Genomic DNA, 45,631 nt, shown 5'->3' with positions numbered 1-45,631 from the left:
CAACCGGGGCACCGACCGCCCCGACCACGGGCCCGGCCTCGCACACCCCCACGGGCGCACCCCACACACCGTCCGGCACCAGCCCCTCCACCAGCACCCGACCCGGCACCGGCAACGCACCCGCCCCCACCGACGCCACCCCCTGCGACATCAACAACCTCTCCATCCACGTCACCACACGCCCCGGAACACCCAGCCAGCGGGTCATCGAAGTCCACAACACCGGCACCAAGGCCTGCAGCCTCAGCTCCTCCCCCGGCGTCAACCTCGGCAACTCCACCGCCCGCGACCAGAGCAACAACATCCGGCCCGTACTCGCCAGCGGCACCCAGCGCTTCCCCGTCCCCGCCGGCCAGAACGCCTACGCCGTCATCGACCTCAACCCCGGCGGCGCCACCACCGGCACCACCCCCGACATCAACGAACTCAACGTCCTCGCCGACCAGGACGACACCAACATGCCCCTCGCCGCCACCCACAACTTCCCACTCACCAGCGACACCCGCGTCCTCAACCCCCACCTGGGCAACTACCGCGCCACCACCGCCGACGCCGTCACCTCCATGACAGCCGCCGGCAAGTAACCCCGACACCCTCGGCGAGGCCGCGAGGTCAGAAGGCCAGGGCGGGGCGGTGGTGGTCGAGCCACAGCGCGAGGTCGACGACCCGCTCCAGGCGGAGCCGGTGGCCCCACGGCAACTGCTCGGCAGGCGTGTCGATGGCCGCCCCGACGACCGTCTCGTCGGCGATGTCCCGTACGTGCGGTGCGTCCAGCGCCTCGCGGGCCAGCCGCTGTAGACCTGCGTTGTAGTCGGGGTGGTGGGTGGCCGGGTAGTGGTTCTTCGGCCGCCACAGCACCGAGTCGGGGGCGATGCCCCGGCCGAGGTCGCGCAGCAGGCTCTTCTCCCGGCCGTCGTGGTTCTTCATCGCCCAGGGGGTGTTGAAGGCGTACTCGACGAGGCGGTGGTCGCAGTAGGGCACGCGCACCTCCAGGCCCTGGGCCATGGAGAGGCGGTCCTTGCGGTGCAGGAGTTGGCGCAGCCAGCGGGTGAGCGAGAGGTGCTGCATCTCGCGCAGGCGGTGTTCGGCGGCGCTCTCGGAGTCGAGGCGGGGGACGGCGGCCACGGCGGTGCGGTAGGTGTCGGCGCGGAACTCGGGGATGCGCAGCCGGGCGGCGAGGTCGGGGTGGAGCGGCATGGCGGCCTGGTCCCCGGTCACCAGGAGCCAGGGGAAGGCGCGAGCGGCGAGCGCCTTCGGGTGGTGGAACCACGGGTAGCCTCCGAAGACCTCGTCGGCGGCCTCGCCGGAGAGGGCGACGGTGGAGTGCTTGCGGATCTCTCCGAACAGCAGGTAGAGCGAGGTATCCATGTCGCCGACGCCGATCGGCGAGTCCCGGGCGACGACCACGGCGCGCCGGTTGTCCGGGTCGAGCAGGGCACGGGGGTCGAGGACGACGGTGGAGTGCCGGGTGCCGATGAACGCGCCGGCCTCGGCGGCGAAGGGGGTGTCGTGGCCGGTACGCAGCACGTCGCCGGTGAACTGTTCGGCCTGGTCGCTGTAGTCGACGGCGTAGGAGCGCAGCGTGGCCTGCGGCCCTTCGCGGAGCCGGAGTTCGTCGGCGATCAGGGCGGTGACGACGGTGGAGTCGAGGCCGCCCGAGAGCAGGCTGCACAGCGGGACGTCGGCCTCCAGCTGGGTACGGGCGGCGCGGTCGACCAGGCCACCGATCAGCTCGGTGGTGGTCTGCGGGTCGTCGGTGTGCGGGCGGGCGGTCAGCTCCCAGTAGCGCCGTTCGCGGATGCCGTCGCGGTCGAGGACGAGCATGCTGCCGGGGTGCACCTCGCGGACGCCGGCCCAGACGGTGGGGCCGGTGTTGAACAGGAGGCTGTAGGCCTCGCGCAGGCCGTCGGCGTCCACGGTGGGGGTCACCTCGGGGTGGGCGAACAGGGCCTTGGGTTCGGAGCCGAAGGCGAGGCCGCCGTCGGTTTCGGCCCAGAACAGCGGCTTGACCCCGAGCCGGTCGCGGACCAGCAGCAGGCGCTGCTCGCGGTCGTCCCAGACGGCGAAGGCGTACATGCCCTCCAGGTGGTCGACCAGGGCGTCTCCCCACTCCTGGTAGGCGCGCAGGACCACCTCGGTGTCGCTCCGTGTCTCGAACCGGTGGCCCCTGGCGGCGAGTTCGGATCTCAGCCGGTGGTGGTTGTAGACCTCGCCGCTGTAGGTGAGCACCACCTGCGGGTGTTCGGGGCGGTCGGTCATGGGCTGGGTGCCGCCCTCGATGTCGATGACGGCGAGGCGGCGGTGGCCGAGCGCGGCGTGGCGGCCGAGCCAGACCCCGCCGGCGTCGGGTCCGCGCAGGGCCATGGTGTCGGTCATCGCCTGGATGACGGAGGCGGCCCCGTGGCCGATGTCCTGGTGGAAGGACTGGTGGAAGGACACCCAGCCGGTGATCCCGCACATGCTCGCGCTCCTGGGGTGAAGGGGTGTGCTCTGCCGGACGCTGTCGGCGACGGCGCCCGGCCCAGAAGTCGGGCCGGACGTCCGGGAAGTTCCGGGCAACCGCAGGATTCCCGGGGCGGGTCGGGCGGTGCCCGCGCGAAGCCCACCGGGGGTGCACCGCCGGGCGTCGGGCTCGGACGGAGGGGCGTCGGGCTCGGACGGCCGGACCGGTACGTCGGCCGGCGGCGTTCAGTTCCGGGGATCGGGCAGCGCGGGGTACGGGATGAAGGTGCTGGTGTGCTCGTCGAGCGCCAGCGGCCGGCCGATGGCGGGCGCGGCGCGCTGCGGGCACGCCGGGCGTTCGCACACCTTGCAGCCGAGCCCGATCGGGGTGGCAGCCGCCACGTCGCCGAGGTCCAGTCCCGCCGAGTACACGAGCCGTGCGGCGTGGCGGAGTTCGCAGCCGAGGCCGATGGCGAAGGTCTTGCCGGGGCGGCCCCAGCCGCCGGGTGAGCGGGTGACGGCGCGGGCGGTCCAGAGGTAGCGCCGGCCGTCGGGCATGGCGGCGACCTGGACGTGGACCCGGCCGGGGGCGGCGAAGGATTCGTAGACGTTCCACAGCGGGCAGGTGCCGCCGGTGCGGGAGAAGTGGAGGAGCCGGTTCCCCGGCGGGGTTCGCAGGTTTCGCAGGTTCGCAGGAATCCGCCGTACGGATTCCACCGATTGGCATGCTGGATCATCGGCCGTCCGACGAGCAGGCTCGGTCATGCAAGACCGAGAGCCATCGAGCGCCCCCGAGGAGTCCCGTGATCGAGCACCACGTCCGCGTCCACCCCAGTGCCGACCGGCTGCCGCGTGAGGAGCAGCTCGCCTGGAAGCTGGCCGCCGTCGCGACCGGCACCGAGGAGCTGGACCCGGCCAGCGTGAACATGGCCGTCAACCGGGTGATCGACAACGCGGCGGTGGCCGTCGCGTCGCTGCTGCGCCGGCCCGTGACGGTGGCCCGCGCCCAGGCGCTCGCCCACCGCGGCGCGCCGGGCGCCCGGGTGTTCGGCAGCCTGGCCCGGGTCTCACCGGAGTGGGCGGCCTGGGCCAACGGGACGGCGGTGCGCGAGCTGGACTTCCACGACACCTACCTCGCCGCCGACTACTCCCACCCCGGCGACAACATCCCGCCGCTGCTGGCCGTCGCCCAGCACACCGGCCGCAGCGGGGCCGACCTGCTGCGCGGCATCGTCGCCGCCTACGAGGTCCACGTCGCACTGGTGCGGGGCATCTGCCTGCACGCCCACCGGATCGACCACGTCGCGCACCTGAGCGCGGCCACCGCCTGCGGGCTCGGGGCGCTGCTGCGGCTGCCGACCGAGACGGTGTACCAGGCGGTGCAGCAGGCCGTGCACACCACCACGGCCACCCGGCAGTCCCGCAAGGGCGAGATCTCCAGCTGGAAGGCCTTCGCCCCCGCCTTCGCCGGCAAGGCCGCGATCGAGGCGGTGGACCGGGCGATGCGCGGCGAGACCTCCCCGTCCCCCGTCTACGAGGGTGAGGACGGCTTCCTCGCCTGGCTGCTCGACGGCCCGCAGTCCGACTACACCGTGCCGCTGCCCGCGCCCGGCGAGCCGAGGCGGGCGATCCTGGACACCTACACCAAGGAGCACTCCGCCGAGTACCAGGCCCAGGCGATCATCGACCTGGCCCGGCGGCTGCGCGAGAGGACCGGGCCGCTGGACGGCGTCCGCTCGGTCGTCCTGCACACCAGCCACCACACCCACCACGTCATCGGCTCCGGCTCGGGCGACCCGCAGAAGTACGACCCGCGCGCCAGCCGGGAGACCCTCGACCACTCGATCCCGTACATCCTCGCCGTCGCCCTGGAGGACGGCGCCTGGCACCACGAGCGCTCCTACGCCCCCGAACGGGCCCAACGCCCGGAGACCGTGGCGCTCTGGCAGAAGATCACCACGGTCGAGGACCCGGAGTGGACCGCCCGCTACCACGACCCCGACCCGGCCCGGCGGGCCTTCGGCGGGCGTGTGGTGATCACCCGGGACGACGGCACGGTGATCCAGGACGAGCTGGCCGTCGCCGACGCCCACCCGGCCGGCGCGCGCCCCTTCGACCGCCCCGCGTACGAGCGGAAGTTCCGCACCCTGGCCGAGGGCATCGTCTCCCCCGCCGACCAGGACCGCTTCCTGGCAGCCGCCGCCGACCTCGCCGAGCTGAAGGCCCCGGACCTGGACGAGCTGTTCCCGGCCGTCGACACCGAGACCGTGCGCGCGTTCGACGCGCTCCTCCCGAAGGGCCTGTTCTGATGCTGCACACCCGCACCACCCCCGCCCAGCGCCGCCGCGCCCTGCGCGAACGCCTCGCCACCGGGCGGCTGTTGACGATGCCCGGCGCGCTCAACCCGCTCTCCGCCCGGCTCATCCAGGACCTCGGCTTCGAGGCCGCCTACCTCTCCGGCGCCGTCCTCGCCGCCGACCTCGGCCTGCCCGACATCGGCCTCACCACCGCCACCGAGGTCGCCGCCCGCGCCCAGCAGACCACCCGGGTCACCGACCTCCCGGTGCTGATCGACGCCGACACCGGCTTCGGCGAACCCATGAACGCCGCCCGCACCGTCCAGCTGATGGAGGACGCCGGCCTCGCCGGCCTGCACCTGGAGGACCAGGTCAACCCCAAGCGCTGCGGCCACCTCGACGGCAAGGCGGTCGTCCCCCGCGAGGACATGACCCGCCGCCTGCGGGCCGCCGTCGACGCCCGCCGCGACCCCGACTTCCTGCTGATGGCCCGCACCGACGCCCGCTCCGTCGAGGGACTGCGCGCGGCGATCGACCGGGCCAAGGCCTACGTCGACGCCGGAGCCGACGCGATCTTCCCCGAAGCCCTCGCCGACGAGGCCGAGTTCGAGGCCTTCCGCAAGGCCGTCGACGTCCCGCTGCTCGCCAACATGACCGAGTTCGGCAAGTCCCCGCTGCTCGACGCCCGCACCCTCCAGGACCTCGGGTACGAGATCGCGCTCTACCCCGTCACCCTGCTGCGCCTGGCCATGGGCGCGGTCGAGGACGGCCTGCGCACCCTCGCCGCCGAGGGCACCCAGGAGTCGCTGCTGCCGCGCATGCAGACCCGCTCCCGGCTGTACGAACTCCTCGGCTACGAGCAGTACGCGGCCTTCGACACCGCCGTCTTCGACTTCACCCTCCCGCCCGGCGCCTGACCCCGCATCGGAGACCAGCCATGCCCACCACCGCGCCCGGGATCCACCGCGGACTCGCCGGAGTCGTCGTCGACACCACCGGGATCTCCACCGTCATCCAGGAGACCAACTCCCTCACCTACCGCGGCTACCCCGTCCAGGACCTCGCCGCCCAGCGCTCCTTCGAGGAGGTCGCCTACCTGCTGTGGCACGGCGAGCTGCCCGACCCCGGACAGCTGCGGGAGTTCCGGGCCCTCGAGGCCGCCCTGCGCCCGCTCGACCGCACCACCACCGAACTGCTCGCCAAGCTGCCCGAGACCTGCCACCCGATGGACGTGCTGCGCACCGCCGTCAGCTTCTTCGGCGCCGAGGACCCCACCGAGGACGACGGCCGCCCCGCGCCCCACCTCGCCAAGTCCCTCACCCTGCTGGCGAAACTGCCCACCGTCGTCGCCGCCGACCAGCGCCGCCGCCGGGGCCTGGCGCCCATCCCGCCGGACCCCGGGCTCGGCTACGCGGAGAACTTCTTCCACATGTGCTTCGGCGCGGTGCCCGCCCCGGAGGTGGTCCGCTGCTTCGAGATCTCCCTCGTGCTGTACGCCGAGCACAGCTTCAACGCCTCCACCTTCACCGCCCGCGTCGTCACCTCCACCCTCTCCGACCTCTACAGCGCCGTCACCGCCGCGATCGGCGCACTCAAGGGCCCCCTGCACGGCGGCGCCAACGAGGCCGTGATGCACATGCTGGAGGAGATCGACGCCCCCGCCCGGGCCGCGCAGTGGCTCGACGAGGCGCTCGCCGCCAAGCGGAAGATCATGGGCTTCGGCCACCGCGTCTACCAGCACGGCGACTCCCGCGTCCCGATCATGCAGGCCGCCCTGGACGCCCTGGTGGCCCGCAGCGCCGACCCCCGGACGGCCCGGCTGGCCGCCCTGCACGCCGCACTGCGCGAGGCGATGCTGGAACGCAAGGGCATCCACCCCAACCTCGACTACCCCGCCGGCCTCGCCTACCACCTGATGGGCTTCGACACCCCCGTCTTCACACCCGTCTTCGTGATGAGCCGCATCACCGGCTGGACCGCCCACATCACCGAACAGCTCGCCCACAACTCCCTGATCCGCCCGCTCGCCTGCTACGACGGCCCCGGCCAGCGCCCGGTGCCGGGGCTGTCACCGAGCACGGCGTAGGGAACGCGGCTGCGGCGGTCCGGCTCGACCGCCAGGCGCCCGCCCGCCGGCGGGCGGGCGCGCTGGACGCAGTCGCGGCGCTCGCAGATCCGGCAGCCCAGCCCGATCGGGGTCGCCGCTCCCGGAGCGTCGAGCGCGACGCCCTCGGCGTAGACGAGGCGGTGGGCGTGGCGCAGCTCGCAGCCGAGCGCGACGGCGAACTCGCTGCGCGGTGCGCGGTGCCCGAAGCCGCCGTGGGAGACGGTGCGGGCGATCCAGAAGTAGCGCTTCCCGTCCGGCATCTCGGCGACCTGGGTGAGGATCCGGCCGGGCGCGGAGAAGGCCTCGTAGACCGTCCAGAGCGGGCAGGTGCCGCCGAGGCGGGAGAAGTGGAAGTCGGTCGCGGACTGGCGCTTGGAGATGTTGCCCGCCCGGTCGGCGCGCAGGAAGGAGAACGGGACGCCGCGTCGGCCCGGACGCTGGAGGGTGCTCAGCCGGTGGCAGACCGTCTCGAACCCGACCCCGAAGCGGGCCTGGAGCAGCTCGATGTCGTACCGAAGCTCCTCGGCGGCCGTGTGGAAGGCGGTGTACGGCATCAGCAGGGCGCCGGCGAAGTAGTTGGCCAGGCCGATCCTGGCCAGGTCGGCGGCCTGGGGTGAGGTGAGGCCGGGCCCGGCCGCCGCCACGAGCGTGTCGAGCAGCGGCCGGTGCTCCAGCAGGGCCAGTTGGGTGGCGAGTTGGAAGGCACGCCGGCCGCCGGCCAGCCACGGTGAGAGCCGCAGCGTGCCGGCCGCCGGATCGTAGCGCCGCAGGTCGCCGGGCCGCCGGTGGTCGGCGTCCAGCACCCGCACCCCGTGCCGCTCGCCGAGGCGGGCGGCCAGCGCGGCGGCGGTGCGGCCCGCGGTCGTCGTCGCCAGGCACCGCGCGGTCCGCTCCGCCGCCTCGTCCAGGGCGGCGATGTGGTTGTGATGGGTGTAGAAGAAGTCCCTGACCTCGTCATGGGGTTCGGCCGGGCGGATGCCCGCCCCGGTGCCGGGCTCACCGAGGTCGACGACCCGCGCGAGCGCCTCGCGGTAGCCGCGGTGCAGCGCGACCAGGGCCCGTGCCACCTCCGGGTGGTTCCGGCTCACCTCCGCGATCTCCTCCGTCGGCACGGCTCCGCCACAGGCCTCGTCCGCGAGCACGGTGCGCAGGTCGGTGCCGAGGCGTTCCTCCTCGGCCTCGGAGAAGAACTCCGGGTCGACCCCGAGCACCTCGGCGATCCGCAGCAGCACGGCGGCGGTCAGCGGGCGCTGGCTGTGCTCGATCTGGTTGAGGTAGCTGGTCGAGATGCCGAGCTCGCGCGCCAGCTCGACCTGGTTCATGCCGTGCTCGCGGCGCAGTCGGCGCAGCTTGGCGTGGGCGTAGATCTTCCGCCCGGTCGGACGTGGCATGGCGCGTACTTCCTCTCTCAGACCCGGTTGGTTCGGATCGCGGCCTCGACCCGGACGGCGTCGGCGGTGTCACGGACCTCGTGCACCCGCACCGCCCAGGCGCCCTGCGCGGCGGCCAGGACGCTGGCCGCCGCGGTGGCCGCGTCGCGTTCACGGGCCGGACGGGCCTCGCCCGTCCGCGGGTCGGCCAGCAGCTCGCCCAGGAAGCGCTTGCGCGAGGCCGCCACCAGGAGCGGGCGCCCCAGTACGCGCCAGGCGTCCAGTGACGCCAGCAGCGCCCAGTCGTCCTGCCGGCGTTTGGCGAAGCCGAGGCCCGGGTCCACGATGACCTGGGCGGGGTCGACCCCGGCCGACACCACCGCGTCCATCTGCCGTGCGACCTCGCGGATCACCTCGGCCGCGACGTCCTCGTACGCGGCCAGCTCGTCCATGTGGGCGGACTGCCCGCGCCAGTGCATGACGACGAAGGGCACTCCGGCCCTGGCCGCGGCGCGGGCCATGCCCGCGTCGGCCCGGCCCCCGCTGACGTCGTTGATGATCCGGGCGCCGGCCTCCACCGCCGCTTCGGCGACCCGGGCCCGCATCGTGTCGATGCTGACCAGGACGCCCTTGTCGGTGAGCGAGCGCACCACCGGCAGGACCCGGCGCAGTTCCTCCTCCTCGGACACCCTGGTCGCTCCCGGCCGGGTCGACTCCCCGCCGACGTCCACGATGTCCGCGCCCTGCTCGGCCAGCAGCAGTCCACGGTCCACCGCGCGCCCCGGGTCCAGCCAGCGGCCGCCGTCCGAGAACGAGTCGGGGGTCACGTTCACGACTCCCATCACCGCGCACCGATCCCATCCGGGCAGTCCCGACAATACCTGCGAAGGTCTTTTCATGCGCCCATTGTGCCGCCCGCCCCACCCGTCTCCCAACTCGTACCACCGAGAGAATTCGTATCACAGAGTGGACACCTGAGGACTACCGCGAGCCCGGCTGGTTAACCTCCTGCCATGACACTCGGAATTCCCTCCACGCGCACGGATCGGGCGACCTCCGTCCGCGAACTCCTCGCGGCCGGCAGGCTTTCCTATTCCTTCGAATTCATGCCGCCCCGGAGCGCCGAAGCGGAGGTCGGCCTGTGGAATGCGATCCGGCGCCTGGAAGCGCTGTCCCCCACCTTCGTCTCCGTGACCTACGGCGCCGGCGGGTCGACACGGGAGCGGACGGTGAACGTCACCGGCCGCATCGCGCAGGAGACCACCCTCACGCCGACCGCCCACCTGACCGCAGTCGGCCACAGCGTCGCCGAACTGCGGAACATCCTCGGCCACTACGCTGACCAGGGAGTTCGCAACATCCTGGCGCTGCGCGGCGACCCGCCGGGCGATCCGCTGGGCACCTGGCACCGCCACCCCGACGGAGTGGAGTACGCCGCCGACCTGGTGCGGCTGATCAAGGAGTCCGGCGACTTCTGCGTCGGCGTGGCCGCGTTCCCGGACCTGCACCCGAGGTCCCCCGACTGGGATTCCGAGATCAGGCACTTCATCGAGAAGTGCCGGGCGGGAGCCGACTACGCCATCACCCAGATGTTCTTCGACGTGGACAGCTACCTCCGTTTCCGGGATCGACTGGAATCGGCCGGCTGCACCGTTCCGGTCATTCCGGAGATCATGCCGGTGACCAGTATCCGGTCGCTTCGGAGGATTCCGACGCTGACCACTGCCGCCATTCCCGATGATCTCTCCGAAAGCATGCTGAAGCACCAGGACAACCCGAAGGCCGTCCGGTCGATCGGTATCGATCAGGCCACCGGAATGTGCCGGCGCCTGCTCTCCGAGGGAGTTCCCGGGCTGCATTTCATGACCATGAACTTCTCCACGGTGACGACGGAGATCTACCAGAACCTCGGGCTTCCCGGGTCCGGGTGAAACGGGCCGGGCCGCCGTTGCGGCCCGGCCCGGGGACGGTCCCGGGCCGACCCGGCCGGGCGCCGCACGGCGTGCGGGGCCCGGCCGGGTCGCGTCACCGGGGGGTCAGCCGGCGAGCTCCGCGCGCAGGTGGCGGGCGGCGCCGACGAGGCTGTCGAGCGAGGCGCGGGTCTCCGTCCAGCCGCGGGTCTTCAGGCCGCAGTCGGGGTTGACCCAGAGCCGCTCGGCGGGGATGGCCGCGAGGCCCGCGCGCAGCAGGGCGATGGCCTCGTCGGTGCTCGGGACGCGCGGGGAGTGGATGTCCCAGACGCCCGGGCCGACCTCGCGCGGGTAGCCGGCCCCGGCGAGTTCGCCGGCGACCTCCATGTGCGAGCGGGTGGCCTCCAGCGAGATGACGTCCGCGTCGAGTTCGTCGATCGCCGTCATGATCGCGCCGAACTCGGCGTAGCACATGTGGGTGTGGACCTGGGTGTCGGCCCGCACCCCGGAGGTGGCGAGGCGGAAGGACTCGGTCGCCCACGCCAGGTACGCCGGGCGGTCGGCGGCGCGCAGCGGCAGGGTCTCGCGCAGGGCCGGCTCGTCGACCTGGACGACGGCCGCGCCGGCGGCCTCCAGGTCGGTGACCTCGTCGCGCAGGGCGAGGGCGACCTGGCGGGCGGTGTCGCCGAGCGGCTGGTCGTCGCGGACGAAGGACCAGGCGAGCATCGTGACGGGGCCGGTGAGCATGCCCTTGACCGGGCGGTCGGTCAGGCCCTGCGCGTAGCCGAACCAGTCGACGGTCATCGGGTGCGGGCGGGAGATGTCCCCGGCCAGGACCGGCGGGCGCACGTACCGGGTGCCGTAGGACTGCACCCAGCCGTGCCGGGTGGCGAGGTAGCCGGTGAGCTGTTCGGCGAAGTACTGGACCATGTCGTTGCGCTCGGGCTCGCCGTGCACCAGGACGTCCAGTCCGGCCTTCTCCTGGAAGGCGATGACCTCCCGGACCTCCGCCTCGATGCGCTCGCGGTAGGCCGGGGCGTCGATCCGGCCCGCCGTGAGATCGGCCCGCGCGACCCGCAGTTCGGAGGTCTGCGGGAACGAGCCGATGGTGGTGGTCGGCAGCAGTGGCAGGCCGAGCCGGGCGCGCTGGGCCTCGGCCCGCTGCGGGTAGGCCTGGGCGCGGCGGGCGTCGTCGGCGGTGACGGCGGCGGTACGGGCGCGCACCGCCGGGTCGTGGGTGATCGGCGAGTTGGCGCGCGAGGCGAGGTCGGCGCGGTTGGCGGCCAGGTCGGCGGCGATCGCCCCCGTGCCCTCGCGCAGGCCCCGGGCCAGCAGCGCCACCTCCCTGGCCTTCTGCTTGGCGAAGGCGAGCCAGCGCAGGATCTGCGGGTCGACGTCGCGTTCGGCGGCGGCGTCCAACGGCACGTGCAGGAGGGAGCAGGACGGCGCGACGTCGACCCGCTCGGCGAGGCCCAGCAGGGTCGCCAGGGTGGCCAGCGACTTCTCCAGGTCGTTGATCCAGATGTTGCGCCCGTCGACCACCCCGGCGACCAGCCGCTTGCCGGGCAGCCCGCCGACGGCGGCCAGATCGTCCAGGTTCGCCGCGGCGGGCCCCGTGAAGTCCAGCGCCAGGCCCTCGACCGGGGCCTTGGCCAGCACCGGCAGGGCCTCACCCAGGCGGTCGAAGTAGCTCGCGACCAGCAGCTTCGGACGGTCCGCAAGGCCGCCCAGCTCACGGTAGGCGCGGGCGGCGGCGTTCAGCTCGGCCGGGGTGCGGTCCTGCACCAGCGCGGGCTCGTCCAGCTGCACCCACTCGGCGCCGGCCGCCTTCAGGTCCGCCAGCAGCTGCGCGTAGACGGGCAGCAGCCGGTCCAGCAGGGTGATCGGCTGGAAGTCCTCGGCGACACCGGGGGCGGGCTTGGCGAGCAGCAGGTAGGTGAGGGGGCCGACCAGCACGGGGCGTGCGGTGTGGCCGAGCGCCAGCGCCTCCCGAAACTCCCCGACGGCCTTGGCCGGGTTCGCGGTGAAGACGGTGTCCGGGCCGAGTTCGGGCACCAGGTAGTGGTAGTTGGTGTCGAACCACTTGGTCATCTCCAGCGGCGCGACCTCCTGGGTGCCGCGCGCCATGGCGAAGTAGCCGTCCAGCGCGTCCGCCTCGACGGCCGCCCGGTGGCGGGCCGGGATCGCGCCGACGGCGACCGTGGTGTCCAGTACGTGGTCGTAGAGCGAGAAGTCGCCGGTGGGCACTTCCGAGGCCCCGGCCTGGGCGAGCTGCGCCCAGTTCTCCCGGCGCAGGCCGACCGCCGTCTCCCGCAGGGCGTCGGCGGTGACCGTGCCCTTCCAGTAGCCCTCGATGGCCTTCTTCAGCTCCCGGCCCTGGCCCTGCCGGGGGTAGCCGTACACGGTGGCCCTGGTTGCCGCGGCTGCGGACTTCGTGGTCAAGGGACTCTCCTTCGCGAGTCTGGCTCCTCAAGTACCCGGGGACGGGACGAGAGCGCGAAGGGATGACGAACCGGGCGGCGGCTCACGTCGATGCGCGTGCCGGACCCGCCTGGTATGGTCGCCGACCCGCCCACGAGGTCACCGGGATATCCGCACGCGGAACGGTCCGCGGGCGGGCAACGGGCAGGTCTTCGGACTCGTGGGCGCACCGGGCCTGTTGGCGTCCGGTACCTACTGGCCATCGCTTCCCAGACCCGTCCCGGGTCCAGTGCGTATGACGGCGGTCGTTCCCACTCACCGCTGCGGGGCAGTCCCGGATTCCCACCGGGTTCCCTCTTGCGACGTCCTGCCTGGCGGGCAGGACGAACCAGCTGCGTCGCCAGCTTAGGGGCAAACCGCCGGGGCCGACGCGGAATTCACGGAAGCCGTCCGCATGGTGAGACTCCCTCGCCGCTCGCGGAGCCGATGGCGGAGCCGTTCGCGGTGTCGTTCGCGGTGACTCGTCGACCGTCCGGGGCCTCGAAGCGCACCATGGGCTCGAAGTTGGCGCGGCGGGCCGCGCGGCGGAAGACGGTGAGGACGGCCGGGCCGACGACGAGCACGGCGGTGAAGGTGGTGACGGCACGGCCGGTGTCCCAGCCGAGCGAGGTGGCGAGGTCGAAGAGCAGGTAGCGGTGCCACTGCTCGGTGAAGGGCAGCCCCGGCAGGTAGGCGATGGAACTGTTCGGGTCGGTGGAGAACGGCCAGAAGGAGAGGTTGAGGAGGAAGCCGAAGAGGTACCCGGAGAACGCCCCGTACGCGGCCAGCATCGGGACCTCCCAGCGCCGCCGCCGGGTTCTCGGCAGGAGCCCGGCGAGCATGCCGACGAACGCGCAGCCGAACATCTGGTACGGCATCCAGGGGCCGACGCCGCCGGTGAGCAGCGCGGAGGCGAACAGCGAGGTGCAGCCGAGGGTGAAGCCGAAGCCCGGGCCGAAGACCCGGCCGGCCAGGACGAGGACGAAGAAGACCGTCTCCACTCCGGCGGTGCCGGCGCCGAGCGGGCGCAGCCCGGCGTTGACGGCCGACAGGACGCCGAGCATGGCGAGGGCCTTGGCGTCGATGCCGCCGGCCGCGATCTCCGCGATGACGACGGCGAGCACCAGGACCAGCAGGGCGCCGAAGATCAGCGGCGGGGCGTAGGAGGAGCCGAACTTTCCGGGGGCGACGACGAACGGCCAGGTGAAGGCGACCAGGCCGATGAAGGCGGCCAGGGCCGCGACGACGCGGGCCCGGCCGGGGATCCGGACGGCACTCACCGGGCGGCCTGCGCGGGCGCGAGGGCGGCGGCGACCTGTCGGGTGGTCAGGTAGGGCAGCGGGGCGAGGATCTTGGCGGTCTGGGGGGCGAAGGTGGGCGAGGCGACGATGACCTCGGCGGTGGGGCCGTCGGCGACGATCTCGCCCTCGGCCATCACCACCACCCGGTCGGCGGCGGCGGCGACGAACTCGACGTCGTGGGTGGAGACGACGACCGTGCGGCCTTCGGCGGCGAGGGCGTCCACGATGCCGGTGAGCGCTTCCTTCCCGTGGTAGTCGAGCCCTCGGGTGGGTTCGTCCAGCAGCACCACCCGTGGCGCGGCGGCCAGTTGGATCGCCAGGACCAGGGCCAGCTTCTGGCCCTCGGAGAGGTCCCGGGGGTGGGTGCCGTCGGGGATCCCGGGGGCGAGCCGGTCGAGGATCTGCCTCGCGGTCGGGCCGGCTGTGGTCGGGCCGGCGACGGTCGGGCCGGCTGCGCGGTGGGCCTCCAGGTCGCTCTGGGCGAGTTCCTGGGCGACCGTCTCCAGGTACAGCAGGTCGGTCGGGGTCTGCGGGACGAGCCCGACGAGCTGTCGGGCCCTGGCCGCGGAGAGCCGCTTGGGGTCCATGGCCGGCCCGCTGTCGGCTCCGAGGACCTGCACGCTGCCACCCTGTCGCGGGCCTGAGCCCTGGAGGGCCCACAGGAGCGAGGACTTGCCCGAGCCGTTGCGCCCCATCAGCGCCGTGACCTCGCCGGCCCGCAGACCCAGCCCGATCTCCCGGACGGCGGTCACCTGCCCGTACCGGACGACCACCCCTCGGGCGTCCAGCACCCGTTCCCCCGCCACCGCTGCCCGGCGCGGCGGAGGAACGGGCACGTCGTTCAGCCGCTCCCGCAGCGGGGCGGCGGCGCGCCGGGCGTCCCGGACGGAGAGCGGCAGCGGCCGCCACCCGGCCAGCCGCCCGAGGTCGACGACCGGCGGCGCGATCGCGGTGCGCCGGAAGACCTCGGCGGGCGGCCCGTGCACGACCGTGCCGTCGCCGGGCAGGTAGGCGACGCGGTCGGCGTACTGGACGACCCGCTCCAGGCGGTGTTCGGCGAGCAGGACGGTGACGCCGAGGTCGTGGACCAGACGGGTGATGGCCGCGAGCACCTCCTCGGCGGCGGTCGGGTCGAGCGCCGAGGTCGGTTCGTCCAGGACCAGGACGCGCGGGTGCGCGGTGAGCACCGAGCCGATGGCGACACGCTGCTGCTGGCCGCCGGAGAGCTCGTGCAGGGCGCGGTGGCGCAGGTCGGCGAGGCCGAGCAGGTCGAGGGTCTCCTCGACGCGCTTGCGCATCACCGCCGGCGGGACGGCCAACTGCTCCATGACGTAGGCCAGTTCCTCCTCCACCGTGTCGGTGGTGAAGCCGGCCAGCGGGTCCTGCCCCACCACGCCGACCACGTCGGCCAGTTCGCGAGGGGGGTGGTGCGCGGTGTCCCGGCCGTCCACGGTCACCCGGCCGCGCAGGGTGCCGCCGGTGAAGTGCGGCACGAGGCCGTTGACGGCGCCGAGCAGGGTCGACTTGCCAACGCCGGTGCGGCCGACCACCAGGCAGAGCTCGCCCTCCGGGATGTGCAGGTCGACGTCGCGCAGGACGGGGGCGGTCTCGCCGTCGTACACCACGCCGACCTGGTCGAATCGGATCACGTGCTCACCTCGGGGGTCGTGCGGTCGGCGCCGGTGCGGCGGGTCCCGGCGGCGGGCTCCGGGGTACGCCCGGGCTCCGGGGTACGCCCGGGCGGAGGCGCGATGACCCCGGCGGCGCCGGCCAGCAGCAGGGCGAGCACCGGGACGAGCGGCAGGCTCGGCCAACTGAGCGGGTAGAGCGAGGGGTTGAGATCGGTGGCGGCGTAGCCGACGGTGGCGAACAGCAGGACGGCGGCGGTCACCCCGCAGCCCGCGACGCCCCACTCGGCGGCCCGCCAGCGGTCCGGCCGGTAGGTGGTGCGCCGTACGCGCCGGCCGCCGAGGACCAGCCCCGCCACGCAGAGCAGGGCGCCCGCGAGGAAGGCGGGAAGTCCCAGGGCAGCGGGGGCGGTTCCGTCCAGGAGCCCGTACACCCCGGCGCACAGGCCGCACATGCCGAGCAGCATCAGGGCGCCGGTGATGCGGCGGGAGCGGCGGGTCGCGGTGCCGGAGCGGCCGTAGCCGCGCGAGTCCATCGCGGCGGCCAGGTGCAGCGAACGCTCCAGCGCGTCCTCCAGCACCGGGACGACGATGCCGCGCAGCGCGCGGATGCCCTTCCGCTGCCCGGCGCGCAACCGCCGTGCCCGGGCGACGCGTTGGACGCTCTGCACCAGCTGCGGGGCGACGCTGAGCGACACCGTCACGGCGACGCCCAGCTCGTACAGGGCGCCGGGCAGGACGCGCAGGGCGCGCTTGGGGTTGGCGAGGGTGTTGGCGGCGCCGATGCAGCAGATCAGGCAGGCCAGGCGCAGCCCGTCGAAGGCGGCGGAGAGGGTCGCCTCCAGGGAGACCGGCCCGCCGATCTGGATGCCCGCGTACCAGGCGGGGGTGGGCAGGTGCGGGAGCGAGAAGAGCAGGTGGTCGTGCGGGGTGATGCCGGTGGCGAAGACGCACCGGAACACCACCCGGATCGCCACCACGGTCAGAGCCAGCCACAGGTAGTAGGTGAACCCGCGCGCCCACGGGGCCTCGGTCCGGCGGGCGGTGACCACGTAGCCGAGCACGGCGAGGACGAGCAGGAGCAGCAGCGGGTTGGTGGTGCGGCTGGCCGCCGTCGCCAGGGCGAGCGCCCAGGTCCACCAGGCCAGCGGGTGCAGGTTCCGGGGGCTGCGCCGGCTCCCGGCGTCCCGTCCGGGGGTGGGCTTCGGCTTCGGGGTGGGCTTCGGGGGGCCGGCGTCGGGTTTGTCGGGCATGGTCACCGGATCACTCGGCCCGGCGGCGGCGCCGTCGCGCGACGACCACGGTGGCCGCGCCCAGCGCCCCCACGAGGGCGGTCGCGATGACGGCGGGGGCCATCGACCCGGAGTCGTGCGGGGCGTCGGCCACCGGATTGGCGTCCACCACGCCGCCGGGCACGGCGGAGGTCGACGTCGGCGCGGCCGCGGCCTCGACCGTCTGCGGGGTCGGCTGATCGCTCGGGGTGTCCGTCGGCGGCGCGGTGGACGGCTCGACCGGCACCGGTGTGGCGGGCACGGGCGTCGGCTCGGGCGCTCCGGGCGGAGTGATGCCGTCCTCGGGGGTGGCGGCGGCGCCGGGCCCCGGGGTAGTGGCGGGCGCGGGCGGACGGGCTCCGCCCGCCGGGGGCTTGGCGGGGGCCGGGGCCCGGCCCGATCCGGTGCCACCGGCGGTGCCGGTGCTGCCGGTTCCGCTTGCGTTTCCGGTACCGCCGGTGCCGCCGGTTCCGCCGGTTCCGCCGGTTCCGTCGCTCGAACCGGTGCCGCTGCCGCTGCCGCCGGTCGTACCCGTGGCACCCGTCGACCCGCCGCCGGAGACGCTGGAATCGCCGGAGCCGCCCGTGGTGCCCTGACCGGGGTCGGCGGGCTGCCCGCCGGGGCTGGAGTTGTGGGCGCGAACGCTGTCCGGCGAGAAGCCCGGCCGCCCCTCGGTGCCCTCGACGTTGGTGCCACCGAAGATCCAGAGGTCGACGCTGCCGGGCTTCGGCTGGTAGCTCATCGCGCCGAGCTGGCTGTAGGACCACTCGTTCTGGCCCGGATCGGCGTGCCAGTACGACCAGTAGGCCGTGGCCGGGGGCGTCAGGACGCACTTCTCCTGGTCCGGGGCCGGGAACTGCTTACCGCCCTGGAAGCCGCTGTAGCCGATCCGGCAGATGAACGCCGGACCGTCGTGGCCGGTCCCGGTGGTCTTCCAGCCGCCCTGGTTGAGCAGGGTGAAGCCGGTGGTCGGGGTGGTCCCGCAGGAACGCAGCAGCGGGCCGCCCCACTTGCTGAAGTCCACGGCGAGCACCACGCCGGAGGCGGTGGTGCACTGGTCGATCGGCAGCGGCGCCGCGGACGCCGGGGCGGTGCCCACGGCGACGCCACCGAACGCGAGGGCGAAGGTCAGGGCCGCCGCCCCGGACAGCCGGCCGAGCCGACCGCCGAGTCCCCGGCTCACCGGTGACGCCCCGGGGCGGCCGCGGTGCGGCGCCGGGCGACGAGGACGGCCGCCGCGCCGAGCGCGGTCAGCACGCCCGCACCCGCCGTCAGCGTCAGGGCCTGGGTTCCGGTCCCGGCCAGGCTGCCGGAGCCGGTCTGCGCCGCCACGCCACCGGCGGGCGCGCCCCTGCCATCGGCCGGGGCGTCGATGCCGCCGGCCGACCAGGTGGCCGAACCGTCGCCGGTCGAGGGAGCGGCGGTGTCCGAGGGCCCAGCCGTGGCGGGCAAGCCCATCGGGCCCGGCGTGTTCGTGGGAATGTTCGTAGGTGTGCCGGTCGGTGTGCCCGTGGGCGTGCCGGTCGGGGTGCTGGTCGGCGAACCCGTCGGGGTCGCCGTCGGGGTCGCCGTCCCGGTGGAAGTCGGAGTGGGCGTCGGCGTCGACGTTCCCCCGAGCTCCCGGAACAGCGTGCCGAACGAGATCCCGGTGGCACCGCCGAGCACCTGCGTGGACGCGCGGACGTCCGATCCCGGCTGCCCGGCGGAGGCCACGTTGAACCCGCCGTCGCCGTTCTGCTGGCCCGACAGGAAGTCGCGCGCCTTGGCGATCTGGGCGCCGTACGTGGACTGGCGCAGTGTCATGCCCTGGATGGCGAGCGCGGCCGAGTTGGTCGAGTCGCCGGCCGCTCCCGGGAAGCCGCCGTCGGGCAGCTGCCGCGCGGCGAGCCAGCCGAGGCCCTGGTCGACGGCCCGCGCGGCTTCGTCGCCCGGCACGAGGGCGAGGGCCATGACGGCCATCGCCGTGCTGTCCACGTCGGAGTCACCGGTGGCGGGGATCAGGCTCGGCCACGAGCCGTCCTGGTGCTGGAGGCCCTTCAGGTAGGCGATCGCGGGAGCCGCGTTCGTCGAGTCCCCGGCCCGGAGCTGGGCCATGATGCCGAGCGCCTGGGAGAACACCGAGGTCGCGTAGGTGTAGTTGCCGGGCGCCGCGCAGCCGGTGTTCTGGTCGGCCTTGATACACACGAGGGCGGCCAGGGCGGCGATCAGGTCGTGGCCGCCGAAGGCGCGCGGGTTGCGGCCGACCACCTCGGCGAGCAGCGCCTCCTTTCCGATCGAGCCGCCGCCTGCGTACTCGGTGCCGATGCCGGTCCAGTCGTTGACGGTGCGCTCGCCGGCGTCCTTGCCCGGCTGGTCCAGGAAGTCGACGATCCTGCGCAGCGCGGCGTCGTCGGTGCCGGTGGCCGCGAGGGCGTAGGCGCCGTCGATGGTGAGGCCGAAGTCGGCGAAGGCCGGGAAGCCCTCGTAGTAGCGGCCGTTGATCAGGCGGGACGGGTCGGTGAGGTAGGCGCTGCCCTTGGCGGCGTCGGGGGCTCTCCCGGCAGGCGGCGTGGTCGCGGGCGAGGTCGGCGGCGTGCTGGCGGGTGTCGTCGGCGGGGTGGTGGCGTCCGGGTTGTGTCGGACGCTGGTGAGGTCGGTGCCGGTCAGGGCCAGGATCGCCTGCTCGGTGGCCGCCGGGTCCGGGTCGGTGGTCGACGCGTCGGGGCCGAAGCCGCCGTCCGTGCCCTGCCGGGCGGCGAGCCAGGCCGTGGCGGCGGCCCGGCGGGTGTCCTGTCCGGTGGCCTTGAACGCCTGGGCCGCGCTCGCGGTGCTGATGGTGTCGCCGGGGGCGCCGAGGTACGGGAGGAGGGATCCGTCGGCCTGCTGTCCGGCCGCGAGCTGGTCCGAAGCCTTCCTCGCGGCCGTCTCGTACCCGGGCGCCGTACGCAGGGCGAGGACCGCGAGGCCGGTGGTGAGCGGGTCGGACTCGCAGTGGTCGCCAGCGACGATCATCGATCCGGCCACCCCGCCGTCGGCGCACTGGAGCGCCGTGAAGCGGGCGAGCGCCGGGGCGGGTGGCGTGACGCCGGCGCGCTGGAGGGCGATGACGCCGAGGGACTGAACCCAGGGCGAGGCCGCGCCGAGGAAGTCCCCGGCGGCGGTGCACTTGCCGTTCTCCCCCGCCGCCGTGCAGACATGGCCGGTGAGCGCGGCGATCAGGTCCCGGCCGCCGAAGGCCCGGGGATCGCCACCGGTGCTCTCGGCGACGAGGGCCAGCAGTGCGGCGGCCCTCGCATCGGGCCGGCCGGCCGGTCCGTCGGGGTGGAGGAAGGCGTCGGTGTGAGCGGAGAGGAAGGCGACCGTCCTGCGCAGCGCCGGGTCCTGCGTGCCGGCGGCGGCGAGGGCGATGGCGGTGAGGGCGGTCCGGGGGTAGTCCGGCCCCTCGACGGCCCAGTTCTCCATGTGGTCGCCGCCGACGAGTTGGCGGGCCAGCCAGGCCGCGGCGGCCGCCGGGTCACCGGCGGCGGACGGCCCGGTCGGAGTCGGGGTCGAGGTCGGAGTCGGGGTCAGGGTCGCCGAGGGCGACGGCGAGGCGGACGGCGAAGCCGGCGAACCACCGCTCTTCGCCCGGACGGAGTCCGGCGTGAAGCCCGGTGCCCCGCTGGTGCCGCCGATGTCGGTGCCGCCGTACACCCAGGCCTCGACCTCGCCGGGCTTGGGCTTCTGCGTCCCGGCGCCGAACCGGCTGTAGGACCAGGCCTGTTGGCCGGGTTCGGCGATCCAGTACGACCAGTACGCGGTGGCCTGCGGGGTGTTGACGCAGGGTTCCTCGGCCGGCGTCGGGTACTGGGTGCCGCTGTTGAAGGTCCCGGTTCCGAGTCGGCAGATGAAGGCGGGTCCGTCGTGCTCGGTTCCGGCGGTGGTGAAGCCGGCGGCGTGCAGCAGGTTCATCCCGGTCGTGGGGTGGGCGTCGCAGCCCCGGACGACACCGCCGCCCCAGTGCGTGAAGTCGACGGCGACGATCGCGCCCGTCGTCGCCGTGCACCGCTCGATCGGGTCGGCGGCCGCGGTGCCGGGGCGCCCGAACAGGACGCTTCCGCAGGCGGCGACCGCGACAGCACCGGCGACCACCAAGGAGGCGAGGTCCCGGTTCCTGTGACGTGTGCGACTGCTGCTGACCCTCACGACGACTCCCTGGTCGGTCGACGTGGGACGCAACGGCGCAGCCGACGGTCCCCTGGGCAGGGACCGTCCGGACCGCGTCGTAGTCCGCGACGACGCAAGTGCTCTGTGAACAGGGCCCCCGGTCCAGGCATTCCGGCTCACCCACCACAGGTGGGTCCACGGTTGCGGGTCAGCGCCGGAGTTGGACCGGCTTCCCCTGAATGCCGAGGGCAAAAAATCGGTTCATCAGACCACGACGGCCGAACGGGAGTCAACGGTCCGTCACGTCGATCACATCACCTCGTCGGCCGGTGCGCCGTGCGGTAGCGTCCGCGGTGGCCGAGCGGGGGAACCCGGTGCGAATCCGGGGCTGACGCGCAGCGGTGTGGGGTGGCGATCGTGCTGCCCCGAGCCCGGATGCCCGCCCGGCCACGCACCATGGCGAAAGCCGGCCCACGCGATCCGGGCGGCGACCGCTCCGGCCGTCGCGCGCCCTCGAACGGACGCCGGAACTCCGGGGCAGGGTCGGCGCCCGCCACCCCAAGGAGCCTGTCCCGTGTCCCTCCTCGCCCCCTCGCGGACCACCCCTGCCCGCGCCGCCTCCGCCGTCACCGTCGCCCTGACGGCCGGCGCGCTCCTGCTCTCCGCCGTCCCCGCCCACGCGACGGCCAGCCCGACCCAGATAGCCACCTCGAAGAGCACCGGCGTCACCTACCTGAAGTCGCTCCAGGCCGCCGACGGCAGCTACGTCACCGGCGGCGGGCTCTCCAACGAGTGGGCGTTCAGCGCACTCGCGGCCGCCGGCACGGCCGCCGCGGACGTCACCCCCGGCGGCGACCCCACCAAGAACGCCCGCCTGGTCTACCGCGGCCAGCTCGCCGCCCCCGGCTGGCCGAGCGCCTCGCCGGTCGTCACGGACTACGAGCGCGGCATCCTCAACGCCTACGCCGCCGGCATCGACCCCGCCCGGGTCGGCCCGGGCCGCAACCTCGTCGCCGACCTCGCCGCCTACTGGCAGACCGCCGAACCCGGCTACTACGGCCCGTCCGCCAACTTCAACGGCACCGTCTTCGGCCTCCTCGCCCTCGCGGGCGCCAAAACCCAGGCCGGCAGCCCTCGCGTCCCGCAGCCGCTGCTCGACACCTCCGTCACCGCGGTGCGCGCCAACCAGCACAACGATGGCGGCTGGAACTTCAGCAAGGCCGCGGGCGACCCGAACGCCCTCGCCCAGGGCAGCGACATCGACATGACCGGCGCCGCCATGGCCTCGCTCTGCACCGGGGGCGTCGCCGCCACCGACCCGGCGATCGTCGCCGCCAAGAACTTCCTCAAGGGCAAGCTCACCGCCTCCGGCGCCTTCAACGCCATGTTCGGCGTCAACACCGACTCCAACGGCTGGGCCGTCTCCGGCCTCAACGCCTGCGGCATCAACCCCCAGGGCACCGACTTCACCAGCGGCACCGGCAAGAGCCCCGTCGACTTCCTGATCGCCCAGCAGTTCAAGCCCGGCGGCGGCTTCAAGTACCTGCCCACCGACACCACCCCCTCCCCCTACGCCTCCGTCGACGGCCTGCGCGCCGTCGCCGGCGCCGGCTTCACCGCCACCCCGCCGACCCCGACCACCACCGGCGAGCCCGCCTGGGCCGCCGCCACCGCCTTCGTCCCCGGCACCGCCGCCAAGCTCGCGCTGGTCATCGACGACGGCACCGGCGCGCTCAAGGTCTGCGCCGCCACCCTCACCCCGACCGGCACCACCGCGACCCTCGGCGACGTCCTCGACGCGGCCGCCGGCGCCGCCCCGAGCGGCTGCGTCACCTCGGTCGCCCCGTCCACCGGCGGCGACACCGTCACCGCGATCAACGGCACGGCCAACAGCGGCTCCTCCACCTGGCAGGTCAGCCTGGACGGCACCACCGCCACCGGCGCCACCCGGGCCACCACGGTCCACCTCGGCGACACCGTCTCGCTGCGCTACGGCAGCTGACCGCACTGCGCCGGAGGGGAGCCGACCACGGATCGCCTCCCCTCCGGTGGGACAGAACCACGATGGCCCGACGGATCCGCCGCCGGACCGACAGGACGGGGGGAACGGATGCCGACGGGTGTTTCCAGATGGGTGGCGGGCGGCCATGTGGCCTTGGTCGGCGGGCTGGCCGTCCTGGGCGGGCTGACGGAGAACGGGCGTTACTACCTCGCGTCGATCGTCCTCACCCTTCCCGTCGGCCTTGCTGCGCTGGCCGCCGTCTACCTCGCACGAGGGGTGCTGACCGGCATCGGCGGGCTGTTCACCGACACCACGCTGCCTAACGGCGAGGAACCCGGTTGGCTGGCCACGGGCGGCATCGTGGCCAACACGCTGCTGTTCACCGTGGCAGCCGTCGCCACCGTACTGCTGGTCGAGCGCTTCGTCCGCCACCGGAGGGCATCTCACGGCAGCTGAGCCACGGGTACGCGGTGCCCCGGCCCCCCTTCCGGAGGGGCCGGGGCACCGGGGTGTCTCCGGAGGTCAGGGCGCGGTGACGCCCGGCTGGGCGCCGGCGCCGAAGGACCAGCCCTCGACGTCGCCGGGCGCCGGGTTGTAGCTGCCCGCGCCGAGGTTGCTGTACGACCAGGGGCCGCCGTGCTGGGCGTGCCAGTACGACCAGTAGGCGCTGCCGGTGGGGTTGGTGCAGGTCGTCGGCAGGGCGTTGATGGTGCAGACGAAGCCCGGGTAGCGCGGGTGGAAGGTGTACGCGAACCCGGCGCCGGTCAGCGCGGCCAGGCCGCTGGCCGGGTCGCCGGGTGCGCAGCCGGTCTGGATGCCACCGCCGACGGCGGTGAAGTCGACCACGACGGTGACGCCGGTGGTGCCGTCGCAGGCGGCGGCCCGCGCCTGCGGGGCCTGGACGACGGAGGCGCCGAGCAGTCCGGCGGTGAGGGCAGCGGCGGCGGCGATCGACCCGAGGGTGCGGCGGGCCGGGCACGCGGGCGCCATGGTGTCGGTCATCGGAGCTCTCCTCGCGGGGTCAGCGGGTGGTCGCCGGGCAGGCCGGCACGGGCGCGTCCGGGCGGGCACCGGCGGCGGAGAGGGTGGCCAGCGGGGTGCCCGCGAGGCCGAGGACGGCCTGCGCCGTGGCCCGGGCTCCGGTGGCCGGGTTGAAGCCGGTCGCGTCGTAGGCGACCGCCCCGCGCACGCCCGGGTCCGTGGCGCAGCCCTGCTGGAGCTTGACCAGGCTGCTCCAGCCCTTGAGGCCGGCCCCGAAGCGTCCGCCGGCCAGCAGCGCTTGCGTGGCGAGGCCGGTGGTGTTGGCGTTGGACGCGGCGGCCCCGGCGGCCGAGAAGCCGCCGTCGGCGTTCTGGTGGGCGGTCAGCCAGCCGAGTCCGGCGTCGGCCTTGGCGGTGCGGCCGGTCGCGGCGAGGGCCTGGGCGGCGAGCGCGGTGGCGTCCGGGTCGCTGGCGCAGGTGGCCTGGCCGAAGGCGACCGGGTACCCGCCGTCCGCGCACTGGCTGTTGGCGAGGAAGTCGACGGCCGTCGCCGGGGCCCCACCGGCCGTGCGGTGCAGGGCGATCACGGCCAGGGACTGGCCGAAGGCGTTGCTGTAGTCGCCCCACTGCGAGCGGTCGGAGAACCGGCCCTCGGCGGTCTGGAGCGAGCGCAGGCGGGCCGGCAGGTCGACGCCGCCGAAGGCCGTCGGGTTCCCGCCGCGCACCTCGACGGCGAGCAGCAGCTTGGCGGTCGCGCCCGCGTAGGCCTCGGTGATGCCGTCGCCGAGGTAGCCGCTGATGACCTCGGGCTTGGCCAGCCAGGCGGTGGCCTTCGCAGCGGCCTGGTCGGAGCTGTGCGAGGCGGCGAAAGCCAGCACGGCGTCGATGGTCAGGCCCTGGTCGGGGTAGGCGGTCCCGTTGAAGACGGACTCGAAGTGGTCGCCGTCGACGAGTTGGCGGGCGAGCCAGCCGCCCGCGGCGGCGTCGGGGCGGACCGTCGGGGACGAAGTCGCGGCGGCAGGTGCCGCGTGGGCGGCAGCGGCCGCCGGGAGGACGGTGGCGAGGGCGAGCGCGGGTATCGCGAAGAGGCGCAGGGGGCGTCGGAACGAGGACACGGTGGGCCTTTCCGGGCCCGCGCGCAGGGGCCCGGAGGACGGCGGCAACAAGCCGGGCAGCCCTCGGAGCTCCGGCCCGCAGACCACGACGGGAGGAGGGGACGACACACCTCCGCCGCCGGGTACTCGGGCTCGCCGCCGACATCGGATCGGCGGCCTACCGTTGCGGGTCAGCGCCGGATTCGAACCGGACTTCCCCCAGCGGCGGAGTCACAACATGACGGCCCATCATGGCGAGACGGAGAAGTCCCGGTCAAGGGATCGTCCGCCGCATCGCGCCGCGAACCGCTCGGACCGTCAGCGGTGAAGGAACTCCGGTGGGCGCTTCTCGGCGAAGGCCGCCATGCCCTCCTTCTGGTCCGCCGTGGCGAACGTGGCGTGGAACAGTCGCCGTTCGAAGCGCACGCCCTCGGCGAGCGTGGTCTCGTACGAGCGGTTGACGCTCTCCTTGAGCATGACGGCCGCCGGGGTGGACATCGCCGCGATCGTCTCGGCCACCGCCAGGGCCTCGGCCTGCAGTTGGCCCGCCGGGACGATGCGGGAGACCAGGCCGGCCCGCTCGGCCTCCGCGGCGCCCATCATCCGGCCGGTCAGACAGAGTTCCATCGCCTTCGCCTTGCCGACCGCCCGGGTCAGCCGCTGCGAGCCGCCGATGCCGGGGATCACGCCGAGCTTGATCTCCGGCTGCCCGAACTTCGCGGTGTCCGCCGCCAGGAGGACGTCGCACAGCATCGCCAGCTCGCAGCCGCCGCCCAGCGCGTAGCCCGCCACCGCCGCCACCACCGGCTTGCGCAGCGCGGCGAAGCGGTCCCAGGCGGCGAACCAGTCGCCGAGGTAGGCGTCGACGAAGTCGAGCGACTGCATCTCCTTGATGTCGGCGCCGGCCGCGAAGGCCTTCTCGGAGCCGGTGATCACCAGCGCGCCGATCTCCGGGTCACGGTCGAACTCCGTTGCTGCCCTGCACGACTTCGTTCATCAGCAGGGTGTTGAGCGCGTTCAGCACCTTGGGCCGGTCGAGCGTGATCAGCCCCACCCGGCCCTTGCGCTCGACCAGGATCGTCTCGTAGCCGGTCACTTGCCGTCCTCCCGCAGGGTGGTGATGATCGCCGAGAAGTCCAGGCCGGCGCCGCTGTCGGCCTGCGCGAAGTCCGCGTACAGCTGTGCCGCCCTGCGTCCGAGGTCCGTGGGCAGGCCCGCGGCGTCGGCGGCCCCGGCGGCGAGTCCGAGGTCCTTGGCCATCAGGGCGGCGGCGAACCCGGCCGCGTAGTCGCGGTTGGCCGGGCTGGTCGGCACCGGCCCGGGGACGGGGCAGTTGGTGGTGAGCGCCCAGCACTGGCCGGAGGCGGTCGAGGCGACGTCGTAGAGGGCCTGGTGGCTGAGCCCGAGGCTCTCTCCGAGCACGAAGGCCTCGCTGACCGCGATCATCGAGATGCCCAGGATCATGTTGTTGCAGATCTTCGCGGCCTGCCCCGCTCCGGGGGATCCGCAGTGCACGACCTTGCGGCCCATCGCCTCCAGCACCGGTCGAGCCGCCTCGAAGTCCGGCTCGGCGGCTCCGACCATGAAGGTGAGGCTCGCGGCCGTGGCACCGACCACCCCGCCGGAGACCGGCGCGTCCACCGCCCGGTGCCCGGCGGTCACGGCCAGGTCGTGCGCCGCCCGAGCGTCCGCGACGTCGATCGTGGAGCAGTCGACGAAGAGCGTTCCCGGGCGGGCGGCGGGCAGCAGGTCCGCGTAGGCGGCCAGCACGTGCCGGCCGGCCGGCAGCATGCTGATGACGACGTCGGCCTCCCGCACCGCCTCGGTCGCGGACCGCGCCGGACGGACGCCGCCCTCCTCCGCCCTCCGCAGCGCCTCGGGTGCCAGGTCATAGCCGGTCACGGTGTGCCCGGCCTCGGCGAGGTTGGCGGCCATCGGGCCGCCCATGTTGCCGAGGCCGATGAATCCGATGACTCCGTTGAATCCGTTGCGGCGGGTCACCAGCGCTCCAGGGGTGTGGTGGGGGCCAGGCCGAGTTCCCGGTCGCCGAGCGGGGCGAAGTAGCGGGCCACCGCGGCGGGCCCGACGGCGCTCAGCGTCGACGGGTTCCACCGCGGGGAACGGTCCTTGTCGATCACCTGGGCGCGGATCCCCTCGGCCAGGTCCGGTGTGGAGAGCGCCGCACAGGAGGTCCGGTACTCCTGGTCGAGGACGGCCTCCAGCGGGCCGAGGGCGCGGGCCCGGCGCAGGGCGGCGAGGGTGGCCTTCACGGCGGCGGGCGAGTTGGCGGCGATCCGGTCCGCGGCCTCCTTGGCCTCCGGTTCGCCGCTGTCCCGCAGGCGGTCGAGGATCTCCTCCACGGTGTCGGCCCCGTAGCAGCGGTCGATCCACGCCCGCCGGCCGTCCAGCACGCCGGCCGGTGCGGGCCCGACGTTCCGTTCGAGGGCGTCGTGCAGGGGGAGTTCGGCCAGGTCGTCCAGCAGCGCGGGCAGCCGCTCGGCCGGGACGAAGTGGTCGGCGAGGCCGCAGAGCAGCGCGTCCGCGGCGCCGACGGAGCCCGCGGTCAAGGCGAGGTGGGTACCCGACTCGCCGGGCGCGAGGGCGAGCAGGTAGGTGCCGCCCACGTCCGGGACGAAGCCGATGCCGGCCTCGGGCATGGCGATGCGCGTGGTCTCGGTGACGATCCGGACGCTGCCGTGGGCGGAGACCCCGACCCCGCCGCCCATCACGATGCCGCTCATGAGCGCGACGTAGGGCTTGGGGTAGCGGGCGATGCGGGCGTTGAGGCGGTACTCGTCGCGCCAGAACTCCTCGACGGCGCCCGGGTCCGCGCCGGTGGCGGCGCGGTGGATGGCGACGATGTCGCCGCCGGCGCAGAAGGCCCGCTCGCCGGCGCCGGTGATGACCACGGTTTCGACCCGCTCGTCCTCCTCCCACGCGTCCAGGGCGTCGGAGATGCTCCGCACCATGCCGTGGGTGAGGGCGTTCAGGGCCGCAGGGCGGTTGAGGACGATCAGGCCCGCCCGGCCCTCGCGGTGGACCAGGACCTCGTCGAGGTCGGTCCCGGCCATCACGCGGCCCCGATCAGGCCGCGGGCGACGATGACGCGCATGATCTCGTTGGTTCCTTCCAGGATCTGGTGCACCCGCAGGTCGCGGACGATCTTCTCGATGCCGTACTCGGCCAGGTAGCCGTAGCCGCCGTGCAGTTGGAGCGCCTGGTTGGCGACCTCGAAGCCGGTGTCGGTGGCGTGCCGCTTGGCCATCGCGCACAGCTCCGGCGCCCTGGGGTCCCCCCGGTCCAGGGCCGAGGCGGCCCGCCAGAGCAGCGACCTGGCCGCCTCCAGCTCCGTGGCCATGTCGGCGAGCCGGAACTGCAGCGCCTGGGCGTGCAGGAGCCGGGCGCCGAACGCCTCGCGGTCCGCCAGATAGCCGGTGGCCCGCTCCAGAGCGTCCTGCGCTCCGCCGAGGGAGCAGGCGGCGATGCCGAGCCGGCCTCCGTTCAGCCCGTTCATGGCGATCCGGAAGCCCTCGCCCTCGGCTCCGAGGAGGCGGTCGGCCGGGAGCCGGACGCCGTCCAGGAGCACCTGGCGGGTGGGCTGGGCGTTCCACCCCATCTTCTTCTCGTCGGGACCGAACGAGACGCCGGCGTCGTCGCGTTCGACGACGAACGCGGACACCCCGCCGGCCCCCGGTCCGCCGGTGCGGGCCATCACCAGGTAGACCCGGGAGACGCCGGCGCCCGAGATGAACTGCTTGACGCCGTCGAGGACCCAGTGGTCCCCGTCCCGGCGGGCCCGGGTGGTCAGTGCCGCCGCGTCCGAGCCCGCGCCGGGCTCGGTGAGGCAGTAGCTGGCGGGGGTCGCCATGGCGCTGAGGCCCGGCAGCCACCGGGCGCGCTGGGCGTCGTCGCCGTAACGGTCGATCATCCAGGCGACCATGTTGTGGATGGACAGGTAGGCGGCGATGGACGGGCAGCCGGTGGCCAGCGCCTCGAACACGAGCACGCCGTCGGCGCGGGTGAGTCCGGAGCCGCCGGACTCCTCGCGGACGTAGACACCGGCCAGGCCGACGTCCGCCGCCTTGCGCAGCACGTCCACCGGGAAGTGCTTGGCCTGGTCCCACGCGACCGCGTTCGGCGCCAGGTGTTCGCGGGCGAAGGCCCGGGTGGTCGCCGCGATGGCGAGCTGGTCCTCTGTGAGGTCGTGCACGGCGCCCTCAGCCCATCGTCGGGATGGTGAAGCTCGCGCCCTCCTTGACCCCGGAGGGCCAGCGCGAGGTGACGGTGCGGGTGCGGGTGTAGAAGCGGATCGAGTCCGGCCCGTGCTGGTTGAGGTCGCCGAACCCGGAGCGCTTCCAGCCGCCGAAGGTGTGGTACGCGACCGGCACGGGGATCGGCACGTTGACGCCGACCATGCCGGCGTTCACCCGGCGCGCGAAGTCCCGTGCCGTGTCGCCGTCCCGGGTGTAGATGGCCACGCCGTTGCCGAACTCGTGCTCGCTGGGCAGGCGCAGCGCCTCCTCGTAGTCGGCGGCGCGGAGCACGGTCAGGACGGGGCCGAAGATCTCCTCCCGGTAGATCCGCATGTCCGCCGTGACGCGGTCGAACAGCGAGGCGCCGAGGAAGTAGCCGCCCTCGTGCCCCTCCAGCCGGAAGTCCCGCCCGTCGACCACGAGTTCGGCGCCCTCCTCGACCCCGAGGTCCAGGTAGCCGCGGACCCGCTCCAGCGCGTCGGCGCCGACCAGCGGGCCGAAGTCCGCCGCCGGGTCGTCCGAGCGCCCGACCTTCAACGCGGCGATCCGCTCGACCAGTTTGGCCACCAGGGCGTCGGCGGTCTCCTCCCCCACCGGGACGGCCACCGAGATCGCCATGCAGCGCTCGCCGGCCGAGCCGTAGCCGGCGCCGATCAGCGCGTCCGCGGCCTGGTCGAGGTCGGCGTCCGGCATCACGACCAGGTGGTTCTTGGCACCGCCGAAGCACTGCGCCCGCTTCCCGTGCGCGGCGGCGGTGGCGTACACGTACCGGGCGATCGGCGTGGAGCCGACGAACCCGACCGCCTGCACCCGCGGGTCCTCCAGCAGGGTGTCCACGGCCTCCTTGCCGCCGTGGACCACGTTCAGCACGCCCGGCGGCAGCCCGGCCTCCAGGAACAGTTCGGCGAGGCGCAGCGGCACCGAGGGGTCGCGCTCCGAGGGCTTGAGGACGAAGGCGTTGCCGCAGGCGAGGGCGGGTGCGGCCTTCCAGAGCGGGATCATCGCCGGGAAGTTGAACGGCGTGATGCCCGCGACCACGCCGAGCGGCTGGCGCATCGAGTACACGTCGATGCCGGTGCCCGCGTTGTCGCTGAACTCGCCCTTCAGCAGGTGCGGGATGCCGGCGGCGAACTCCACGACCTCCAGGCCGCGCTGGATGTCCCCGTGGGCATCGGCCACGGTCTTGCCGTGCTCGGCGGACAGCAGCCGGGCCAGCTCGTCCTTCTCCTGCTCGACGAGTTGGAGGAAGCGCAGCAGGACGCGGGCCCGCCGCTGCGGGTTCCACGCGGCCCACCCGGGCTGGGCCTGCGCGGCGTCGGCGATCACCGCCTCGACCTCGGCCCGGCTGGCCAGCGGCACCCGGGCCTGCACCCGGCCGGTGTTGGGGTCGTACACGTCGCCGAAGCGACCGGAGGTGCCGGCGGTGGGCTTGCCGGCGACGAAGTGGGTCAGTTCTCGGACCATCGGGTTCCTTCTCTCGACAGGGGTGGGGAGAGGAGGAGGATCGGAGGCCGCCGCGGGTCGGCGGGCACACGGTGGTGCGCCCCGCGGCACGGGCGTGCGGCGGCGGAACGGAACGTCAGGGCGTGGACGCCCCGGCGGCCGTGGGCACGGGACGACCAGGAGCGGCAGTGGAGCGGGAGCAGCCCGGAGTCATGCGTGTCGTCTCCATCCTCGTGGAAAACACGGAACACCCGCGGCCGGTATCCTGACTCCCGGATCACCGCACGCCCCCAGGCCTTCCCGGCTGGCTGCCAGTGGCCTTCGTCTGCGAGGACGAACTCCCCGGTCACAGTGGCGGGACCGTGCCGGACTCACACCGGCTTCCCTGACACCGCGGACCTGTCGTCGACCATATAGTTGGACGTCCTAGTAAGTCCAGAGGCCCGCACGCGCGTTGCGCCATCGGGTTTCCGCCGCGCTGATCTCCTGCCCGACGCCGGTCACCGCGCAGCCGCGTAACCGCGTAACCGCCCACCATTCGCAGGCCACCCCCTTGCCGGAACGTTCCGGCATGGCTAGATTCTTCACCACGCCAGCAAAGCTGACTGAACTTTCAGTTATACCGCAGGGCCGCGTCGGCACCAGAGAACAGAAGGAACACCCATGACCACGTCCACCACCACCGGCCGCACGGCCGCCGGAGGCCCCGCCTCCCGCACCTGCCGGACGTCCCGCCGGCAGACGAGGACGGTCCGCCCGTGACCTCGTACGCCGTCCTCACCTCCTTCGGCTCCCCGCTCGGCTCCCCCGGCCGCACCAGGCCGGCCGAACGCGCGCCGCTGCGCGTCGGGCTCGTGCAGATGCGCTGGCACACCGACCCGGCCGAGCACGACGCCCGGCTGCGCGAGGGCGTGGCACTCGCCGCCGCGCAGGGCGCGACGATGGTGTGCCTGCCCGAGCTGACCCGCAGTCCCTACTTCTGCAACACCGACGACCCGATGGGGGAGGGCGCCGCCCGCCACCTGGAGGACGTCGAGACGGGGCCCACCACCCGCCTCGCCGCCGAACTCGCCGCCGAACTCGGCATCAGCGTCCACGCCTCCCTGTACGAGCGCGCCGAGGACGGCGGCCTCGGCTACAACACGGCCGTCTGCGTGGACCGCGACGGCACCCTCGTCGCCAGAACCCGGAAGAACCACATCCCGGCCTTCCCCGGCTACCGCGAGGACCTGTGCTTCCGCCCCGGCGACAGCGGGTTCCCCGTCCTGGCCCACCAGGGCGCCGCCTTCGGCTTCCCCACCTGCTGGGACGAGTGGTTCCCCGAACTCGCCCGGGCCTACGCGCTCGGCGGCGCCGAAGTCCTCGTCCACCCCACGGCCATCGGCTCCGAGGTGGACCTCCCGGACTTCGACACCCGGCCCATGTGGGAGCACGCCATCAGCGCCAACGGCCTCGCCAACGCGCTGTTCATGATCGTGCCCAACCGGATCGGGACGGAGGGCCGGTCCACCTTCTACGGCTCGTCGTTCATCTCCGACCCGTACGGCCGGATCCTGCTCCGCGCCCCGCGCGACCGGCCCGCCGTCCTCGTCGCCGACCTCGACCTCGACCAGTGCCGGGACTGGCGGGAGTTCGGCCTCCTGCGCACCCGCCGCCCCGAGCTGTACGCCCCGCTGACCGCGACGAGCCGCACCGACGCCTGACCGGACGCCCCGGCGCACCCACGCCGGGGCGTCCCGCCGCCACGAGTCAACGTGCCGGGACTGACGCCAACTACCTTTTCCAGTAGCGTAGTTGACGTGACCGACGCGCCGACCTCAGGTGGTGGCCGTCGGAGCGGGCGAAGCCGCACCGGCGGACGGCGGGGCCTGGCAGGGCAGGACGACCATCACACTCACACCCTGGCCGGGCTTCGACGCGCCCGCCGAAACGGTGTAGCCGTCGGACTCGTGGACGGCATCGAACTCCCAGGTGGGCGGGGTGGACTGAGCGTCCGCACCGGACGCCGACGAGGTGATCTTGAAGCCCTCGCCCGCCAGCTTCTCCCGCAGCGCCCGCAGCACCTCGGGGCGCTGGTCGTCCGTGGCCTTGAGCAGGATCCCCGAGCTGAGCTGGTAGGCCTCGCCCTCGTCGGCCACACCCGATCCCCGCCCCGGGCACCTGTAGTAGCCGATGAGCTTGCTCCACGGATCCCGCTCAAGGCCCGTCAGCTCGCGCACGTGGCCCTGGACCCGATCCGTCCGGGCCAGCGCCTCCTCCCGGGACTCGACACGTGTGGGCTCGCTCGGCGTTTCCCGTCCTCCGCCCGGCGTTTCCCGCCCTCCGCCCGGCGACCCCACGGACGAGCATGAGCCGAGCACCAGGGCACCCGACACCATCAGCACGGCCGCGCAGGCCGCCCGTGCGCCCGCCCCGGCCGGCACGGCCGTCGATCTCTTGAACAAGTGCAGTACTCTCCCCCGCTGACAGGTGTGCGTTTTTGCCATCCGGATGCTACGGCACCACCGGAAAGGCTCCGCATGTGCCGAAGCGTGACAGCCGACACCAAGGCGCGTGCGGTCGTCTGACAAGCGCTACCCCGGTGAAGGCGGAGGGCTGGATGAGGGCGAGGGAGCGGACGGGACGGGTCCGGCTCCCGCGAGCCGAGCATCCGTCAGCGGCATCGGCCGAACGGGTGGGCACCAGCGGCGTCGGACATCTTGTGCGCGCACGAAGGCAAATCGCCGTGCGTAACTGTGCGCGGGTCCGGCGGCCACACGGTCCGCCGTACGAGCCGACGGCCGCAACCCGCCCAGTCCCACCCCTCCACGCCCCGCACCCCGAACGGAGCCGCCCGCCCATGCGCACCCCCACTCTCGCCGCCCTCTCGCTGGCGATCGCCCTACCCCTGACGGGGCTGGCCGCCACCGGCACCGCCGCCGCGCAGTCCCCCGCCTCCCGGGCGGTGCCGATCACGGAGTGCGAGGGCGTCCCCAAGGTCCGCGATACCGGCGCCGAGAACTACCTCTGCACCCGGAAGGAACTCGGCCCGGTCACCCTGCCGACGGACTCCGTGCTGACCAAGCTGCTGGCGGGCTACGACCGGCTGGGCGGAGTGACGCCGGTGCGCTTCCTGGACTGGTACCGGGACTGGAGGGGGTGGAAGTACCCGGACCACAACGGCTTCACCGACAACGACGGCACCCTCGACATGGCCGTACAGAGCATGACGGAGCACCAGAAGCTGGACCGCTTCGGGAACAGCGCCTACGGCTCGTTCCTCGCCCCCGGCGGCACACTGTTCTCCCAGCGCGCCCTTCCGCCGGACTCCCTCAACGGGGGCGAGGACAACTACCACTGCTTCGAGGTGCAGAGGCCGTTCAACGTCCAGCAGGGGCACATCGCGGGCGCGTTCTCCCAGCCGGGCAACGGACTCCAGCAGTGGCTCGACCCGGCCCTGAAGCCGGGCGACATCCCGGGCACGTACGACGTCGCCGCCCTCATCACCGCCGGGTACCTGACCGAACACGCCGCCGACAAGACCTTCTGCCTGTCGAGCCAGAACGACGCCTGACCCCCACCCGGCCGGACCTGGCTGCGCACGCCCGGCAACCGGCAACCGGCAACCGGCAACCGGCCCGCCACGCCCTGCTACGCGCTCGGCGGGGCTGCCGCAGCAGTCGGCACGGGCCTGTGACCTGCGGCTTCAATGCGGAGCGGGCAACGAGAACCGGTTACTCCTCGTCAAGTCGCCAGCGCGGCGGACCGGCGAGGCGACAGGGCCTGGGCGAGGTCGGTATGGGTCGCACCGCGCTCCGGCCACCGGACGACCGGCAGGGCTGGTTCCCCCGCCTCGGCCTCCCGGCACCCACCCCCGTACGGGTTGTCCGCTCCCCGCGCCCGGCAGGGCGGCGCGGATGCGACCGCCGCACCAGGGATGATCCGGGTGCCCTGCGGCCGCCGGGCCCGCAGGCAACCCGACTGACCCGACTGATCGGAGCCCGATCCGTGCCCCTGCCCCTCCGCCGGGCGTCGGCGGCCCTGCTGCTGACCCTCACACCCGTCACGGCCCTTGCGCCCGCCGCGTATGCCGCCCAGCCACCCACCGCCTCCACCGCCGTGGCCGTGGCACACTCCGCCAGTGCCGTGCCCGGGCAGTACATCGTCACCCTCAAGCACGGCCGCGACCCTGGTGAGGTCCTGCGCGGCCTCGGCATCACCCCCAGGTTCACCTACACCGACACGCTGAACGGCTTCGCCGCCACCCTCGACCCCCTCCTGCTGCGCGCCGTACGAACCAGCCCCGCCGTCGAAGCCGTCGAGGAGAACACCACCCTCCGCGTCCCGGCCCCCCACGACGGTGCGAGCGCCACCCGGGCACCGGCCGCCACCTGGGGCCTGGACCGCATCGACCAGCGGAACCTGCCCCTGGACGGCCAGTTCACCACCCACGGCCACGGCGCCGGAACGACCGCCTACATCCTCGACACCGGCATCGACTACACCCACCCGGAATTCGACGGCCGCGCCGTACCCGGCTTCGACGCCGTCGGCGACGGCCAGAACGGCCGCGACTGCCACGGCCACGGCACCCACGTCGCCGGCACCGTCGCCGGCCGCACCTACGGCGTCGCCCCGCAGGCCCGCCTCGTCTCCGTACGCATCGTCGACTGCACCGGCAACGGCGACAAAGCCCAGATGATCGCCGGCCTCGACTGGGTCGCCCACCACGCCCAGTACCCCGCCGTCCTCAACGCCTCCGCCGGCGAGGAACGCTCCCAGGCCCTCAACGACGCCACCACCGCACTCTCCGACAAGGGCGTCCTGCCCGTCGTCTCCGCCGGCAACGACGCCGCCGACGCCTGCACCGCCTCCCCCGCCTCCGCGGACCGGGTCGTCACCGTCGCCGCCACCAACCGGCAGGACCAGGAGAGCACCTTCTCCAACTGGGGCCCCTGCGTCACCCTCCACGCCCCCGGCCAGGCCATCGAATCCGCCAAACTCGGCGGCGGCAGCACCACCCTCAGCGGCACCTCCATGGCCGCGCCCCACGTCACCGGCGCCGCCGCCCTCTACACCGCCGAACACCCCGACGCCGACCCCGCCGAGACCGCCGCCTTCCTCCAACGCGCCGCCACCCGGAACGTCCTGAGCAACGTCCACCAGGACACCCCCAACCTCCTCCTCTTCACCGACGGCCTGTAACACCGCCCGCCACCACGGCACTTCGGGCCCGGTCCGGCCGTTCCCGCCGGACCAGGCCCGAACCCCGCGTTCTCCCCGGGCCGCGGCGATGACTCGATGGTGCGCGTCCGGAGGGCGGTCCCGTCGTTGACCGGACCCCCGGCCCGGGCCCGGGTGGTTGCCCGGTGCGCGGCCCGCGTCCACGTGAGACCACCGCTCGCCCATACGACACGATCGGGCCAGATCCGCTTGCGCTGGATTGCGCTCGTGCAGGTGGCCATGAACGCAATGCAGTCGGGGCGCTTCACGGATGGGGCTGGAACTTGACTGATGGCGGCCGGCCCTCGGCTCGTTCAGTGGGGGAGGCGGGCGTGTCGGCGGAGGAAGTCGGCGACGTCCTGGACGTCGTCGAGGGGCAGGGGGTAGACGACGAGGCGGGTGAGGCCGAGTGCTGCGTAGCGGTGGTAGGCCTCGGTGTCGACGGGCGTCATGGCGGTGTAGTTGAGTTCGAGGGGGCCCAGCCGGGCGGGGCGTTCGACCTCGTCGGCCGCCTTGCGCAGCCCGGCGAGGTTGGCGGCGAGCTGGTCGGGGCTGTCGCCGGCGCCGAACCAGCCGTGGCCGCGGGCGACGGCCCTGCGGTAGGCGGCGGGGCTGTGTCCGCCGATGAGGATGCGCGGGCCGCCGGTCTGTACGGGGCGGGGGTGGGCGTCGAGGTGGTCGAAGGCGACGTACCTGCCCTGGAAGGAGGGTGCGGGCTGGGTCCACAGGGCCGTCATGGCGTCGAGGTACTCGTCGGTGCGCGCGCCGCGCTCGGCCAACGGCACGCCCACTGCGGCGAGTTCCGGTTCCAGGTAGCCGGCTCCGACGCCGACCCGCAGCCGGCCGCCGCTGAGCACGTCGAGGCTGGCGAGTTGTTTGGCGAGGACCACGGGGTGGCGTTGGGGCAGGATGATGATCCCGGTGCCGAGTTCGATCCGTTGCGTGAGGGCAGCGACATAGGCGAGGTGGACGAGCGGGTCGAGGATCGGCTCGTCCGCATCCATGGGCGAGTCGGGGGTGCGCGGGTCGGGCAGCGCCACGTGGTCGCCCACCCACCACGACCGGTAACCGAGTTCCTCGGCCAGGGCGGCCAGGCGCGCCGTCGCCTGCCGCCCGTGCGTGGCCTTGGCGCTGATTCCGAACACTCCGAGTTCCATGACTGCCCGCCTCGTTCGACACCGGCATGTGTGCGGCCGGGAACGTCGCACCGGTGGCGTGCGCGTTTCACGGCCGTGGACCCGTCATACCCGAAGCGGAGGCCGCCGTCACGGGCGACGCGCGGCGGTCCGCCCCGGTGGCGGCGGGCACCGCGCGGAAACCCGCGGTTCTCGCCACTTCTCTCATCGAGGACTGCCGGGCTGCCACTGGTCCGTGGCGGCCTCCCGGTGGCGGGTGGCGTGGAGGCTGCCGAGCGGCGAGGGTGCCTGCCCGCCGGGGCTTGCCCCCGCTCGCCTGTGAGCCAGATCACCGTTGAGGTTGACCTTGGGTCAGGGCTCAAGCTCCTCGCAACGGCACGACGCCGACCCGGGCGTCACCGATGTGAAGGAGCACACCACCATGCCACTCCCCCTTTCCGGCCCTTCCGGCCCTTCCGGCCCTTCCGGCCAGGACGAGAGCACCCTGCGGACCGTCGCCCCCGACGCCGCCGGGCAGGACCGCCCGGAACTGCGGAAGGCGATCGAGGAGATCGTCGACTCCGGTTTCACCGGGGTGTCGCTGCGCGTGCACGACGAGCGGGGCGCGTGGGTCGGCAGCGCCGGGGCGGCCGAACTGGGCGGGGCCGCGAAGCCGCCGACGGACGGGCGGGTCCGGATCGGCAGCAGCACCAAGACCTTCACCGCGACCCTGGTGCTGCAACTGGTGGCCGAGGGCAAGGTCGGGCTGGACACCCCCGCGGCGCACTACCTGCCCGAGTTCGGGCTGGACGGGCGGATCACGGTGCGGATGCTGTTGCAGCACACCAGCGGGGTGTTCAACCACACCGGCGAGGTCTACGCCGACGGGACGGTCGCGCCGGGCATCCCCATCCCCTACGGCACCACGGGCAGGGAGTGGATGGACAACCGGTTCAAGACCTACCGGCCGCAGGAGCTGGTGCGGCTGGCGCTGTCCAGGCCGGCCCGGTTCGAGCCGGGGGCGGGCTGGAGCTACTCCAACACCAACTACGTGCTGACCCGGCTGCTGATCGAGAAGGTCACCGGCCGCCCGGTCGCCGAGGAGATGCGGCGGCTGGTCCTGGGGCCGCTCGGACTGTCGGGCACCGTGGTGCCGGGCGCCTCGCCGGAGATCCCCGAGCCGCACGCCCACGCCTACTACCGCTACGAGGACGCCGGCGAGCAGAGGACGGTCGACATCACCCGCCAGAACCCCTCCTGGATCTCCAGCGGCGGCGACATGATCTCCACCACCCGGGACCTCCACACGTTCATCTCCGCGCTCCTGGGCGGCAGGCTCCTGCCGCCCCCGCTGCTGGCCGAGATGTGTACCCCGCACCCGACGGGCATCCCGAACATGGACTACGGCCTGGGCGTGTTCGTGGTGACGACGGACGACGGCGCCACCGTCATCTCCCACAACGGCGCCGCCGTGGGCCACGCGGCGCTGATGTACGGCACGCCCGACGGCAGCAGGACCCTGACCGCCGCGCTGAACTGCGTGGACGACGCCGGCCTGTCCGTCGGCGGGGCGTTCCAGCAGGCGATGCACAGGCTCGTCGGCGAGGTGTTCCGCGGCGGGCAGGCCGATCCGGCCCGGCCGACGGACTGATGTGCTGCGCGTAGCCACCGAGTTCGAACCCGAGGCAGGATTGGCGGATGAACGGAGTCACGATCGGGCAGGCGGCGGCGTTCGTCGGCGTCACGGTGAAGACGGTGCGGCACTACCACAAGCTCGGCCTGGCCGAGGAGCCGGAACGCGACAGCTCCGGATACCGGCGGTACGGATCGGCCGACCTGTTGCGGCTGGTGCAGGTCCGGACGCTGGCCGCCGCCGGGGTGCCGCTGGCCGAGACCGGGCCCCTGCTCGACGCCGACGCCGCACTGTTCACCGCCAAGCTCGCCGACGTCGAACGTCAACTCACCGAACGGATCGAGGAGTTGACCGCTCGGCGCGACATGCTGCACCGGCTCGCCGACGGCGACCGGGCGCTGCTGCCCGACCGCGCCGTGGCACTGCTGGAGCGGATGGCCGACCTCGGCTTCACCCCGGACGAGGCGGCGGCCACCAGGGAGGGCTGGGTGCTGGCCAGGGCCCTGGTACCGGAAGGCTTCGACGACTACCTCACCCATGTCGAACACGCCCTGCTGGACAGCCGGTTCGTCGCCTTGCTCAAGCGCGGCGCCGAAGCCGCGGCCTGGGAGCCGGACGACCCGCGCATCGCCGAACTCGCGACCGCCGCGGCCGACCACTTCCTCGCCAACCCCGCCCAGCTGAAGATCGTGACCGGCCTCCAAGCCCGCGCCGAAGCCGCGCGCCGGTACCAGCTGATCGCCCACCACGGCGAAGAACAGGGATCGGGCGGGGCCCGGCTGGTCGCACTGGTCGAGACCGAGCTCCGCTCCGCCGGCGTCCGCATCCCCGGGCCGGACTCCCCCTGACCGGCCCGGGGTCGCGGCGTCACCGCTCCCATTGCGGGCGGCAGGAGCCCCGGGGCACGAGGACGGTGCGGTACCGGCCGGGGGTGCGGGACATGGCCACCTGGTCGGTGACGCCCTGGTAGCGGCCCAGCGGGGTGTCGGCGGTGAAGGTCCGTGGGGGCAGGTAGGCGTGCTGCTCGCCGTGTCCGGCGGTCTCGTGGGCATAGGCGTGGTCGAACACCCCCATGGCGAGGATCCACAGGGCGGCGCGGGTCAGCGAGACGTGGACCCGGTAGCTGCCGCCGTGGGTGGCCCGGCGGGTCAGGGCCTCGACGACGCCGGCGGCCATCAGCCAGGAGACGATGTAGTCGTTGACCACGAGGATCGGCGGCAGTGCGGGGCGTTGGCCGCCGCCTTCCAGCAGCATCATGCCGGTCAGGCTTCCGGCGCTCTGGTCGAAGCCCACGCGCTCCGCCCAGGGGCCTCGTTCACCGTTGAGCGAGGCGGTGGCGTGGACGATGCCGGGGCGCAGGTGCGCGGCCTCCTGCGCGGTGAGGCCGATCCGTTCCAGGTATCCCGGCCTGCGGTTGGCGTAGAAGACGTCGGCCGAGGCGAGCAGTTCTCTGATCCGCCGGGCGCCTTCGCCCTGGTAGGGGTCCACGGTGGCCGACCGTACGCCGACGTTGGCGCTGGCGTAGGTGAGGTCGTGTTCGAACTCGTCCGGGCGCCAGAGGTTGAGGACGTCGGCGCCGTGCAGGGCGAGGGCCCGGCCGAGGCCGGCGCCGGCGATCACGTGGCCCATGCCGAGCGCGCGCATCCCGGACAGGGGCTGGTCGGCGCCGTGGGGGAACGGCTCGGGCTCGCTGTCGGCGATCTTGGTGATCTCGATCAGCGGAAGGTCGGCGAGGACGTCGCGGTAGTGCCGCTCGGCGAGCAGTTCGCCGGTGGTGCGCAGCATCGGCAGGACCACTCCGGCCGCCCCGGCGGCTTCCTCCAGCTCGCGCGCGTCGCGGCGGGCGATGGCGGCGGCCACGCGGTCGGGGTCGTCCGGGACGTCGAGCAGCCGCTGGGCGGCGATCTTGATCTTGGGGTAGGGGTTGAGGGGCATGACCCAGCGGTCGTCCGCCGTACGGTAGAAGCGGAATCCCAGGGCCTGGGAGGGGTTCGACGAGGCGGTGGGCGGGTGGCCGTTCAGCAGTTCCCACCTGCGGTCGTAGAAGGGGCAGAGCCGGTGCGGGGTGACCCGCAGGTCCACCGCGATGTCCTGTCCGGGACCGCCGCGCAGCCGCCAGAGCTTGGCGATGGCGGCGGACTTGGCGGCCAGCGCGATGGCGGAGGCGGCCCCGAGGCGCAGGGTGCTGGGCACCACCGGGTCCGCGCCGTGGAAGGCGATGGCACCCCCGGTGTCGGCGGGGCTCATCCCGATCCCGGCCAGGACCTGGGCGAGGTGGGCGTGCGGGTCGAAGGCGTCGTGGGTCAGCGGGTCGGCGACCGCTTCGGCGAGTTGGTCAGTGAGCGTCATCGGGGCCCTCCGCGCCGGTCAGCAGTGCTTCGGGGACCAGGACGTGCTTGGCGCGCAGGTATTCGCCGACCGCCTTGCCGACCTGGTCGACCCGCAGATTGGACGACCCCCCGGTTCCCAGCAGTCCGCGCAGGACGAAGTGCACGGCGCGCAGGTGCTCGAACTCGTGGCGGACCACGTCGAGGTCCTTCGCCTCCGGCAGCAGCAGCCGCAGCTGCGCCGTGGTCAGCGTCCGGCGCAGCCACGGCCACACGGCGGGGTCGTGGGCCCAGATCCCCACGTTGCTGTTGCCGCCCTTGTCGCCGCTGCGGGCGTAGGTGACCGTGCCCAGCGGCACGCGGCGCACCCGGGTTGCCTCCACGGCTTCCTCTACGGCTTCCTCGGGCTCGGGGTGGACGGGCTGACGGGCCGTCGCCGTCCGGGAGGGGGGTGCGATGTCGAGGGTGCGGCCTTCGGCGAGGACCACCCGGTGGGCCACGGCGGTGATGTCCAGCAGGGCGGGCCAGTAGTCGATCCTGGGTTTCGGGCTGGTCTGCGGGACGGCCTGGCCGTCCAGGAAGAAACCCGGGATGCTCTGCAGGTACAGGCTGCCCAGCCGGCCCGCGAGGTCGAGGCGCTCCAGCGGCTCGCGCTCGCGGGCGGCGGCCATGACCCGCAGCGCGACCGTCGCGTCCCACTGCGTCTCGGGGTCGGTGGCCGCGGTCCCGATCCTGGTGATGTCCAGCTCGTCCACGCCCGCGGGCAGGTCCCTGCCGATCTGGGCGCGCAGCAGGTCCACCTTCTCCTCGACCTCGGGCGCGGTCACGTAGACGGTGTTCACGACCGTGTGGCCGATGGGCGCGAAGAGCGCGACCTTGGTCGTCGGCGACGGAGGCGAACCCGCCGCCCCGGACACCCGGACCCGGTCGGGACCGGCCGGATGGAGCCGGACGCCGTCCAGGTGGACGGTGACGTCGGGGTTGAGGTAGCGCGGCCCCTGGATCTCGTACACGAGCTGGGCGGTGACGGTGTCGACCGTGACGGCCCCGCCGTCCCGCCGGTGCTTGGTGATCACGCTGGTGCCGTCCTCGGCGATCTCGGCGATCGGGAAGCCGGGGGTGAGCATGCCCGGGATGCGGGTGAAGCCGGAGAAGTTGCCGCCGACGGCCTGCGGGCCGCATTCGATGATGTGCCCGGCGACGACCGCACCGGCCAGCCGGTCCCAGTCCGTGCCGTCCCAGCCGTGCCACCACGCCGCCGGGCCCAGGGCCAGGGACGCGTCCGTGACCCGGCCGCACACGACGATGTCCGCGCCCTCGGCCAGCGCCCGCGCGATGCCCCAACCGCCGAGGTAGGCGTTGGCAGACACGGGCTCCGCGCCCCACGACGCCAGCGGCCGGCCGGTGTCGAGGTGCTCCAACCGGTGCCCTGCCCGCGCCAGTTCGGGCAGCCGGGGCAGCAGGTCGTCGCCCTCGATGTGGGCCACCGAAACCTCGACGCCCGCCCGGGCGGCCGCCGCGCGCACGGCCTCGGCCAGGGCGGCGGGCCGGAAACCGCCCGCGTTGGTCACCACCTTGACCCGCCGCCGGGCCAGCGTGGCCAGGTGCGGCCGCAGCTGGTCGAGGAAGTACTCGACGTAGCCCCGCGCCGGATCCTCCTGGTACTGCGCCGACAGGCCGGCGAGGGTGATCTCCGCCAGGTAGTCACCGACCAGCACGTCGACCGGGTCACCGGCCACGGCCTCGTCGATGGCGGTGTACCGGTCTCCCAGGTAGCCGGAGAAGTTGGCGATGCGAATGGGTCGGCCGCTCATGGTCAACACCTTCCCTCGATGGGGTGAGCCCTTCCCGTCCGACGTTAGGAGGCGACCGTCCCCGGCGGCCACGACCAATCCCCGCACGCGCACGTGACCGCACCGGTCACGTGGAAGACGGGCGTATGTTGTGGCGGTGGACATGCTGCACCTGCGGTACTTCGTGGCCGTCGCCGAGGAGTTGAACTTCACCCGCGCCGCCGCGCGCCTGCACATGGCGACCTCCCCGCTGAGCCAGCGCATCAGGGACCTGGAACGCGAACTCGCCACCCCCCTGTTCGTCCGCACCCACCACAAGGTCGAACTCACCCCCGCCGGCGAGACGCTGCTACCGGCGGCCCGCGACACGATCCGACGGTTCGACGCCCTCCCCGGCCTCGTCCGCACGGCAGCCGGCACCACTGCGCGCACCGTCGTCATCGGCATCGCACCCGATGTGTCCACCGAACTGCGGACCGGCTTCCTGAACACCGTCGCGGCCCGGCACCCCGATCTCCTCCTGCGGCTGCGCCCCGCCAGCACCGAGCCCCTGGTGCGCTCCCTGCTCACCGGCGAGATCGACATGGGCTTCCTCCACGGTCCCGTCACCGGCCCCGGCATCCGCACCCTCGACCTGGAGACGGCCCCGGTGGCCGTGGTGGTCGGACGCGGGACCGGCTTCGACGCCCGCACGACCGTCCGGCTGGAAGAGCTCGCGCACCTGCCGTTCGCCTCGATCGGCTACGACGCCGCACCGGAGATCTACCGCAGACTGGACGACGCCCTGAACCGGGTCGCGGTCCGCAAGCGCATCAGGCTCGAAGGGGACAACTTCGGCGGCCTGGCCCACCTGGTCGCCGCCGGCCAGGCTTTCACCCTCATCGCCCTGGGCGGTGGCACCACAGGCAAGGCCTTCACCGGCGAGCCCGTCGTGACCCTCGCCATCGAAGGCGGCGATCTCACCCTCACCACCGTCGCGGCCTGGCACCAGGACCGGCCCGGCCCCGGCGAGATGCTGGCCGAACTGGCCGCCGCCCTCGCCAAAGGTCTGCCCACCACCCACGGTCCCTCCCCGGGGTGACGCCGCGGGAGCGGGCGGGGAGTCGGCACCACGGCTGAACGGCCGCCCCCGAGGAGCGGGGGGCAACGCCGTGCGGCAGGACACCCGCCGAGGTCGACGCGCACCGGGGTTCAGCGCACCGGCTCGGGCTCCGGCGAGGGGGACGGCGTGCCCGCCCAGCGGTGCAGGGCGGCTTCGAGGCCGGCGGCGGCGTCGGCGGCGGTGGTGTCGCAGGCCCAGGCGACCACTCCGTCCGGGCGGACGAGGACTCCGGTCGGCGTCGCGTGGTCGTCGGTCACGCTGGTCACCCGCCCGGTCCAGCCCGCGGCGAGACGGGTGAACGCGCCGTCCGCCGTACGGTCGAGCAGCAGGAACCCGCCGCCGTGGCCGTGGTCGACCAGCCGGGAGCCGTCCCCCAGCCACAGGTCGGGGGCGTACCGCCCGACCAGCGGGTGGTCGCCGGGCAGGTCGACGCGCTGCGTCACCCCGGAGATCTTCTTGACCGCGTAGGTCGCGCCCGCCCCGGTGCCCAGCAGGTCGGCGACGACCTCCCGGAGCGCGGCCGACTTGGCGTCCCCGCGCATCACCCCGATCTGGGCCCTCGTCCAGTCCAGTACCCAGGCGCCGAGGGGGCGGCGCTCGGCGTCGTAGGTGTCGAGCAGCCCTTCGGGCGCCCACCCGGCGACCACGGCGCCGAGCTTCCAGCCGAGGTTCATCGCGTCGCCGACCCCGAGGTTGAGCCCCTGGCCGCCGAACGGCGAGTGCACGTGCGCGGCGTCGCCGGCCAGGAGCACCCGCCCCGAGCGGTAGGCCGCGGCCTGGCGGGCGTTGTCGCTCCAGCGGGTCGCGGGGCCACGCAGCGCGGTGAGCGTGACGTCGGTGCCCGAGACCCGGCGCAGGCTGCTCTGCACCTCTTCAAGGGTGACCGGCGCGGAGCGGTCGGCGGGGGCGCCGCCGAACTCCACGGTGACCACCCGCCCGGGCTGCGGCCCGCAACGGTAGGCGCCCTTGGACGACCACACCCATCCGTCCGCGAGCACCGTGGGGTCGGCGATGTCGACGACCGCCAGGTGTCCGGTGAGTTCGGGGTCGGTGCCGGGGAAGCCGATGCCCGCGAGGCGGCGCACGGTGCTGCGCCCGCCGTCGCACCCGACCAGCCATCCGGTGCGCACCGTGCCGGCGGTGGTGGTGACGAGCACGCCGTCGCCGGTGTCTTCGAGCGCGGTGACCTCCACCCCGCGACGCACCGCCACGCCCAGACGCGCGACCTGGCCGGCCAGCAGCGCCTCCAGCTCGCGCTGCGGCACCATCCGCGCTCCGTCGACGGCGGTGTGCGCGGCGAGGTCGGTATCGGACCAGTCCACGAGGTCGGCGTCGAGGACCATCCCGGCGAAGTGCCCGGTGAAGCGGGGTGCGCGCGCCGGCCGGCCACCGCCGGGCGGCCGGTCGACCGCGCGGGCGAACGACCCGACCCGTTCGAGCTGCTCCCGCTGCACCTGTTCGGCGGCCGGCAGCAGGCCGCGGCGGTCGAGCGCCTCGGCCGTCGGGACGTTGACCGCCCCCGCCTTCATCGACCGGTCCGGCTCGGCGAGCCGTTCGAGCACCTGCACCGTCGCCCCGGAGAGCGCCAGCTCGGCGGCGAGCACGAGGCCCACCGGCCCGGCGCCGACGACGGTCACGTCCACGTCCTGGTTCATGGTCTGGTTCGAATCCTGATGCGGATCCCGGTTCACGTTCACATTCCTAGTCACGAACAATGTTCTATAAACGAACAGCGTTCGTGTCAAGCTATGATGGTCCGGTGAACCCGAGAGAGCG

At 73.7% G+C, this 45,631-nt stretch carries 34 protein-coding genes, 2 pseudogenes and 5 riboswitches (1 of these 41 cut by a window edge); of the genes and pseudogenes, 14 read left to right on the top strand and 22 right to left on the bottom strand.

Annotated elements, in window-relative coordinates; translation table 11 throughout:
* On the top strand, positions 1-584 hold a 584-nt coding region (locus tag AB0O82_RS14480), incomplete at its 5' end, for a DUF4232 domain-containing protein (protein WP_363583520.1).
* 28 nt (positions 585-612) lie between these two features.
* On the opposite strand, the gene asnB is transcribed toward AB0O82_RS14480, so the two are convergent.
* Both asnB and AB0O82_RS14470 read right to left on the bottom strand, forming a co-directional pair.
* Positions 613-2,460 (bottom strand): asparagine synthase (glutamine-hydrolyzing), encoded by a 1,848-nt coding sequence (asnB, locus tag AB0O82_RS14475; RefSeq protein ID WP_363583518.1) that lies wholly within the window; start codon positions 2,458-2,460, stop codon positions 613-615.
* A gap of 228 nt (positions 2,461-2,688) precedes the next feature.
* Positions 2,689-3,090: pseudogene (locus tag AB0O82_RS14470) on the bottom strand (short-chain fatty acyl-CoA regulator family protein); the annotation flags it as partial.
* 155 nt (positions 3,091-3,245) lie between these two features.
* Between AB0O82_RS14470 and AB0O82_RS14465 the strand changes: the two are divergent.
* Genes AB0O82_RS14465 through AB0O82_RS14455 form a run of 3 tightly spaced genes read left to right on the top strand, consistent with a single transcriptional unit; the run spans position 3,246 to position 6,825 of the window.
* On the top strand, positions 3,246-4,751 hold the full coding sequence (locus AB0O82_RS14465; protein ID WP_363583516.1) for an MmgE/PrpD family protein: 1,506 nt from the start codon (positions 3,246-3,248) through the stop codon (positions 4,749-4,751).
* The gene (prpB, locus tag AB0O82_RS14460; protein ID WP_363583514.1) at positions 4,751-5,656 is read left to right on the top strand and encodes a methylisocitrate lyase; all 906 of its coding nucleotides are present in this window, start codon (positions 4,751-4,753) and stop codon (positions 5,654-5,656) included. The genes AB0O82_RS14465 and prpB overlap by 1 nt, the downstream gene beginning before the upstream one ends.
* Before the next feature lie 20 nt (positions 5,657-5,676).
* Positions 5,677-6,825 (top strand): bifunctional 2-methylcitrate synthase/citrate synthase, encoded by a 1,149-nt coding sequence (locus AB0O82_RS14455; protein WP_363583512.1) that lies wholly within the window; start codon positions 5,677-5,679, stop codon positions 6,823-6,825.
* Here AB0O82_RS14455 and AB0O82_RS14450 read toward each other — a convergent pair.
* Positions 6,771-8,237 (bottom strand): short-chain fatty acyl-CoA regulator family protein, encoded by a 1,467-nt coding sequence (locus AB0O82_RS14450; protein ID WP_363583510.1) that lies wholly within the window; start codon positions 8,235-8,237, stop codon positions 6,771-6,773. The genes AB0O82_RS14455 and AB0O82_RS14450 overlap by 55 nt on opposite strands.
* A gap of 17 nt (positions 8,238-8,254) precedes the next feature.
* Entirely contained in the window at positions 8,255-9,115 is an 861-nt protein-coding gene (folP, locus tag AB0O82_RS14445; protein WP_363583506.1) for a dihydropteroate synthase, read from the bottom strand.
* Positions 9,116-9,229: 114 nt separating this feature from the next.
* Here folP and metF point away from each other — a divergent pair, with 114 nt between their 5' ends.
* Entirely contained in the window at positions 9,230-10,147 is a 918-nt protein-coding gene (gene metF, locus AB0O82_RS14440) for a methylenetetrahydrofolate reductase [NAD(P)H] (protein ID WP_363583504.1), read from the top strand.
* A 105-nt stretch (positions 10,148-10,252) separates the two neighbouring features.
* Here metF and metE read toward each other — a convergent pair whose 3' ends face one another.
* From metE to AB0O82_RS14410, 6 genes are all read right to left on the bottom strand, one after another.
* Positions 10,253-12,568, bottom strand: a complete 2,316-nt coding sequence (metE, locus tag AB0O82_RS14435) for a 5-methyltetrahydropteroyltriglutamate--homocysteine S-methyltransferase (RefSeq protein ID WP_363583502.1) — start codon at positions 12,566-12,568, stop codon at positions 10,253-10,255.
* A 164-nt stretch (positions 12,569-12,732) separates the two neighbouring features.
* Positions 12,733-12,955, bottom strand: a riboswitch (cobalamin riboswitch).
* 29 nt (positions 12,956-12,984) lie between these two features.
* Complete coding sequence (locus AB0O82_RS14430; protein ID WP_363583500.1) at positions 12,985-13,866, bottom strand: ECF transporter S component; 882 nt, start codon at positions 13,864-13,866, stop codon at positions 12,985-12,987.
* Entirely contained in the window at positions 13,863-15,536 is a 1,674-nt protein-coding gene (locus AB0O82_RS14425) for an ATP-binding cassette domain-containing protein (protein ID WP_363583498.1), read from the bottom strand. Before AB0O82_RS14425 ends, AB0O82_RS14430 begins: the two co-directional genes overlap by 4 nt.
* A complete protein-coding gene (locus AB0O82_RS14420; protein ID WP_363583496.1) occupies positions 15,533-16,768 on the bottom strand; it encodes a CbiQ family ECF transporter T component in 1,236 nt (411 codons plus the stop codon). The genes AB0O82_RS14425 and AB0O82_RS14420 overlap by 4 nt, the downstream gene beginning before the upstream one ends.
* Before the next feature lie 10 nt (positions 16,769-16,778).
* Positions 16,779-17,969, bottom strand: coding sequence for a hypothetical protein (locus AB0O82_RS14415; protein WP_363583494.1), 1,191 nt, complete (start codon positions 17,967-17,969; stop codon positions 16,779-16,781).
* A complete protein-coding gene (locus AB0O82_RS14410) occupies positions 17,966-20,950 on the bottom strand; it encodes a prenyltransferase/squalene oxidase repeat-containing protein (RefSeq protein ID WP_363583492.1) in 2,985 nt (994 codons plus the stop codon). The genes AB0O82_RS14415 and AB0O82_RS14410 overlap by 4 nt, the downstream gene beginning before the upstream one ends.
* A gap of 104 nt (positions 20,951-21,054) precedes the next feature.
* Positions 21,055-21,198: riboswitch (cobalamin riboswitch) on the bottom strand.
* A 77-nt stretch (positions 21,199-21,275) separates the two neighbouring features.
* Positions 21,276-21,352: riboswitch (cobalamin riboswitch) on the top strand.
* Positions 21,353-21,485: 133 nt separating this feature from the next.
* On the opposite strand from AB0O82_RS14410, the gene AB0O82_RS14405 reads away from it, so the two are divergent.
* A complete protein-coding gene (locus tag AB0O82_RS14405; RefSeq protein WP_363583490.1) occupies positions 21,486-22,913 on the top strand; it encodes a hypothetical protein in 1,428 nt (475 codons plus the stop codon).
* Positions 22,914-23,045: 132 nt separating this feature from the next.
* Positions 23,046-23,369, top strand: coding sequence for a hypothetical protein (locus tag AB0O82_RS14400; RefSeq protein ID WP_363583488.1), 324 nt, complete (start codon positions 23,046-23,048; stop codon positions 23,367-23,369).
* Between the two features lie 66 nt (positions 23,370-23,435).
* Here the strand turns inward: AB0O82_RS14400 and AB0O82_RS14395 are convergent, their stop codons facing one another.
* From AB0O82_RS14395 to AB0O82_RS14365, 7 genes and pseudogenes are all read right to left on the bottom strand, one after another.
* On the bottom strand, positions 23,436-23,915 hold the full coding sequence (locus AB0O82_RS14395) for a flagellar hook-length control protein FliK (protein ID WP_363583486.1): 480 nt from the start codon (positions 23,913-23,915) through the stop codon (positions 23,436-23,438).
* A gap of 19 nt (positions 23,916-23,934) precedes the next feature.
* Positions 23,935-25,008 (bottom strand): peptidase, encoded by a 1,074-nt coding sequence (locus AB0O82_RS14390; RefSeq protein ID WP_363583484.1) that lies wholly within the window; start codon positions 25,006-25,008, stop codon positions 23,935-23,937.
* Positions 25,009-25,107: 99 nt separating this feature from the next.
* Positions 25,108-25,229: riboswitch (cobalamin riboswitch) on the bottom strand.
* 76 nt (positions 25,230-25,305) lie between these two features.
* Positions 25,306-26,083 (bottom strand): annotated as a pseudogene (locus AB0O82_RS14385) (enoyl-CoA hydratase).
* On the bottom strand, positions 26,080-26,988 hold the full coding sequence (gene mmsB / locus AB0O82_RS14380) for a 3-hydroxyisobutyrate dehydrogenase (RefSeq protein WP_363583482.1): 909 nt from the start codon (positions 26,986-26,988) through the stop codon (positions 26,080-26,082). Before mmsB ends, AB0O82_RS14385 begins: the two are co-directional and overlap by 4 nt.
* On the bottom strand, positions 26,985-28,058 hold the full coding sequence (locus AB0O82_RS14375; protein WP_363583480.1) for an enoyl-CoA hydratase/isomerase family protein: 1,074 nt from the start codon (positions 28,056-28,058) through the stop codon (positions 26,985-26,987). Before AB0O82_RS14375 ends, mmsB begins: the two co-directional genes overlap by 4 nt.
* Positions 28,058-29,197 (bottom strand): acyl-CoA dehydrogenase family protein, encoded by a 1,140-nt coding sequence (locus AB0O82_RS14370; RefSeq protein ID WP_363583478.1) that lies wholly within the window; start codon positions 29,195-29,197, stop codon positions 28,058-28,060. Before AB0O82_RS14370 ends, AB0O82_RS14375 begins: the two co-directional genes overlap by 1 nt.
* 7 nt (positions 29,198-29,204) lie before the next feature.
* Positions 29,205-30,704 carry a CoA-acylating methylmalonate-semialdehyde dehydrogenase gene (locus tag AB0O82_RS14365; RefSeq protein ID WP_363583476.1) on the bottom strand — a complete coding sequence of 500 codons (1,500 nt, stop codon included), beginning with the start codon at positions 30,702-30,704 and terminating at the stop codon, positions 29,205-29,207.
* Between the two features lie 216 nt (positions 30,705-30,920).
* A riboswitch (cobalamin riboswitch) is annotated at positions 30,921-31,112 on the bottom strand.
* A 329-nt stretch (positions 31,113-31,441) separates the two neighbouring features.
* Here AB0O82_RS14365 and AB0O82_RS14360 point away from each other — a divergent pair.
* A complete protein-coding gene (locus AB0O82_RS14360) occupies positions 31,442-32,386 on the top strand; it encodes a nitrilase-related carbon-nitrogen hydrolase (RefSeq protein WP_363583474.1) in 945 nt (314 codons plus the stop codon).
* 114 nt (positions 32,387-32,500) lie between these two features.
* Here AB0O82_RS14360 and AB0O82_RS14355 read toward each other — a convergent pair whose 3' ends face one another.
* Positions 32,501-32,902, bottom strand: coding sequence for a hypothetical protein (locus AB0O82_RS14355; RefSeq protein ID WP_363583472.1), 402 nt, complete (start codon positions 32,900-32,902; stop codon positions 32,501-32,503).
* Positions 32,903-33,522: 620 nt separating this feature from the next.
* Between AB0O82_RS14355 and AB0O82_RS14350 the strand changes: the two genes are divergently transcribed.
* Entirely contained in the window at positions 33,523-34,236 is a 714-nt protein-coding gene (locus tag AB0O82_RS14350) for a TNT domain-containing protein (RefSeq protein WP_363583470.1), read from the top strand.
* A 434-nt stretch (positions 34,237-34,670) separates the two neighbouring features.
* The gene (locus AB0O82_RS14345; protein ID WP_363583468.1) at positions 34,671-35,867 is read left to right on the top strand and encodes a S8 family serine peptidase; all 1,197 of its coding nucleotides are present in this window, start codon (positions 34,671-34,673) and stop codon (positions 35,865-35,867) included.
* 332 nt (positions 35,868-36,199) lie between these two features.
* Here the strand turns inward: AB0O82_RS14345 and AB0O82_RS14340 are convergent, their stop codons facing one another.
* Entirely contained in the window at positions 36,200-37,042 is an 843-nt protein-coding gene (locus AB0O82_RS14340; protein ID WP_363583466.1) for an LLM class F420-dependent oxidoreductase, read from the bottom strand.
* A 400-nt stretch (positions 37,043-37,442) separates the two neighbouring features.
* Here AB0O82_RS14340 and AB0O82_RS14335 point away from each other — a divergent pair, with 400 nt between their 5' ends.
* Together AB0O82_RS14335 and AB0O82_RS14330 are read left to right on the top strand one after the other, a co-directional pair.
* Complete coding sequence (locus AB0O82_RS14335) at positions 37,443-38,651, top strand: serine hydrolase domain-containing protein (protein ID WP_363583464.1); 1,209 nt, start codon at positions 37,443-37,445, stop codon at positions 38,649-38,651.
* A 47-nt stretch (positions 38,652-38,698) separates the two neighbouring features.
* Positions 38,699-39,481, top strand: a complete 783-nt coding sequence (locus AB0O82_RS14330; RefSeq protein ID WP_363583462.1) for a MerR family transcriptional regulator — start codon at positions 38,699-38,701, stop codon at positions 39,479-39,481.
* Positions 39,482-39,500: 19 nt separating this feature from the next.
* Here AB0O82_RS14330 and AB0O82_RS14325 read toward each other — a convergent pair whose 3' ends face one another.
* Positions 39,501-40,982, bottom strand: coding sequence for a CoA transferase (locus tag AB0O82_RS14325; protein WP_363583460.1), 1,482 nt, complete (start codon positions 40,980-40,982; stop codon positions 39,501-39,503).
* Entirely contained in the window at positions 40,969-42,774 is a 1,806-nt protein-coding gene (locus AB0O82_RS14320; protein WP_363583458.1) for an acyclic terpene utilization AtuA family protein, read from the bottom strand. Before AB0O82_RS14320 ends, AB0O82_RS14325 begins: the two co-directional genes overlap by 14 nt.
* A 142-nt stretch (positions 42,775-42,916) precedes the next feature.
* Between AB0O82_RS14320 and AB0O82_RS14315 the strand changes: the two genes are divergently transcribed.
* The gene (locus AB0O82_RS14315; protein WP_363583528.1) at positions 42,917-43,834 is read left to right on the top strand and encodes a LysR family transcriptional regulator; all 918 of its coding nucleotides are present in this window, start codon (positions 42,917-42,919) and stop codon (positions 43,832-43,834) included.
* A gap of 110 nt (positions 43,835-43,944) precedes the next feature.
* On the opposite strand, the gene AB0O82_RS14310 is transcribed toward AB0O82_RS14315, so the two are convergent.
* Positions 43,945-45,510, bottom strand: a complete 1,566-nt coding sequence (locus AB0O82_RS14310; protein WP_363583456.1) for an FAD-dependent monooxygenase — start codon at positions 45,508-45,510, stop codon at positions 43,945-43,947.
* Between the two features lie 104 nt (positions 45,511-45,614).
* Here AB0O82_RS14310 and AB0O82_RS14305 point away from each other — a divergent pair, with 104 nt between their 5' ends.
* Positions 45,615-45,631, top strand: partial view of a TetR/AcrR family transcriptional regulator gene (locus AB0O82_RS14305; RefSeq protein WP_363583454.1) — the 5' end (the start) only. The gene runs 706 nt beyond the window's last position; 17 of the gene's 723 nt are visible here — the first part of the coding sequence; it begins with the start codon at positions 45,615-45,617; its stop codon lies off the right edge, out of view.

Origin of the sequence: Kitasatospora sp. NPDC088264, assembly GCF_040685715.1 — a bacterium.
GTDB lineage: Bacteria > Actinomycetota > Actinomycetes > Streptomycetales > Streptomycetaceae > Kitasatospora.
This window is presented reverse-complemented; position numbering and strand designations above follow the sequence as displayed.

Bases quoted from the DNA above. Each gene is read 5' to 3' on its own strand.
- asnB (WP_363583518.1), bottom strand. From the start codon at position 2,460: ATGTGCGGGATCACCGGCTGGGTGTCCTTCCACCAGTCCTTCCACCAG.
- prpB (WP_363583514.1), top strand. From the start codon at position 4,751: ATGCTGCACACCCGCACCACCCCCGCCCAGCGCCGCCGCGCCCTGCGC.
- AB0O82_RS14455 (WP_363583512.1), top strand. From the start codon at position 5,677: ATGCCCACCACCGCGCCCGGGATCCACCGCGGACTCGCCGGAGTCGTC.
- AB0O82_RS14450 (WP_363583510.1), bottom strand. From the start codon at position 8,237: ATGCCACGTCCGACCGGGCGGAAGATCTACGCCCACGCCAAGCTGCGC.
- folP (WP_363583506.1), bottom strand. From the start codon at position 9,115: ATGAAAAGACCTTCGCAGGTATTGTCGGGACTGCCCGGATGGGATCGG.
- metF (WP_363583504.1), top strand. From the start codon at position 9,230: ATGACACTCGGAATTCCCTCCACGCGCACGGATCGGGCGACCTCCGTC.
- AB0O82_RS14420 (WP_363583496.1), bottom strand. From the start codon at position 16,768: ATGCCCGACAAACCCGACGCCGGCCCCCCGAAGCCCACCCCGAAGCCG.
- AB0O82_RS14395 (WP_363583486.1), bottom strand. From the start codon at position 23,915: ATGACCGACACCATGGCGCCCGCGTGCCCGGCCCGCCGCACCCTCGGG.
- AB0O82_RS14375 (WP_363583480.1), bottom strand. From the start codon at position 28,058: ATGGCCGGGACCGACCTCGACGAGGTCCTGGTCCACCGCGAGGGCCGG.
- AB0O82_RS14365 (WP_363583476.1), bottom strand. From the start codon at position 30,704: ATGGTCCGAGAACTGACCCACTTCGTCGCCGGCAAGCCCACCGCCGGC.
- AB0O82_RS14350 (WP_363583470.1), top strand. From the start codon at position 33,523: ATGCGCACCCCCACTCTCGCCGCCCTCTCGCTGGCGATCGCCCTACCC.
- AB0O82_RS14340 (WP_363583466.1), bottom strand. From the start codon at position 37,042: ATGGAACTCGGAGTGTTCGGAATCAGCGCCAAGGCCACGCACGGGCGG.
- AB0O82_RS14335 (WP_363583464.1), top strand. From the start codon at position 37,443: ATGCCACTCCCCCTTTCCGGCCCTTCCGGCCCTTCCGGCCCTTCCGGC.
- AB0O82_RS14330 (WP_363583462.1), top strand. From the start codon at position 38,699: ATGAACGGAGTCACGATCGGGCAGGCGGCGGCGTTCGTCGGCGTCACG.
- AB0O82_RS14325 (WP_363583460.1), bottom strand. From the start codon at position 40,982: ATGACGCTCACTGACCAACTCGCCGAAGCGGTCGCCGACCCGCTGACC.
- AB0O82_RS14320 (WP_363583458.1), bottom strand. From the start codon at position 42,774: ATGAGCGGCCGACCCATTCGCATCGCCAACTTCTCCGGCTACCTGGGA.
- AB0O82_RS14315 (WP_363583528.1), top strand. From the start codon at position 42,917: ATGCTGCACCTGCGGTACTTCGTGGCCGTCGCCGAGGAGTTGAACTTC.
- AB0O82_RS14310 (WP_363583456.1), bottom strand. From the start codon at position 45,510: ATGAACCAGGACGTGGACGTGACCGTCGTCGGCGCCGGGCCGGTGGGC.